Annotated in this window: 47 protein-coding genes (1 of these 47 running past the window's edge); 29 read left to right on the forward strand and 18 right to left on the reverse strand. The window is 63.9% G+C overall.

The features are described 5' to 3' along the window. From AC1DFC_RS26535 to AC1DFC_RS26580, 10 genes are all read left to right on the forward strand, one after another. Positions 1-558: aminotransferase class I/II-fold pyridoxal phosphate-dependent enzyme (locus tag AC1DFC_RS26535; RefSeq protein WP_478180288.1), on the forward strand; the 558-nt coding region annotated here is incomplete at its 5' end. A 120-nt stretch (positions 559-678) separates the two neighbouring features. Further along, positions 679-1881, forward strand: coding sequence for an ABC transporter substrate-binding protein (locus tag AC1DFC_RS26540; RefSeq protein ID WP_478180289.1), 1203 nt, complete (start codon positions 679-681; stop codon positions 1879-1881). A 34-nt stretch (positions 1882-1915) separates the two neighbouring features. Then, positions 1916-2788, forward strand: coding sequence for a branched-chain amino acid ABC transporter permease (locus AC1DFC_RS26545; RefSeq protein ID WP_478180290.1), 873 nt, complete (start codon positions 1916-1918; stop codon positions 2786-2788). A 13-nt stretch (positions 2789-2801) separates the two neighbouring features. Then, positions 2802-3836, forward strand: coding sequence for a branched-chain amino acid ABC transporter permease (locus AC1DFC_RS26550; RefSeq protein ID WP_478180291.1), 1035 nt, complete (start codon positions 2802-2804; stop codon positions 3834-3836). Continuing rightward, on the forward strand, positions 3826-4599 hold the full coding sequence (locus AC1DFC_RS26555) for an ABC transporter ATP-binding protein (RefSeq protein ID WP_478180292.1): 774 nt from the start codon (positions 3826-3828) through the stop codon (positions 4597-4599). The genes AC1DFC_RS26550 and AC1DFC_RS26555 overlap by 11 nt, the downstream gene beginning before the upstream one ends. Before the next feature lie 16 nt (positions 4600-4615). Then, a complete protein-coding gene (locus tag AC1DFC_RS26560) occupies positions 4616-5344 on the forward strand; it encodes a branched-chain amino acid ABC transporter ATP-binding protein (RefSeq protein WP_478180293.1) in 729 nt (242 codons plus the stop codon). 38 nt (positions 5345-5382) lie between these two features. Then, the gene (locus tag AC1DFC_RS26565) at positions 5383-7473 is read left to right on the forward strand and encodes a hydantoinase/oxoprolinase family protein (RefSeq protein ID WP_478180294.1); all 2091 of its coding nucleotides are present in this window, start codon (positions 5383-5385) and stop codon (positions 7471-7473) included. Positions 7474-7485: 12 nt separating this feature from the next. Beyond that, positions 7486-9174 (forward strand): hydantoinase B/oxoprolinase family protein, encoded by a 1689-nt coding sequence (locus AC1DFC_RS26570; protein WP_478180295.1) that lies wholly within the window; start codon positions 7486-7488, stop codon positions 9172-9174. Continuing rightward, positions 9174-9974, forward strand: a complete 801-nt coding sequence (locus AC1DFC_RS26575) for an SDR family oxidoreductase (RefSeq protein WP_478180296.1) — start codon at positions 9174-9176, stop codon at positions 9972-9974. The genes AC1DFC_RS26570 and AC1DFC_RS26575 overlap by 1 nt, the downstream gene beginning before the upstream one ends. A 12-nt stretch (positions 9975-9986) precedes the next feature. Continuing rightward, on the forward strand, positions 9987-10703 hold the full coding sequence (locus AC1DFC_RS26580; RefSeq protein WP_478180297.1) for an HpcH/HpaI aldolase family protein: 717 nt from the start codon (positions 9987-9989) through the stop codon (positions 10701-10703). 11 nt (positions 10704-10714) lie between these two features. On the opposite strand, the gene AC1DFC_RS26585 is transcribed toward AC1DFC_RS26580, so the two are convergent. After that, entirely contained in the window at positions 10715-11683 is a 969-nt protein-coding gene (locus tag AC1DFC_RS26585; protein WP_478180298.1) for a LysR substrate-binding domain-containing protein, read from the reverse strand. A 98-nt stretch (positions 11684-11781) separates the two neighbouring features. Between AC1DFC_RS26585 and nac the strand changes: the two genes are divergently transcribed. Next, positions 11782-12708: a nitrogen assimilation transcriptional regulator NAC gene (gene nac / locus AC1DFC_RS26590; RefSeq protein WP_478180299.1), complete on the forward strand. Its 927-nt coding sequence runs from the start codon at positions 11782-11784 to the stop codon at positions 12706-12708. A gap of 514 nt (positions 12709-13222) precedes the next feature. On the opposite strand, the gene AC1DFC_RS26595 is transcribed toward nac, so the two are convergent. Both AC1DFC_RS26595 and AC1DFC_RS26600 read right to left on the reverse strand, forming a co-directional pair. Further along, the gene (locus tag AC1DFC_RS26595) at positions 13223-14116 is read right to left on the reverse strand and encodes a LysR substrate-binding domain-containing protein (protein ID WP_478180300.1); all 894 of its coding nucleotides are present in this window, start codon (positions 14114-14116) and stop codon (positions 13223-13225) included. A 73-nt stretch (positions 14117-14189) separates the two neighbouring features. Then, on the reverse strand, positions 14190-15017 hold the full coding sequence (locus AC1DFC_RS26600) for a type 1 glutamine amidotransferase domain-containing protein (protein ID WP_478180301.1): 828 nt from the start codon (positions 15015-15017) through the stop codon (positions 14190-14192). 569 nt (positions 15018-15586) lie between these two features. Here AC1DFC_RS26600 and AC1DFC_RS26605 point away from each other — a divergent pair. Genes AC1DFC_RS26605 through AC1DFC_RS26620 form a run of 4 tightly spaced genes read left to right on the forward strand, consistent with a single transcriptional unit; the run spans position 15587 to position 19001 of the window. After that, entirely contained in the window at positions 15587-15967 is a 381-nt protein-coding gene (locus tag AC1DFC_RS26605; protein WP_478180302.1) for a RidA family protein, read from the forward strand. Position 15968: 1 nt separating this feature from the next. Next, positions 15969-16433 (forward strand): (2Fe-2S)-binding protein, encoded by a 465-nt coding sequence (locus AC1DFC_RS26610; RefSeq protein WP_478180303.1) that lies wholly within the window; start codon positions 15969-15971, stop codon positions 16431-16433. Further along, positions 16430-18601, forward strand: a complete 2172-nt coding sequence (locus tag AC1DFC_RS26615) for a xanthine dehydrogenase family protein molybdopterin-binding subunit (protein WP_478180304.1) — start codon at positions 16430-16432, stop codon at positions 18599-18601. Before AC1DFC_RS26610 ends, AC1DFC_RS26615 begins: the two co-directional genes overlap by 4 nt. A 10-nt stretch (positions 18602-18611) precedes the next feature. Further along, on the forward strand, positions 18612-19001 hold the full coding sequence (locus AC1DFC_RS26620; RefSeq protein ID WP_478180305.1) for a c-type cytochrome: 390 nt from the start codon (positions 18612-18614) through the stop codon (positions 18999-19001). Between the two features lie 157 nt (positions 19002-19158). On the opposite strand, the gene AC1DFC_RS26625 is transcribed toward AC1DFC_RS26620, so the two are convergent. From AC1DFC_RS26625 to AC1DFC_RS26635, 3 genes are all read right to left on the reverse strand, one after another. Further along, positions 19159-20142 carry a Bug family tripartite tricarboxylate transporter substrate binding protein gene (locus AC1DFC_RS26625; RefSeq protein ID WP_478180306.1) on the reverse strand — a complete coding sequence of 328 codons (984 nt, stop codon included), beginning with the start codon at positions 20140-20142 and terminating at the stop codon, positions 19159-19161. Between the two features lie 11 nt (positions 20143-20153). Then, positions 20154-21233: a porin gene (locus AC1DFC_RS26630; protein ID WP_478180307.1), complete on the reverse strand. Its 1080-nt coding sequence runs from the start codon at positions 21231-21233 to the stop codon at positions 20154-20156. A 150-nt stretch (positions 21234-21383) separates the two neighbouring features. Continuing rightward, positions 21384-22466, reverse strand: a complete 1083-nt coding sequence (locus AC1DFC_RS26635; protein WP_478180308.1) for a mandelate racemase/muconate lactonizing enzyme family protein — start codon at positions 22464-22466, stop codon at positions 21384-21386. Positions 22467-22648: 182 nt separating this feature from the next. On the opposite strand from AC1DFC_RS26635, the gene AC1DFC_RS26640 reads away from it, so the two are divergent. The 9 genes from AC1DFC_RS26640 to AC1DFC_RS26680 all read left to right on the forward strand — a co-directional run bounded on the left by AC1DFC_RS26640 (position 22649) and on the right by AC1DFC_RS26680 (position 32393). Next, positions 22649-23455, forward strand: a complete 807-nt coding sequence (locus AC1DFC_RS26640) for an NAD-dependent epimerase/dehydratase family protein (protein ID WP_478180309.1) — start codon at positions 22649-22651, stop codon at positions 23453-23455. 12 nt (positions 23456-23467) lie between these two features. Beyond that, entirely contained in the window at positions 23468-24424 is a 957-nt protein-coding gene (locus AC1DFC_RS26645; protein WP_478180310.1) for a Bug family tripartite tricarboxylate transporter substrate binding protein, read from the forward strand. Positions 24425-24473: 49 nt separating this feature from the next. Further along, on the forward strand, positions 24474-25919 hold the full coding sequence (locus AC1DFC_RS26650) for an aldehyde dehydrogenase family protein (protein WP_478180311.1): 1446 nt from the start codon (positions 24474-24476) through the stop codon (positions 25917-25919). Positions 25920-25963: 44 nt separating this feature from the next. Further along, positions 25964-27313 (forward strand): amidohydrolase, encoded by a 1350-nt coding sequence (locus tag AC1DFC_RS26655; protein WP_478180312.1) that lies wholly within the window; start codon positions 25964-25966, stop codon positions 27311-27313. 293 nt (positions 27314-27606) lie between these two features. Then, positions 27607-28848, forward strand: a complete 1242-nt coding sequence (locus tag AC1DFC_RS26660; protein WP_478180313.1) for a serine hydrolase domain-containing protein — start codon at positions 27607-27609, stop codon at positions 28846-28848. Further along, entirely contained in the window at positions 28845-29726 is an 882-nt protein-coding gene (locus tag AC1DFC_RS26665; protein WP_478180314.1) for an alpha/beta fold hydrolase, read from the forward strand. Before AC1DFC_RS26660 ends, AC1DFC_RS26665 begins: the two co-directional genes overlap by 4 nt. Before the next feature lie 49 nt (positions 29727-29775). Next, on the forward strand, positions 29776-30753 hold the full coding sequence (locus AC1DFC_RS26670) for a LysR family transcriptional regulator (RefSeq protein ID WP_478180315.1): 978 nt from the start codon (positions 29776-29778) through the stop codon (positions 30751-30753). A 231-nt stretch (positions 30754-30984) separates the two neighbouring features. Next, positions 30985-31557 carry a carboxymuconolactone decarboxylase family protein gene (locus AC1DFC_RS26675; RefSeq protein ID WP_478180316.1) on the forward strand — a complete coding sequence of 191 codons (573 nt, stop codon included), beginning with the start codon at positions 30985-30987 and terminating at the stop codon, positions 31555-31557. Then, entirely contained in the window at positions 31557-32393 is an 837-nt protein-coding gene (locus AC1DFC_RS26680; protein WP_478180317.1) for an amidohydrolase family protein, read from the forward strand. Before AC1DFC_RS26675 ends, AC1DFC_RS26680 begins: the two co-directional genes overlap by 1 nt. 34 nt (positions 32394-32427) lie before the next feature. Here AC1DFC_RS26680 and AC1DFC_RS26685 read toward each other — a convergent pair whose 3' ends face one another. Genes AC1DFC_RS26685 through AC1DFC_RS26695 form a run of 3 tightly spaced genes read right to left on the reverse strand, consistent with a single transcriptional unit; the run spans position 32428 to position 35362 of the window. Continuing rightward, entirely contained in the window at positions 32428-33033 is a 606-nt protein-coding gene (locus AC1DFC_RS26685; RefSeq protein ID WP_478180318.1) for a glutathione S-transferase family protein, read from the reverse strand. Between the two features lie 47 nt (positions 33034-33080). Next, positions 33081-34064 (reverse strand): Bug family tripartite tricarboxylate transporter substrate binding protein, encoded by a 984-nt coding sequence (locus tag AC1DFC_RS26690; protein ID WP_478180319.1) that lies wholly within the window; start codon positions 34062-34064, stop codon positions 33081-33083. Between the two features lie 29 nt (positions 34065-34093). Then, the gene (locus AC1DFC_RS26695; protein ID WP_478180320.1) at positions 34094-35362 is read right to left on the reverse strand and encodes a CaiB/BaiF CoA transferase family protein; all 1269 of its coding nucleotides are present in this window, start codon (positions 35360-35362) and stop codon (positions 34094-34096) included. A gap of 306 nt (positions 35363-35668) precedes the next feature. On the opposite strand from AC1DFC_RS26695, the gene AC1DFC_RS26700 reads away from it, so the two are divergent. Then, a complete protein-coding gene (locus AC1DFC_RS26700) occupies positions 35669-36475 on the forward strand; it encodes an enoyl-CoA hydratase/isomerase family protein (protein ID WP_478180321.1) in 807 nt (268 codons plus the stop codon). 398 nt (positions 36476-36873) lie between these two features. On the opposite strand, the gene AC1DFC_RS26705 is transcribed toward AC1DFC_RS26700, so the two are convergent. After that, positions 36874-39120 (reverse strand): AAA family ATPase, encoded by a 2247-nt coding sequence (locus AC1DFC_RS26705; protein ID WP_478180322.1) that lies wholly within the window; start codon positions 39118-39120, stop codon positions 36874-36876. Positions 39121-40103: 983 nt separating this feature from the next. Here AC1DFC_RS26705 and AC1DFC_RS26710 point away from each other — a divergent pair. Beyond that, positions 40104-40274 carry a hypothetical protein gene (locus AC1DFC_RS26710; RefSeq protein ID WP_179830573.1) on the forward strand — a complete coding sequence of 57 codons (171 nt, stop codon included), beginning with the start codon at positions 40104-40106 and terminating at the stop codon, positions 40272-40274. Positions 40275-40300: 26 nt separating this feature from the next. On the opposite strand, the gene AC1DFC_RS26715 is transcribed toward AC1DFC_RS26710, so the two are convergent. The 4 genes from AC1DFC_RS26715 to AC1DFC_RS26730 form a co-directional block, all read right to left on the reverse strand. Continuing rightward, positions 40301-40963 (reverse strand): 8-oxoguanine DNA glycosylase OGG fold protein, encoded by a 663-nt coding sequence (locus tag AC1DFC_RS26715; RefSeq protein ID WP_097201188.1) that lies wholly within the window; start codon positions 40961-40963, stop codon positions 40301-40303. 78 nt (positions 40964-41041) lie between these two features. Beyond that, the gene (locus AC1DFC_RS26720) at positions 41042-43702 is read right to left on the reverse strand and encodes a DUF2726 domain-containing protein (protein ID WP_478180323.1); all 2661 of its coding nucleotides are present in this window, start codon (positions 43700-43702) and stop codon (positions 41042-41044) included. Next, positions 43699-45372, reverse strand: coding sequence for a hypothetical protein (locus AC1DFC_RS26725; RefSeq protein ID WP_478180324.1), 1674 nt, complete (start codon positions 45370-45372; stop codon positions 43699-43701). The genes AC1DFC_RS26720 and AC1DFC_RS26725 overlap by 4 nt, the downstream gene beginning before the upstream one ends. A 328-nt stretch (positions 45373-45700) precedes the next feature. Continuing rightward, complete coding sequence (locus AC1DFC_RS26730) at positions 45701-47917, reverse strand: hypothetical protein (RefSeq protein ID WP_478180325.1); 2217 nt, start codon at positions 47915-47917, stop codon at positions 45701-45703. A gap of 228 nt (positions 47918-48145) precedes the next feature. Between AC1DFC_RS26730 and AC1DFC_RS26735 the strand changes: the two genes are divergently transcribed. Genes AC1DFC_RS26735 through AC1DFC_RS26745 form a run of 3 tightly spaced genes read left to right on the forward strand, consistent with a single transcriptional unit; the run spans position 48146 to position 53142 of the window. Then, positions 48146-48856, forward strand: coding sequence for a hypothetical protein (locus tag AC1DFC_RS26735; protein ID WP_478180326.1), 711 nt, complete (start codon positions 48146-48148; stop codon positions 48854-48856). Positions 48857-48869: 13 nt separating this feature from the next. Continuing rightward, on the forward strand, positions 48870-49646 hold the full coding sequence (locus tag AC1DFC_RS26740; RefSeq protein WP_478180327.1) for a HamA C-terminal domain-containing protein: 777 nt from the start codon (positions 48870-48872) through the stop codon (positions 49644-49646). Beyond that, a complete protein-coding gene (locus AC1DFC_RS26745) occupies positions 49633-53142 on the forward strand; it encodes a DEAD/DEAH box helicase (RefSeq protein ID WP_478180328.1) in 3510 nt (1169 codons plus the stop codon). Before AC1DFC_RS26740 ends, AC1DFC_RS26745 begins: the two co-directional genes overlap by 14 nt. Before the next feature lie 131 nt (positions 53143-53273). Here the strand turns inward: AC1DFC_RS26745 and AC1DFC_RS26750 are convergent, their stop codons facing one another. From AC1DFC_RS26750 to AC1DFC_RS26765, 4 genes are all read right to left on the reverse strand, one after another. After that, entirely contained in the window at positions 53274-53903 is a 630-nt protein-coding gene (locus AC1DFC_RS26750; RefSeq protein WP_478180329.1) for a hypothetical protein, read from the reverse strand. 129 nt (positions 53904-54032) lie between these two features. Beyond that, positions 54033-54902, reverse strand: a complete 870-nt coding sequence (locus AC1DFC_RS26755) for a phage Gp37/Gp68 family protein (RefSeq protein WP_478180330.1) — start codon at positions 54900-54902, stop codon at positions 54033-54035. Between the two features lie 134 nt (positions 54903-55036). After that, a complete protein-coding gene (locus AC1DFC_RS26760; RefSeq protein ID WP_478180331.1) occupies positions 55037-56161 on the reverse strand; it encodes a phage/plasmid replication protein, II/X family in 1125 nt (374 codons plus the stop codon). A 406-nt stretch (positions 56162-56567) separates the two neighbouring features. Then, positions 56568-57671 carry the 3' portion of a hypothetical protein gene (locus AC1DFC_RS26765; RefSeq protein ID WP_478180332.1) on the reverse strand. The gene runs 186 nt beyond the window's last position, so only the last 1104 of its 1290 coding nucleotides appear in the window; its start codon lies beyond the right edge, outside the window; the stop codon is at positions 56568-56570.

Genomic DNA, 57671 nt, shown 5'->3' on the forward strand with positions numbered 1-57671 from the left:
GCGGCGCCGCATCTGCTGGCCATCGAGCCGGGCCTGCGCGACCGCACGCTGGTGGTGAACGGCGTGTCGAAGACCTATGCGATGACGGGCTGGCGCATCGGCTATGCAGCCGGCCCCGCGGACATCATCGCGGCGCTGGACATGCTGCAGTCGCAGTCGACCAGCGGCGCGTCTTCGGTGAGCCAGGCAGCCGCCGTGGCAGCGCTGAACAGCGAGGCGGCCTTTCTTCCTGGCTGGGTCGCCACCTACAGGCAGCGCCGCGACACCGCAACCCGCCTGCTCAACGACATTCCGGGCATTCGCGCCCGCGCACCGGGCGGCGCGTTCTACCTCTATCCCCACTGTGGCGGCCTGATCGGCAAGCGAACGCCCGAGGGAAAGACGCTGGAGACCGACAACGACGTCGTGATCTACCTGCTCGAAGCGGGCGGCGTCATGGTGCTGGCGGGCACGGCGTACGGGGTGTCGCCGTACTTCCGCATGTCGACGGCCACCAGCGTCGAGCAGATCGAGGAGGGGTGCCGGCGCATCGCCTCGGCAGTGGCGAAGCTCACCTGATTCCGGCCGGCGGGCCTTGCCTATCAAGAATCCTTATAGGCGAAGGTCCATAACGTATTGGCCGCCGGAGAGTTCCCTTCCTACTATTCCTTCAACCCTTCCATGACCCGGAGAAAAGCAATGAGCTACCCCACGAACTCGAGATTGCGCGGCGCGACCCTGGTGGCCATTGCCGCGATCGCCGGCTTCTGTGCATTGGCGCCCGCCAGTGCGCAGACCGACACCTTCAAGATCGGTGTCATCGCGCCCATGAGCGGCCCCAATGCCCGCTACGGCGCTTTCGCGAACAAGGGCGCAGCGCTCGCCGCCAAGGAAATCAACGCCGCCGGCGGCGTGCTCGGCAAGCAGATCGAACTCGTGAGCGGGGACAGCCAGTGCGTGCCGGCAGAAGGCGTTGCCGCCACGCAGCGCATGATCAGCCTCGAGAAAACGCCGGTGATCATCGGCGACGTCTGCAGCTCGGTCACGCTGGCGATGCAGCCGCTGGCCGAGGAATCGAAGGTGCTGCTCGTGAACGCGGCCTCGTCGAACCCCGACATCACCTACAAGGCCGGCGTGGGCGGCTTCAAGTGGACCTTCCGCAACTACCCGACCGACGAGGTGCGGGCCGCGACGGTGCTGGAGTACGCATCGAAGACCAAGGGCTTCAAGAAGTTCGCGGTGCTCTCGGTCGACAGCGATTACGGCCGCGGCGCCATCAAGTTCACCAAACGCTACCTGCCGAAGTACGAAGGCGCCGAGATTCTGAGCGAGGACTACTACAAGGATTCGGAGACCGACTTCCGCTCGGTGCTGAGCAAGATCCGCCGCTCGGGCGCACAGGCCATCATCCTCTACGGGCAGGCCGACACCACGCCAATCATTGCCCGCCAGATGCTCGAACTCGGGCTGGCCGGCAAGGTCGCGCTGGTCGGCAACGGCGAGTTCAACACCAAGGAAACCATCGCCGCCGCACCGAAGGTCATGAACGGCGCGGTCGAGGCCGCCGCGTGGCTGCCCGAGGTGCCGGCGCCGCGCAGCCTCAAGTTCGTGGAGGACTACAAGAAGGCCAACGGCGGCGAAATGCCGAACAACCATGCCTACACGCACTACGACACGCTGAACCTCGTCGTGGCCGCGATCAAGAGCGCCAACAGCCTCAAGGCCGAGGACATCCGCAACGCCATGGCGAAGATCAAGTACGACAGCCCCATGGGCGTGGTGACCTTCGACGACCACAACCAGGCGGTCATGCCCATGGTGCTGCTCGAAATCACCGACGGCAAGCCGGCCATCAAGGGAATGATCGCGACCAAGGTCGACTACGCGGCTGGCGCGAAGTGAAGAAGAAGCGCCCTGTCCGGCCTGCGAGAACACCGTGAGTTCCTTCCTCTTCGAACAGATCGTCAACGGCATCATCACCGGGTCGGTCTACGCCCTGGTGGCCGCCGGCATGACGATGATCTTCGGCGTGCTGCGGGCCATCAACTTCGCCCATGGCGAGTACTACATGCTGGGCACCTTCGCGGCCTGGTGGGTCATGTCGAAGCTGATGGCCGACTACAGCCTGGCCATCGTCGGCGGCGTAGCCATCGTCAGCTTGATCGCGGTGCTGATTGGGCGCAGCGTGATGCAGCGGCTCATCGGCCAGCCCTTCCAGGCCGGCGTGCTGGCCACGCTGGGGCTTTCGCTCATCCTGCAGAACGTGGTCATCCTGGCCTTCGGCGGTGGCTACAAGGTGTTCTCGGGCGGCTGGCTCGAACCCATCGAGCTCGGCGACTTCGGCATGTCGCAGCAGCGCGTGATCCTGGTCGTGGTCACCATCGCGGTGTTCGCAGGGCTCGAATGGATGGTGCGCAGCACGCGGCTGGGCCGCTCGATTCGTGCCGTATCGCAGAACATCGAGTGCTGCCAGGTCAACGGCATCGACGTCGAGCAGGTGGTGCGCCGCACCTTCCTGATCGGCGTGGCCATTGCGGCGCTCTCCGGCATCCTGACGGGGCCGATCAACGTGAGCATCTACGGCGGCATGGGCGAGTCGATCACGCTGAAGACATTCGCCGTGATCGTTATGGGCGGCATGGGCAACGTGCGCGGCACGCTCATCGCCGGCTGCCTGCTGGGCGTCATCGAGAGCCTCGTCGCCGGCTTCATCGGCCTGCAATACCGCGACTCCGTCGGCTTCATCGTGCTTCTGCTCATGCTCATGTTCCGGCCGCACGGCCTGTTCAGCAGCAAGGCCCGCTTCTGAAAGCGACAACTTCATGAAACAGGCAATCTTGTCGAACACCACGCTGGACACGCCGCGTCTGCCGGCCGCCCGGGTCGCCGCGGTCAACTGGAGCGCATGCGCCGTCGGCGTGGCCGCGCTGCTTTGCGCGCCGCTCTTCCTCGGCGACTACTACCTGCACGCGATGGTCCTCGCGATGATCTTCCTGCTGCCGGCGCTGGGGCTGAACCTCATCCTGGGCTACACGGGCATGCTGTCGCTCGCGCAGGGCGTGTTCTTCGGGCTCGGTGCGTATGCGTCGGCCCTCATGTCGATCCACTTCGGCACGCCGTTCCTGGTGAATTTCCTGGTCGCGGGCCTGGTGGCCGGGCTGGTCGCGCTGCCGCTGGGCATTCCGGCGCTGCGGCTGCGCGACACCTCCTTCGTGATGTGCACGCTCGGCATGGTGGTCATCGCGCAGATGGTGTCGAAGAACTGGATCGGCCTGACGCGCGGCGACATGGGGCTGTCGGGCGTGGCCCGGCCGCGCCTGGGCTTCGGCGACATGGTCTACACCGTCATCAAGGCGCCCGAGTACTTCTACCTGGTGCTCGTGCTGGCGGCACTCGCGGTGGCGGCCTTCGTGGCGCTGATCCGCTCGCCGGCGGGCCGCTGCATGGTGGCCATTCGCGACAACGAGACGCTGGCCGAATCGCTGGGCGTGCCGACCTGGACCTACAAGCTCCTGGTCTTCATGCTGAGCGCCGTCTTCGCAGGGCTCGGCGGCAGCCTCTACGCGCATTTCTCGACGGTCGTGAGCCCGCTGGTCTTCCAAGCCTACTACTCCAACACCATCCTGATCATCGTGCTGGGCGGCGGCGTGGGCAAGGTGCCGGGCGCCATCATCGGAAGCTTCGTCTTCGTGGCGGTGTCCGAGGCATTGCGCATCACGCCCGAGCTGCGCATGGTGATCTACGGCTTCGTGCTGCTGGGGCTGGTGTTCCTGTTCCCGCAAGGGCTGGCGCCGCTGTTCCAGCGTGCGGCGGAGCGCATTGCCGGTATCGGAAAGGGGCCGCGCGATGTCCGTTGAACCTGCCATGCTGCGCATCGAAGGCCTGCGCAAGAACTACGGCGCCGTCGCGGCGCTCCAGGGCGTGGACATCGAAGTCCGCCGCGGCGAGGTGATGGGGCTCATCGGTCCCAACGGCTCCGGCAAGTCGACCTTATTCGACTGCTGCACCGGCCTGCAGCGCAGCGACTCGGGCCGCGTGCTGCTCAAGGGCGTGGACATCACCGGCTGGCCGATGAACCGCATCGCCCGCGAGGGCCGCTTCCTGCGAAGCTTCCAGAAGACGGTTGTCTTCCCGACGCTGGACTCGGAAGAGAACCTCGTGCTGGCCGGACAGATGTCGCGCTTTCCGAACGTGCTGTCGACCTTCTGGGTCGGACCGTCGGCCAGGAAGCGCATCCAGGCCCTGCGCGAACGCGCGAAGGAACTGATCGAGGTGACGGGACTGGCGCGCGTGGCGCACCTGCCGGCCGGCAACATGTCCGGCGGGCAGCAGAAGCTGCTGCAGTTCGCGTCGATGCTGATGCCCGAACCCGAGCTGATCCTGCTCGACGAACCGCTGGCGGGCATCAACCCCGTGCTCATCGAGAAGGTCATCCAGTGCATCGAGCACGCGAACCAGAAGCTGGGCGTGACCTTCGTGGTGATCGAGCACAACACCGACGTACTGATGAACCTCAGCCACCGCGTGGTCGTGCTGCACCAGGGCGCCAAGCTGGCCGACGCCACACCGGAGGAAGTCGTTCGCAATCCGGAGGTCATCGAGGCCTACCTTGGTGGTTGACACGAAGAACAGCATCATGGAACTCGAAATCGACAACCTCCGCGCCGGCTACGGCCACCTGGACATCCTGCACGGTGTGGACCTGAAGATCCGGCATGGCGAATTCGTCACGCTGCTGGGCCCGAACGGGGCCGGCAAGTCGACGCTGCTGAAGTCGCTCTTCGGCATGACCACCCACAAGGGCGGCGCGATCCGCTGGAAGGGCAAGGACATCGCGGGCCTGCGCCCGCAGGCGATGCTGGGTCACGGCATTGCCTACGTGCCGCAGGGCCGCTGCAACTTCCAGCTGATGTCCATCGACGAGAACCTGGAGATGGCGGCCTACACCATCAAGGGCGGCGACCTGAAGGGCGAGCGCGAGTACGTCTACGACCTCTTCCCCATTCTGCGCAAGCGTCGCAACGAGCTCGCCGGCAACATGTCCGGCGGCGAGCAGCAGCTGCTCGAGATGGCGATGGCCGTGCTGCGCCGCCCCGAGATCCTGCTGGTGGACGAGCCCTCGGTCGGCCTCTCGCCGCAGGCGATCACGCTGGTCTTCAACGAACTCAAGCGCCTGCACAAGGGCGGCCGAACCATCCTGCTGGTCGAGCAGAACACCCGCAAGGCCATGGAGGCCGCCGAACGCGCCGTGGTGCTGCGCCTGGGCAAGGTCATCTGGGACAGCCCGGTCGAGGCGCTGAGCACCGCCGACCTGGGCGAACTGTTCATGACGGGCAGGCGCGCATCCGACCCGGCCACAGCCTGAACGCACATCTCAACCGAACACTCAAGGAGCTGAAAGGCATGAAACTGGCATTTGACACGGGTGGCACGTTCACCGACTTCGCGATGACGGAGGACGACGGCACCATCCTGCTGCACAAGGTCCTGAGCACGCCCGATGCGCCCGCGCGCGCCGTGCTCCAGGGCGTGGACGAGCTGCTGGCCAAGGTGCGCGCCCGCGATGGCGGCAAGGCCAAAGGCAACGGCCAGCTGCAGATTCTTGGCGCGACCACGGTCGTGACCAACGCGGTGCTGGAGCGCCGCGGCGTGCACACCGCCTTCATCACTACAGACGGCTTCCAGGACATGCTGCGCATTCGCACGGAGGGGCGCTACGACCTGTACGACCTGCGCATCCAGTACCCCGATCCGCTGGTGTCGCGCGAGCTGTGCTTCGGCGTGGAAGAGCGCATTGCCGCGGACGGCACGGTGATCAAGGCGCTCGACGAAGACGGCGTGCGCACCATCGCCCGCGTGCTGCTCGACAAGAAGGTGGAGTCGGTAGCCGTGTGCCTGCTGCACGCCTACAAGTACGCGCAGCACGAGCGGCGCGTGGCGGAGATCCTGGCCGAGGTCGTACCGGGTATCTCGGTCTCGCTGTCTTCGACGGTGTGCCCCGAGGTGCGCGAATACGACCGCGCCTCGACCACCGTCGTCAACGCCTACACCCGGCCGATGATGGTGGGGCATGTGAACCACCTCGAGCGCGAGCTGTCGCAGCGTGGTGTCGAAGGGCAGCTGCTCTGGATGACGTCGAGCGGCGGCGTGGTGCCGAGCTCGTCGGCCTCGCGCACGCCGGTGCGTCTGATCGAGTCGGGCCCCGCGGCGGGCGCCGTGGCGGCGGCGGACTATGCGCGCCAGGCCGGCGAGTCGAGCGTGCTGTCGTTCGACATGGGCGGCACGACCGCCAAGCTGTGCCTGATTCCGAACGGCCAGCCGATGGTGGCCAACGATCTCGAAGTGGCCCGCCACGAGCGCTTCCGCAAGGGCAGCGGCTTTCCTCTCAAGATCCAGTCGATCCACATGATCGAGATCGGCGCGGGCGGCGGCAGCATCGCGGCGCGCAACAAGCTCGGCCTGCTGGGCGTGGGGCCGCGCAGCGCGGCTGCGGCGCCGGGGCCGGCCTGCTATGGACGCGGCGGCACGGAGCCCACGGTGACCGATGCCGACCTTCTGCTGGGCTACCTGAACGAAAACTCCTTCCTGGGCGGTGACTTCGCGCTCGACAAGCCCGCCGCCGAATCGGCGATGGCACGGCTCGCGAAGGAGCTCGGCATTTCGCTCGAGCGCTGCGCCTGGGGCATCCACGATATGGTCAACGAGAGCATGGCCGAGGCCGCCTCGATGCAGGCCACCGACAGCGGGGTCGACCCGCGCGCGCTGCCGCTGATCGCCTTCGGCGGTGCAGGGCCGGTGCATGCCTACGGCGTGGCCCGCAAGCTGGGCATCCGCAAGGTGATCTGCCCGCTGGGCGCCGGCGTTACCTCGGCCATCGGGCTGCTGGGCGCGCCGGTGGCGGCGGACCTGTCGGCAAGCCTGCCGATGCGCATCTCGACATGGAACCCGAGCGCGGTGAACGTGGTGAAGGCCACGCTGGCGGACCAGGGGCGCGAAGTGGTGCTGGCGAGCAAGGTGCCGGTGGACCACATCACCTACTCGTACACCGTTGACATGCGCCACGTGGGCCAGGGCTACGAAATCTCGGTGCCGCTGCCGGAGCTGGACCCGGCGGACCCGAAGTTCGTCGAGGAACTGCTGGTCCGCTTCCATGCCAACTACGTGGCCCTGTACGGCCGCGCCGTCAGCGGCACCGATGCGGAGGTCATCACCTGGCGCGTGCGTGCCAGCGGGCCGAAGGCGCCGGTCTCGCTCGCAAGCTTGCGCGGCGAGTCGAATGTGGCGCGCGATGCACGCAAGGGCACGCGGCCGGTCTTCTTCCCGGAGCTCGGCAAGTACGTCGACACGCCGGTCTACGACCACTATGCGCTGGTGCCCGGCGTTCCGGTCGAGGGGCCGGCGATCATCGAGCAGCGCGAGTCGACCGTGGTGATGGGGCCCAATGCCAGCGCCTCGCTCGATGCCCAACACAACCTGATCATGCTTTTGTCCTGAGGTCTTCTTGCCATGTCCATGCTCAAACCCGACTTCAACGACCCGATCACCCTGCAGGTGATGTGGGACCGCCTGGTCTTCATCGCCGACCAGGCCGACAGTGCGCTCGGCCGCACGGCCTTCTCGCCCATCGTGCGCGAGAACCACGACTACGTGAACGTGCTGCTGGACGCCAAGGGGCGCGCGCTCGCGCAGTGCACCTGGTCGATTCCGGTGTTCATCACCACGCTGCCGATGGCGGCGCAGAACTACTTCCTCAAGGCCTTTCCGCCCGAGTCGCTGGAGCCCGGCGACGTGCTGGCCACCAACGACCCGGTGATCGGCACCGGCCACCTGCCGGACATGGTCATGCTCACGCCGATCTTCCGCAAGGGAAAGATCGTGGCCTACGCGGGCAGCATCGCCCACCTGCCGGACATCGGCGGCCGGCCGCAGTCGCCCGACTCGACCGACATGTTCGAGGAAGGCATCCGCATTCCGATGCTCAAGCTGTTCAAGGCCGGCAAGCCCAACACCGACGTTTTCTCCGTCATCGAGGCCAGCGTGCGCCTGCCGCACGAGGTGCGCGGCGACATTCAGAGCATGGTGGCCGCCAACGAGGTGATGAGCCGCGAGCTCACGCGCTTCATGGACGAATACGGCCTCGAGGACTGCGACGGCCTCGGCGAGGCGATCTTCAGCCGCTCGGAGCGCCACATGCGCAAGGCCATCGCGGCCTGGCCGAACGGCAGCTACAAGGCCGACATGACGATCGACGGCTTCGAGTCCGACGTGAAGCTGTGCGTGAGCGTGGAAGTGCGCGACGACTCGATCCATGTCGACTACACGGGCACCTCGCCCGAGGTGGCGCGCGGCATCAACGTGGTGCCGCACTACCGCGTGGCGCACAGCGTGTATGCGCTGAAATGCCTGCTCGATCCGGAGACGCCGAACAACGAGGGCTGCATGGTCGCACTGACCGACTCGGCGCCGGCGGGTTCGATCCTCAATCCGCGCCCGCACGCGGCGGGCGCTGCGCGCAACCTCGTGGGCCATTGCATTCCCAGCCTGATCTTCAAGGCGCTGCAGCACATCGTGCCCGACGGCGCGATGGGCGACAGCGGCGGCGCGCCGATCTGGGGTATCAACTGCCAGGGCCAGCGCTCCGACGGCACGGCCTACGGCAGTGCGCAGAACTTTCATGGCGGACAAGGCGGACGCTCGTCGATGGACGGCCTGGACACGCTGAGCTTTCCGTCCAACTGCCGCGTGACGCCGATCGAGATGTACGAGCTCGCGGTGCCCGTGCTCACCGAATGCAAGGAGCTCATTCCGGACTCGGGCGGCCCCGGCCAGTTTCGCGGCGGGCTGGGCCAGCGCGGCGTGATCCGCAACCTCTCGGACCGCGAGATGAACATCTACCTGAGCACCGAGCATGTGAAGTACCCCTGCCTCGGCGTGCTGGGTGGCCAGGCCGGACGCAACGGCGCGGTGCTGCACGACGGCAAGGCCGTGTTCCCGAAGGGCCGGCTGGTGCTGGCACCGGGCGAGCGCCTGACGATCGAGCTGCCGGGTGGCGGCGGCTGGGGCGATGCGCAACAGCGCTCGCGCGATCTGGTCGAAGACGACTTGCGCCAGGGCCTCGTCAGCATGGCCGGCGCGCAGGCCGACTACGGGTACGAGGCCGGGGCGAGCGCCGAAGCGCAGAAGGCGGTGGCGTGATGGCCGGTGCACTGAAGGGACAGGTCGCGCTCGTCACCGGTGGCGGTTCGGGCATCGGCCGCTCCACCGCGCTGATGCTCGCCGCCGAGGGCGCACGCGTCGTCGTGATGGGGCGCAGGCCTGAGCCGCTGCAGGCGGTGGTCGAAGAGATCCGAAGCGCCGGTGGCGAAGCCTGGGCGCGCCAGGCCGACCTGCAGGAACGCGAGCAGCTCGTGGCACTGGTGCAGTGGACCGCGAAGGAGGTCGGCCCCATCGGCATCCTCGTCAACAACGCGGGCCTCACGAGCCGCGTGCGCAACATCCGCTGGATCGAGCCGGACGACTGGGAGTCGGCGGTGTCGGTCAACCTGACGGCGGTCTACGTGCTGATCCAGGCCGTGCTGCCGGGAATGCTCGATGCCGGTGCCGGCACCATCGTCACCGTGTCTTCGCTGGCTGCCGTGCGTCCGAACCTGTTGGGCGGTGCGCCCTACGGCGCGGCGAAGGCGGCGGTGACGAACCTGATGGGCTTCGTGCACGGCACCTTCCGCAACAACAACATCCGCTCCACGACCATCCTGCCCGGCGAGGTCGACACGCCCATCATGGACACGCGCGTGCGCCCGCCGAGCGCCGAAGAGCGCGCCGCCATGGTCGCGCCTGAAGACGTGGCGCGCGCCATATTGCTGGCCTGCACGCTGCCGCAGGGCACCACCATCGAGCAGTTGGTGATCAGCCCGACCCGCGCGCGCGACCAGGGCCCCGACATCGAAATCAGCCGCTGGCTCGGCGCCCCCGACGGAACACCCGGCAAACCCTGAACGAGACGAAGCATGAGCGACACCCTTCATCAACGCCTGGCACGCGACAACTCCGTGCTGATGGTCAACCCCAACCATGTGTCCCCCACGCTGTGCGAGAAGCTCGTGCGCTCGGGCGCGGACTCGGTCTTCATCGACTGCGAGCACGGCCTGGCCAGTTTCGAGGACATCCACCACATGGCCAAGGCTGCGCGCTACGCCGGCGGCTTCGGCATCGTGCGCCCGCAGAACCAGGAGCGCTCCACCATCACGCGCTGCCTCAACGCGGGCGCGGACGGCGTGATGGTGCCGCTGATCCACACCGCGGAGATCGCGCGCCAGGTGGTGCACACCTTCCGCTATGCCTGCCCCGACGATCACGCGACGAAGCTGCTGGTCGGCATGGTGGAGTCGCTCGAGGCGGTTCGCAACCTCGACGAGATCCTGGCGGTCGAAGGCATCGACGTGTTCTTCGTCGGACCGGGTGATCTGTCGCAGTCGATGGGCTACTCGCCCGCGGTGGCACCGGGCAAGCGCCGCCCGCAACCCGCGCTCGATCTGGTCGACCAGACGCTGCAGCGCATTCGCGCGGCAGGAAAGATCGCGGGCACGCTGGTCGTGAAACAGGACGTCGAGCACCTGGTGTCGATGGGCGCGCAGCTGCTGTACTACCACGCCGACCCCTTCGTGACGGAAGGCGTTGCGGCGATGCGCAACCTGTCGCAGCCGGTGGCGGCCGTCGCGCACTGAGCTGCGAGAAATCAGGGCTGCGGTGACGCGGCTTCCGGTGCGCGGATGCCCGCGAGCCGCCCGGCGGCGAACAGGTTGTCGATCTGCTCGCGCAAGATCTCCAGCACGGCGCGCGCCTGGTCGGACATCGGCAGGTGGTCAGGCACGCACAGCGACACGGTGGCCTGCAGCACGGGCTCGACGATCCTGCGGATCATCGGCGGGTTCGCGGCCGGCGGAAAGTCCGCCAGTGCCGATGGCAAGATGGTCGCGCCCACGCCCGCTTGGATTGCCTGGCGCAGCGTTTCGGCGGATTCGATCTCGGCGCGGATATTCGGCACCACGCCGACGCGGGCAAAGGCCTCGTCGACCATCCGCCGCAGAAAGTGCATGCGGCTCGGCAGCAGCAGATCGATGCCGGCCAATGCACGCAAGGCGATGGTCCGGTCGTCGTTCTGCTCCAGCTCCATGCCCGGCGGGGCGATCAGGAACAGGTCTTCGGTCAAGAGCGGCTGCAGCGTGAGGCCCTTCATCGGGTTGCCCGCGTAGATGATGGCCATGTCCAGGCGCCCGGTCATCACCATCTCGCTCAGTACCAGACCGAAGTTGTCGTTGATGAACAGGTTGACGCCCGGGTATGCGCTACGCACCGCCTGCAGCAGCGGCATCGACAGCGCCGAGGCCGTGCTGTAGGTGGCCAGCCCGACCGAGACGGGGCCCGAGATGAAGCTCTCGTCCGTGCGGTTCATCAGTTCGCGCTCCACCTGCTCCAGGTGGCTCAGCATGATCTGTGCGTGGCGGTAGAGCTCGTTGCCGGCAGCAGTGGGTGTCACCCCGGCGTTGGAGCGATTCAACAGCTTGTGCTTGAAGTGCTCTTCGAGCGAAGCGATGTGCTGACTCAAGGCCGGTTGCGCAACGCTCAGTTGCGCAGCGGCCGCGGAGAGGCTGCGCGCATCGACCGCAGTCACGAAGCTCTTGAGGGTCTTGAAATTTACCGTCATGGGAAGTCGGGTGCGAACTGATCGTAACCCCGGTTGACGCTGCCAACGCGTGGCTTGATGCTTGCTTGCAAACAGAACAGCAAGACGACGGAGACCCGGTGAACCTCAGGCGGTTGAAATATTTCGTGAAGATCGTTGACGTGGGCAGCCTCACGCAGGCCTCGGAGGTGCTGCACGTGGCGCAGCCGGCGCTAAGCCAGCAACTGGCCACCCTCGAAGGCGAGTTCAACCAGCGCCTGTTGCTGCGAACGCAGAAGGGCGTGGTGCCCACGGAAGCCGGCATGGTGCTGTACCGCCACGCGCAATTGATACTGCGCCAGTTCGAGCAGGCGCGCGCCGATGTCGTCAATGCCGGGCGCAGCCTGGCGGGGCAGGTATCGGTCGGCCTCGCGCCGGGCACCGCAGCATCGGGCCTGGCCCTGCCGCTGCTGCAGACGGTGCAGGAGCGGCATCCGCAGCTCATGCTGCACATCAACGAGAACTTCGGCACCACGCTGTGCGACGTGGTGCGCAACGGCCTCATGGACATGGCCGTGCTCTATGGTGGCGAGCACGCAGTGCGGGGCCTGTCGTTCGACCCGTTGCTCACCGAGGACCTCTGCGTCGTGGCGTCCCACGGCATGCTGCGCATGGACGGCGACGAGCTCGCGCTGGCCGAACTGCAGAACGTGGACCTGCTCCTGCCCAGCATCGACAACCAGCTGCGCCGCAGCGTGAACCGGGCCTTTGCCTCGGCGAAGATGATTCCTCGCGTGGTGGCGGAGATGGAGTCTTCGAGCACGCTGTCCGCCGCGGTCGCCTCGGGCGTGGGCGCGACGATCCTGCCCGTGTCACTTGCGCGCTCCGTCGCGGCCACCGCAGCGGTCGACGTCAGGCGGCTGGTGTCGCCGCACATCGAGATTCCGCTGGCGTTATGCGCCTCGGATCACCTGCCGCTGTCGGAGCCTGCGCAAGTCGTCAAGGGGATCCTCATGGAATTGGTTGACCGACTCGAAATGGGCGGCGGCATGCACTCGGTCCATTAGCTGCTACCGGGCATAGAGCGCCCAATTGTGGCGTCGGTTAACCAAGATTGCTCAAGAATCGAGCGAGAACTTCGTTGGCATCTACCTGTGATACGCAGCTGCATGCCAAGCCGCCGCGCAGATGATGGTTCTCTCGTCAGGAAGCCGCTCTGTGCTCGATCGCCCTGCCGTCACCCGGAGCCAAGCATGCGTCGAAAACGTCAGTCCATACGCGGGTCAATTTTTGACGGCAAACAACAGGCTTTCCCAGCATCGTTCAGTAGACCCTAGCCGAGACGAGATTTCATGATCGGCCAGTTCTTCGAGATGTCCTATGCACGCGCGTCTCTGGATGTTGCGTGAACGTCCGGCGAGAACATGACACGTTGAGAAACTGTGTCCCAGCGGATACCGCCGTAACCCTTAGCTTTGGGCAGTGCGGTCGCTGATTGCACCACTGAATCCTGCTTGAAGCCGCCTTTGGAAGGCTACGTCATTCAGCGTCTTTATCCCACTATTTTGCGTGGCCCTTTCTTCAGGCCGAGCGGCGCATCTCGGATTCCTGCGCTTGATTCGTCAGCCAAGCGCTGACGCGCAGAGCTGCGGGATTGCGTACCGCGCGCTTGGACCGGATCAGGTGGTAACCCGCCGCTAGGGGGACATGTCCGGGCCACGCCTGCATCAGCCGGCCCTCGCGCACGTCGTTTTCGATCAAGACTGCATGCCCGATGGCTACGCCAAGACCGGCGACGGCCGCATTGAGGGTGGCCTCGGTATCCTGCAGCTTTATGTGCCGTCGCCCAGAAAGGCCTTCAGCATTGACCGCCGCCAACCACTGCGGCCACTTGCTGCCGCGCAGGGAGTCATGCAGCCAGCGGAACTGTGCCAGATCGTCGATGCTGTGGATGCTGAAGGCCTCCTGCAGGCGAGGAGATATCACTGGCACTAGGCTGTCGTGCATGAGCAGGCTTGCGCCCGGCCAGGCCCCATCTGAATAGTGGATCGCGATGTCGTAGCGTTCCTTGAGGAAATCTGAATCCCAGATTGAGGTCGCGAGTTCAATGTCGACCTCGATGTGCGCGTCCTGTAGTCGCGCCAGTCTGGGCACTAGCCAGCGCGCGGCGAAGGACGGCATAGCCAGTATCTTGACCACTGGCCGTTCAATCCCGCGCCCGAGTCGCGCAGCGCCACGGTCCAGCTCATCCAGAACGCGGTGCACCGTTTCCAGATAGAGCTTTCCTGCCTCTGTGAACTGGATCTGCCTGTGGCCCCGAATGACGAGTGTCTGACCCAACTGCATCTCAAGCGAGGCGATGTGTCGGCTGACTGCGGATTGGGCCAGCCCCTGGTCGCGTGCAGTGGCTGTGAAGCTCTTACATCGCGCCAGCGCCTGGTATGTCCGAAGTGCCGATAGCGGGGTGTCGATCATGGCCCGAGCGTAACTCGGCGCGAGCGTAAATTCTTGTCGCCCGCGGGAGCACCGGGTGCGCTGTGCCGGGTTTTCAGGCGGCGGCACCGCCTTGCGCGGCTCGGGCCTTCAGCGCAGCTACCACTGCCTCACCGAACGGCTTCGCGGACGCAGGGTTCTGCCCGGTAATCAGGCGACCATCCACGACCACACGGCTTCGGAAGATGCCTGCTTCCTCGAACCGTGCCCGCTGCGCCTTGAGCGCGGATTCCAGCTCAAACGGAATGAGCCTGTCGTACTGTCGGGAGACCTCCTCTTCGTTGGTGAACGAGGTCAGCCGGCGGCCCGCGATCAAGCTGCTTCCGTCAGAAAGGGTGAGGTCTAGCAAGCCTGCTGGGCCGTGGCACACCGCGCTCACGATGCCGCCGCGTTCGTACACTCCACGCACGATGTTATGCAACCGGGCGTTGCGAGTGAAGTCCCACATAGGGCCATGGCCGCCCACGAGCATTACAGCGGCGTAGCGTGCCGGGTCGACGTCGGACAGCGGCAGGCTGTTTGCCAGCTTGTTACGCAGCTCTGGTTGGATCCAGAACCAACTGTTGTCTTCGTCCGTGAGGTCGAAGCCGTCGAAGGGTGGCATGCCGCCACGAGGGCTGGCGATATCAAAGTCGACGCCAGCCTGCGCGAAAACCCGGACTGGATGCGTGAGCTCGGGAAACCAGAAGCCCGCGACCAGATCCTGGCCCTTGCGGTCGTGGCTCGATACCACGATGAGGATGCTGGGACGGCCATTCGCTCCCCGCGTGGCACTTGCGGGAGCTGCAGCAGGAGAGGCGGCATGTGCATGTATGCCTGCGGATGCTGCGACCATTGTTGCGCCGGCGGCTCGGACGAGCTGGCGGCGGTTGAAGAAGTTCATACGGTTTCCTTGCGATTCAACGAGTGACTCGGGTTTGAGTTGCGAGCAGGTCACGGGTGTGGATCGGCCGCGTGCTCGATTGGACGTGCAAGACAGTAGACTGGCGATGCAAGGATGTGAACGCAGGCCATGCGACGCAGGCATGGGAGATCACGCGGCTGTTCGGGTCGGGGCGCCCTTGCCGGCGGCATGCACACCTTGCGCAGACCGCGTGCGTAGAAAGAGCTCGTACCCAGCAGCCTGGACAGCCGCTGCCCCAGGGTTTCGCGGCACGTCTGTCGGCGACGAACCGCTGCTCAGCGCCTGTGTGCGAAGCCGGCCCTGTCGCACTGCGCCAAGCGCTTGATCATGATCGATCTCCAGCAGGGGGACGAAGACCATCACCTGAGCCAGCACATCGCTTTGAACCGGGAGTTGACGCCCGTCTGAGCGATCCGGATGGAGCGCAATGGCAGCCATGGCGTCCACTGGTATCCCGTATTCGCATGGCATGCCATGACAAAAGCGCATCTCGGAATGCGGCTCATCAGTGCCTAATCCGGGACATCTCATACAAGACACTCATCTCCATGTTGAAAGTGCATGTGCCGGCGGACATCTTCACGCCAATTGCTCCCTATGCCCAGGCTGTTGAGGTGATATCGCCAAACCGTTGGCTCTACATCAGCGGCACCATGGGGTTCGCGCCTGATGGCAGCCTTGAGAATGACTTCGAGGCCCAAGCGGTGCGCGTTTGGTCGAATGTGCAGGCAACGCTGGCTTCAGCGCAGATGACGTTTGCAAATCTGGCCAAGGTCACGATCTGGCTCCCGCGCCGGGAGGACTGGCGTCTGGGCGCGGAGATTCGGCAACGCTTTCTGGGGGACCTGCGGGTGGCCATGTCGGTTGTCGAGGTTGGGCTGGTCGATCCCGCATGGCTGATTGAAGTCGAAGCAGTGGCGGTGGCTTGACATGGTGAAATTCGAACTCAATGGTCGGCCTACCGAACTCGACCTCCCCGAGGATATGCCGCTGCTCTGGGCGCTGCGCGACGTCGCAGGTCTGACTGGAACCAAGTTCGGTTGCGGCATGGGCCTGTGCGGCGCCTGTACTGTGCATCTGGACGGCGAGGCCGCGCGCTCCTGTCTCACTCCGCTCGCTGCCGTACAGGGCAAGCGCGTGACTACCATCGAGGCCGTGGGGCAGACGACACTGGGCCGCGAAGTCCAGAAGGCGTGGCTTGACGAGGAAGTCGTGCAGTGCGGCTACTGCCAGTCCGGCCAGATCATGTCGGCGTGTTCGCTGCTCAAGCACACGCCACGACCCAGCGATGCCGAGATCGACGGTGCGATGGCTGGAAACATTTGTCGATGCGGAACCTATTCGCGGATACGGATCGCGATTCATCGCGCCGCGAACGCAGGAGCGAAGGCATGACGAACGCCGCCCGACTCGACATATCCCGCCGCGTTTTTCTGGCGGGTGGAAGCGCGCTGGCGTTGGGCGTCATGTTCGATGTCGCCGCGGCGAAGGACGCCGATGCTGGCGGCGCAGCGGCCTCGGCGTTCGAGCCGAATGCCTTCATCCGCATCGACGCCGACGAGACCGTCACGCTGACCATGCCGCGCGTGGAAATGGGGCAGGGCATCTACACCGCGCTTTCCATGCTCATCGCCGAGGAGTTGGAGATCTCGCTCGACCATGTGAAGCTGGCGCATGCCCCGCCGGATGCGGCGCGCTATGGCAACCCGCGCGCCGGCGGCGCGCAGATCACTGGGGGCTCCAACTCGATCCAGGGCGCGTGGGAGCCGATGCGCGCCGCTGGCGCCACGGCCCGCGTGATGCTCGTGGAGGCTGCCGCGCGGGAATGGGGCGTGCCGGCTTCAGAGTGCCGGGCGCGCGATGGCGTGGTGAGTCATCCGGGCAGTCGTCGGCAACTGTCTTACGGCCGGCTCACCGCGCGTGCCGCGAGCCTGGGGCTTCCACCCAAGGTCGCACTGAAAGCGCCACGGGACTTCAAGCTGATCGGCCGTCCCATCAAGCGGCTGGATGTGGCGGGCAAGGTCAACGGCTCGGCCCGGTACGGCATCGACACACGGCAACCCAACATGCGCTACGGCGCCGTGGCGGCCAGCCCGGTGTTTGGTGGCAAGCTCGTGCGTGTGGACGACAGCGCGGCGCTTGCCGTGCGAGGGGTCAGGCAGATCACGCGCATCCACAATGCCGTGGCCGTCATTGCCGACCATTCATGGGCCGCCAAGCAGGGCTTGGCCGCGCTGAAGATCGAATGGGCCGATGGTGCGGCAGCCACGGTGTCGACCGAAAGCCTTCGCAACGACCTGCAAGCAGCGCTCAAGCGGCCGGGGGCCGCGGTTGCGCGCCTGCAAGGCGATCCGGATGCCGTGGTACGCGCGTCGAACCGGAGGCTCACCTCCATCTACCATTCACCCTTTCTCGCACACGCCGCACTCGAACCCGTCAACTGCACCGTGGACCTGCGGGCCGACGGCTGCGACGTCTGGGTTGGAACCCAGGCGCCACCGCGGGCACGCGAGTCGGCGATGAAAGGCTCGGGCCTGCCGGCCGACAAGATCCGCATCCACAACCACCTGATTGGCGGCGGGTTCGGGCGGCGACTGGAATCGGACTTTGTCGAGCAGTCGGTCGCCTTGGCGAAGGGCGTGCAGGGGCCGGTGCAATTCATCTGGTCGCGCGAGGAAGACATCCAGCACGACGTTCCGCGCCCAGCGTATGCTGACGAGTTGAGCGCTGCGCTGGACGCGCAGGGCCACGTCAGCGCGTTCACGCACCGGGTGGCCGGCTCATCGATCTACGCGCGCGTGGCGCCGGGTGCCTTCCGCAATGGGCTGGATCCGGATGCTGTGGAGGCCGGCCTCGGTCCTTATGCCTGGCCGGCGGCACGACTCGACTACATGCGCGAAGAGCCGGTGGCCGGCCTGGTCACCGGTTGGTGGCGCGGTGTCGGTCCCACGCACAACTGCTTCGTGGTCGAGAGCTTCGTGGACGAGTTGGCCGCGCTGGCGAACAAGGATCCGGTCGAGTTCCGCCGGGACTCACTGCCCGCGGGCTCGCGTGCACGCGCTGTGCTGGAGGCTGTGGCGCAGAAAGCGAACTGGCATGTGCCGCTGCCTGCGGCGCAGCCGGGCACCCGCCGCGGGCGCGGCGTGGCATTGTTGTCGGCGTTCGGCAGTTTCCTGGCCCAGGTGGCCGAAGTGACGGTCGATGCTGTGGGCGACATCCGGGTCGACCGCGTGGTCTGCGTGGTCGACTGCGGCATGGTCGTCAATCCCGATACGGTTGCCGCGCAGATCGATGGTGGCATCCAGTTCGGCGTGACGGCGGCCCTGTGGGGCGAAATCACTATCAAGGCGGGGCGGGTCGAGCAGAGCAATTTCCATGACTACCGCCTGCTCCGGATTTCGGAAGCGCCCAAGGTGGAAGTACACATCCAGGCCAGCCAAGCGGCCCCGGGTGGTGTCGGCGAACCCGGAACTTCCGCCGTCATCGCCGCCATTGCCAATGCGGTGTCGTCGGCTACCCAGCAGCGCCTTCGAAGTCTTCCCCTGCGGCCACGCGCTGCATGAGCAACGCGTCATGCTTTCCCGTCGCCATTCCTTGAATCGCTTTATGTCCCTCGCCGATCACATTTCATCCAAGCGCAACCGACCCCATGACAAGGGCGTGCTGCTTGCACTTGCACTTGCACTTTTCATCGCGCCGGTATCGCCTGCCATTGCCAACCAGGCCCTGGCGACGTCCAAGGCCTGCATCGCGTGTCACAGCGCGACCCAGAAGCTGGTTGGCCCCTCGTTCCAGGACATTGCGGGCCGCTACAAAAACGTACCGGGCGCTCTCGACTCGCTGGCCGGAAAGATGATCAAGGGCAGCGCCGGCGTGTGGGGCCCGATGCCGATGCCACCCAATCCGCAACTCAGCGCAGAGGACGCCAACAAGCTGGCGCGCTGGATTCTCGGAGCGGGCTGAGGCGTGCCGGCGCGTCGGGTTCTTTTGGGCGTCCTCACCGCCGGCATGTCCACGGCGTGTAGGCGTTTCTGGAAAAGCGCCCGCCCCGGTTTCGTGACCATGGTTCCGCTGCGCCCGCAGCCAATTGAGCAAAGCGCCTGGTCGGACGCTTAACGCCTCAGTCCCAGCGGATCCCGAGCTTCTTGACCAGCGTGCCCCAGCGTGCGCGTTCCTTGTCCAGGAACACGACCGTTTGCGCCGGCGTGCCGACCACCGCTTCGGCGCCTTCCTGGACCAGCCGGCTTTGTATTTCAGGCAATGTCATGGCGCGCTGCACCGCATCGCGTAGGCGGTTCACCACGTCTGCTGGCGTGCCTGCCGGGGCCACCAGTGTGTGCCAGTTCGCTACCTGCACGCCGGGCAAGCCGGCCTCGATCGTGGTGGGCACGGCCGGCAACACGGCGATGCGTCGCGGTCCGGCCACGGCTAATGGCACCAGCCGTCCCGCCTCGATGTGCGCGCGCACCAAGGTGACGTCGGCCACCATCAGGTGCACCTGTCCCGCCACCAGATCGTTCAGCGCCGGGCCGGTTCCGCGGTAGGGCACGTGCATGATGTCGATGCCCGCCTCGTGCTTGAACAGCTCGCCGCCCAGGTGAGGAATGGTCGCGTTGCCCGCGGAGCCGAAATTCAGCGTGCCGGGCTTGGCCTTGGCCAGCGCGACCAACTGCTGCAGGCTGGTCACGCCGATCTTCGGGTTGACGACGATGACCTCCGGCACCGCCACCACCTGCGTGATTGGCGCGAAGTCCTTCGCCGGGTCATAGGGCATCTTCGACGCGATATGGTTCGCCACCGTGAGCGCACCCGCCAGCGAATAGCCCAGCGTGTAGCCGTCGCGCGGCGCACGAGCCACTTCGGCCATGCCGTTGAGCCCGCCCGCGCCCGGTTTGTTGTCCACGATCACGGATTGCCCCAACACCCGGGCGATGCCGGCGGCGACCAGCCTGGCCATGGCATCGGCCGAGCCGCCGGACGCCAGCGGCACCACGACACGGATGAGCTTGGAGGGGAAAGGCTGCGCTTGCGCGCGCGCGAAAGGCAGGGTGCCTGCTGCCATCGCGGCGGCCAGTCGCAGCGTGGAACGCCGGTGTGGATTCATGATCATCTCCTTCAGAAAGCATGGCGCATGCCCATGGCGATCAACGAGGTGTTGGCGCCGGCACGCACGCCGCTGTATTTGGTCGTGGCATCGCTGATGTCGTAGCTGCTGGCCGCCAAGTTCTTGAGCCAGCTGTAAGACGCATAGATGTCGGTACGCTTGGACAGGGCGTAGATGGCCGTTGTGGTGACCTGGTGCGCATCGAAGTTTCTGGCCGTCCGATCGTCGTAGTGCTTGATGGACACCAGCACGCGTAGCTGCTGCTGGACCAGGTACGACGCGCCTAGCATGTAGCTGCGGTAATCGCGGCTGAAGATGCTGGTCGCGCTGGAAGGCGCGGCAACCGTCCGGCTGCCTTCCCAACGCCCGGCCTGGAAAGCGCCAGAGAGCGTGAGTCCGCCCAGGGTGTAGCTCAATCCTGCGGTCGACGCGCGGTCGCTCGCGGTGTCGGCGGCGTTGGTGTGGCGCGCGTGGGCCAGGCTGGCCACCCAACCGCCGCTGCGGTAGATCATGTTGAAGCCCAGCGTGGATCGGGCGCCTGCGCTCGCCGGGGCGGGCTGTTCGCCAAATGAATATTGCACGCGCACGATGACGGGGCCGAGCGCCGGCGAGATGTAGTTGACGGCATTGTCGTTGCGCGCGACGGTGGTGGGGTTCGAGCCGGTCCACATGGTGCTGCTGATCGTGCCGATGCCGAAGGCCGTCGGATCGACCGGTGCCAGGGCATAGAAAGTCGGCGCGTAGTCGCGACCCATTTCGATGGTGCCGAGCGTGGCGCTTGACAGGCTGAGAATGGCCTTGCGACCGAACAACCGTCCGCCCTGGCCGAAGCTACCGTCGTCCACGTTGAAGCCGTTCTCCATCTGGAAGCCTGCCGTCAGGCCACTACCCAGGTTCTCGCTGCCGCGAAAGCCCAGGCGGCTGCCGCTTTGGCAGCCTGAGCCCTGACGCGTGCTGTGTGCGCCGCCGATGTTCGAGCGGGCCACGCAAGCATCCACCAGGCCGTAGATGGTGGGCTGGGCTTGCGCGCTGGACGAACCAAAGGCAAGGGCTACGGCTGCGCCCACCATGGTCGCAAGGTGATTCTTCATACCGATGTCTCCTCGTTGTTATTGCGCGGGCAAGTCTAGGAAGCAGACTTGCGCCCACCTAGAGGCGATGCGGCAATGCAGCTATGTCAACGCGGCCAGGGGTTGTCGGTGCGGACAAGGCAGCCATTCGGCTGCTGTTACGCCCGCAGGTCAGTGCGGGTCAGGCGCGCCGGCGTAGCCGATGCCGCAGCCGGGCGATGTCGGCACGCGCACCATGCCGTCTTGCACGGGCAACGGTTCGAACGGATCGCCTAGCAGGTGCTGGTGCTCGGCCAGTTCACAGGCGTACGGCAGCGCGCGCAGGGTGCTGGCCGCATGGGCCGCGAAGGCCTGCATCAGCGCAGGCCCGAACGCCGCACCGACGCGGCAGACCACGCCGCCGGCCTGGCACAGCGCGGCGGCCTGCGTGAAGCGCAGCAGCCCGCCGAGCTTGGTCACCTTTAAGTTGACGACGTCGACCACGCGGTCCGTCACCAGTCGGTACACGTCTTGTACCGACTGCGCGCTTTCGTCCGCTTCGATGGCTGCTGGTAGCGACTGCGTCAGCATCTTCAGCCCGCTCCAGTCGTCGGCCGGCACGGGCTGCTCGATCAGCGCGATGTCGTAGCGCTCCATGCGCGCGAAGGCGGCCATCATCGTCTTGGCGCTGTAGGCCTGGTTGGGGTCGAGTGTCAGCACGACTTCGGCGCCCACCGCATCGCGCACGGATGCGATTCGCTGGACGTCGGTCTGAGTGTCGCCCGACAGCTTGAGCTTGAGCTGCCGGTAACCCTGCGCCGTCAGTTCGGCGGCGTGCGTACCCATCTGCGCCGGCGCCTTGACGGGCACGATGCGCGACTGGCGAATGACGTCGTGGTGACGTCCGCCCAGCAGCACGTGGACGGGCACACCGAGGCGGTGCGCCATCAGGTCGTGCAGCGCCATGTCGATAGCCGCTTTGGCAGAGACGTTGAAGGCCAGTTGCCGGTCACAGCTCTCGACGATGGCGGCGATCTCGTCCAGGCCGCGACCGATCAGCGTGGGCGCCAGCATGCGCAGCGCGGCCAGCACGCCTTCACCAGCGCCGGAGATGCTGGGGATGGCGTGCGCATAGCCATGGCCCGTGTGGCCGGCGTCGTCGGCCAGCGTCAGCACGTGGGCCTGCAGGTCGGGCACGGCGGCGCGCGAGAACTTCCAGTTCGCATCGCGGAGTCGCTGGGTGCATGGGCGCAGGGAGTAATCGGTGATCTTCATGATGTGGTCGGGTTCGGGTGGCCAGGGGCTCGCCCGTTGGTGCCCGCCAAAGTTTAGTCATGCGGCGGCATCAGCGCACCCCTGCGGCCATGCCGCAGGACACATAGCTGCCTTGCCCTCGAACCGTCTGGGCACGTCGGCCTGCCGTCCATAGACTGGCAAAAAATTCCCGAGGCAGATCGATGACGACAACCAGATGGAGACGACTTCTGATCACCGGCGCTGCGGGCCGGCTGGGTAGCCAGTTACGCAGCGACCTGCGCGACTTGGCCGAGCACGTGCGTGCCGCCGACCTGCGCGCGCTCCTACCGGCCGCCGAGGGCGAAGAAGTGGTGCAGGCCGACCTGTCTGACATGGCCGCTGTGCAGGCCCTGCTCGAGGGTGTCGATGCAGTGGTCCACCTGGGCGCTGTCATGCCGCAGGCGCCGTGGGAGGCGGTGCTGCAGGCCAACATCATCGGTAGCTTCAACGTGTTCGAGGCGGCCCGGCAGGCCGGCGCCAAGCGCATCGTGTTCGCCAGCTCGCACCATGCGATCGGCATGTACGACCGCTCGCAGCCGCTTGATTCCGATGCACCGCCGCGCCCGGGCAACCTCTACGGCCTCAGCAAGGCGTTCGGCGAGAGCCTGGCGCGCATGTACCACGACAAGCATGACATCGAAGTGGCGTGTCTGCGCATCGGCTCATGCTTCGAAAAGCCGACCGACGAGCGCATGTTGTCCACCTGGCTCAGCCATGCGGATATGGTGCAGCTGTGCCGGCGCTGCCTGGTCGCGCCTGCCATTGGCTACAGCGTGGTGTATGGCGTATCGGCGAACAGCCGCAGCTGGTGGAGCAACGACAAGGTGGACTTCCTGGGCTTTGCGCCGCAGGACAGTGCCGATGCGTACGCGCAGGACATCGCGCACGCCGGTGCACCCGCCTCGGCGCCTTTGAGTACGCGCGCGGCGCACCTGCAAGGCGGGCGCTTCACCGACCTCATTCCCTAGGAGACAAGCGACATGAAGATGATCAAGACCTTCGGCCTGTTGGCCATGACCTGCCTGGCGGCATCGGCCGCGGCGCAGACCTGGCCCACCAAGCCCATCCGCCTCATCATTCCCTACGCGGCCGGCGGGCCGACCGACGGCATGGGCCGTAACCTGGCTGCTCGGCTGTCGCTGCGGCTGGGCCAGCCGGTGGTGGTGGACAACCGGCCCGGCGCAGGTGGTGTGATCGGCGTTGACGCTGTTGTGAAGGCCGCCCCGGACGGCTACACGCTGGGCATGATCGCGCCTGGGCCAGTGGCCGGAATGCCGGCGCTGACCAAGGTGCCCTACACCCATGCGGACATCGACTACATCACGCTGGTGGCCCGTAGCACGGCCGTCATCGTGGGCCCTGCCAATTCCCACTCCAGTCTCAAGGAGCTGATCGAGGCTGCGCGACGCGCGCCCGGCAAGCTGAACTACGGCTCCGCCGGCAACGGCACGTCACCGCACATCGGCGGGGAGATGTTCAAGCAGGAAGCGGGCATCGACGTGACCCATGTGCCCTATCGCGGCAGCGGACCGGCCGTCACGGCGGTGCTGGCTGGCGAGATCCAGTTCACGCTCATCGACGTGGTGGGTGCACTGCCGCTGGCGCAATCGGGCCGGCTGCGCATGCTGGCCACCGCCAGTAGCCAGCGCCTGACGCAGACGCCCGAGGTGCCCAGCACCGCCGAGTTGGGTCTGCCCAAAGTGCTGATGGACACCAACTACGGAATCATCGCTCCCAAGGGATTGCCCGCCGCCGTGCACCAGAAGATCCGCGAGGCCACGGTCGCGGTGGTGAACTCGCCGGAGATACAGGCTTCTTTCAAACAGCAGGGCGTGTTGCCGGTCACCACCACCTCCGATGAGTACCGCGCGCTGATGCTCGCCGAGCAGGCGCGCTGGACCGAGGTCATCGTCAAGGGCAACCTCAAGCTCGAATAGGTCTTGCGCCGCGCAGTCTCCACGTCATCCCGCTTTTCTGAACCCGTCCATGAACACATTGAGCGTCGAGCTGCTGATCAACAACCGGGAGACTCCCGGTGCGTCCTATGTCGAAGTCCGGGACCCAGGCCGCACCGAGGACCGGGTCGGCCGCGTGGCGCAGGCCAGCGTGGTGCAGGTGGACGAAGCGGTGCATGCGGCCCATGTGGCGCTGCCCGGATGGGCCGGCACGCCGGTTGCCGAGCGCGTCGCGCTGCTGCGCGCCGCCGCGGCCGTGCTGGACGAAGAAGCGCCGAAGATCGCCGAGTTGATGGCGCTGGAGTCGGGCATGCTTATGGCCACCTGCCAGACCGAGGTCGGTACGGCGGCCCACGTGGTGCGTGACAACGCGGACATGGCGGTCGATTTCCTGCAGCCGCGCCAGTTCGCGGATGCGCACGGCTGGGTCAGTGTCGAGAAGCGCTCCTTCGGTGTGGTGGCGGGCATCGTCTCTTGGAACGCGCCGGTCATCCTGACCATGCGCAAGCTGGCGCCTGCGCTGGCCTGCGGCAACACCCTGGTCATCAAGCCCGCGCCCACCGCTGCCCTGGGGCTGGCTGTGTTGCTCGCGAAGATGGCCGCGCTGTTCCCGCCAGGTGTCATCAACGTACTGCACGGCGGCGCCGACGCCGGCGCTGCGTTGACCACGCACCCGCTGGTGCGCAAGGTGTCCTTCACCGGCGGCGGCAAGGTGGCCGGCATCATCATGCGCGACGCTGCGGCGTCGATGAAGGACGTGCAGTTCGAACTGGGCGGCAACGACCCGGCCATCGTGCTCGATGACGTGGACATCGAGCACGCAGTGACCCGCATCGCCGCCGGCGCTTTCCGTCGGGCCGGACAGTTCTGTTTCGCGGTCAAGCGCGTGTACGTGCCCGAATCCATCTACGACCGCTTCTTCGACCGGCTGTCCGCCGAGGTCAACAAATTCAGGATCGGGCACCCGCTGGACCCACGCAGCACCATGGGGCCGATGAACAACCGCGCGCAGTGGACCTTCGTGAAGGGCCTCGTGGCGCGGGCCCGCGCAGAGGGCGCGGACATCGTCGAACTCGGCGAGTTGCTCGACCCGCAGGCCTCGCACGAAGGCTATTACCTGCGCCCGGCGCTCGTGCGCCGCGCGGCGCCGCAGTCGGAAATCGTGGCCGTGGAGCAGTTCGGCCCGGTGCTGCCGGTCATTGCCTACCAGGACGAAGCGCAGGCCGTGCAGATGGCCAACGACAGCGAGCTGGGCCTGGGTTCCAGCGTCTGGTCGGCCAGTCGCACGCGGGCGCTTGGGATCGCGCGCCAGCTGGAAGCGGGCATGACTTTCATCAACCAGGCGGGCGCGTCGCGCGTCGGCCAGCGGCACGCGCCTTTCGGTGGCATCAAGCAAAGCGGCATCGGGCGCGAAAGCTCGGAAGTCGGCATGGCCGAGTACGTCGAATACCACAGCATCCACAGTGATGCGCCTTGAGACCGGGCGAAATTGGATTCGTTGGAGAAGAAGGAAATACAACCATGAAGAGACAAACCCGCCCGTTGCTCGTCGTCCTGGCCAGCGCCGCGCTCAGCGTCGCAAGTCTGCAAGCGCAGGCCTCGACGACATCGCCTGCCCCGGTTGATCTCGCGAGCATCGAGAAGCGCAGCGCCGGCCTGCAGCCTCGGCTCGTCGAATGGCGCCGCGATTTTCATCGGCATCCCGAACTGTCGGGCCAGGAGGAGCGAACTGCGCGGAAAGTCGCCGAGCATCTGCGCTCGCTCGGACTGGAAGTGACCACGGGCGTGGGTGGGCATGGCGTGGTCGGCCTTCTCAAGGGTGCGTTGCCAGGCAAGGTCGTGGCGCTGCGCGCCGACATGGACGCGCTGCCGGTGGTTGAGGAAACCGGCCTGTCGTTCGCCTCGCGGTTGGTGGCGAACTACATGGGCAAGCCGACGCCGGTGATGCATGCCTGCGGCCACGACGGCCACACAGCCATCCTGATGGGCGTGGCCGAATTGCTGACTCAGATGAAGCCCCAACTCAAGGGCACCGTGAAGTTCATCTTCCAGCCGGCAGAGGAAGGCGTTCCCGACAGCGACGCGGCGAAGGCGGGCGCGAGCTGGGGCGCCAAAGCCATGATCGAGCAGGGCGTGCTTCAGAACCCGCGCGTCGACGCGATCTTCGGCCTGCATATCAACCCTGGCCTGCCGAGTGGAAGCATCGGCTACCGAAGCGGCCCGCTGATGGCCGGCGCCGACGAGATCCACATCCACGTCGAGGGAAAGCAGGCCCACGGTGCCTCGCCGTGGAATGGCGTGGACCCGATCGTGGTGTCGTCGCAGATCGTTCTGGGCCTGCAGACCATCGTTAGCAGGCAGCTCAACATCAGCCAGGAGCCTGCGGTGATCAGCATCGGCGCAATCACGGGCGGCAACCGCTCGAACATCGTTCCGGAATCCGTCAAGCTGCTCGGGACCCTGCGAACCTTCGATGAGCCGATGAGGAACGATGCCAAGCAACGCATTGCCCGAACCGCCAATCTGATCGCTGAGTCTGCGGGCGCCAAGGCCAGGGTCGACTTTGGCCCGCTCAACTATTCCGTGACGACCAACGATGCGGCCCTGACAGAGGCGTCCCTGCCGGTTCTCAACCGGATGACGGGCAACAAAGTTTCGGTCGTGGCCAAGCGGAGCGCATCGGAAGATTTCTCCGAGTACCAGCGGCTGGTGCCGGGCATGTTCTTTCTTCTCGGCGCCACGCCGCAAGGCAAGTCGCCGGAAACGGTGTCACCCAATCATTCGCCGAAGTTCGATTTCAACGAGGACGCGATGGCGGTTGGGGTGCGGTCCTTGTCCGCCTTGGCCATCGACTATTTGAACCGGCACTGAGCCTGTAGCCCCTGGGTAGCGTGACTGGGAATGGCTGTCGCCGGCTGGGCGCGCAGCGCATGCCCGTGTTCGACGCCTTGAGGCATTTGCCGGTCTGGCTGAAGCGGCATAGCAGGTCTGATTCACGCGGCACTAGCACCAGCGCGTCGGGATTCTTAGTCTCGATGTTTCTGAAGAGACGCGTGGCCAGGGGCCCGAAATCAAGAAAAGCGCCATGACGCAGGAGCGGCATTCAACCTTCCCGAGCCCCAGGCGCGCGTCGAATCAGAAAAACCCATTTCACGGAGACAAAGATGACCATTCGACCTTCGATCGCCACCGTCCGCACCGGGCTGGGCATGCTTCTGAGTTGCGTGCTGATGGCCGGTTGCGCCACAGCGCCGCCGTCCGCGGCCGAGCTGCCGCACGTGGAGGGCACGCCCTCACCCACGCTACTGGCCCTGCGACGCGCCAAGTCGGAGCCAACGTTGAACTACCTGACCTACCAGCACATGGATCAGCTGTTCGGTGTCTCGCGACTGACGGCGTCGCCCCGGCCGTCACCGATCGCCGGCCGCGCACCATGGTCCAGTGCCGACTTCCGCTTGACCACGGGCGGTACCACCGAGAACTTCGACGCCTTCCTGGAGCGGCACCGCATGAACGCGATCGTGGTGATGCAGGACGGCAAGATCGTGAAGGAAACTTACCGCAACGGCAGCGGGCCGGCCACGCCCTTCATCGGCTACTCGATGTCCAAGTCGGTGATTGCGATGCTGATCGGCATCGCAATCCAGGAAGGGCGCATCAAGAGCGTCAACGACCTCATCGTCCAGTACCTGCCGGAACTCAAGGGAACGGGCTACGACACGGTCACCGTGCGCAACCTGCTGATGATGCGAGCTGGCACCGACTGGAAGGAAATCTACACGCCCGGCAGCGAGCTTGACCGGCACCGTGATCAATCGCTCAACGAGGCCAAGGTCTACTACGAGGACTATGCCTTCAGGGCCAAGCCGCTGCTGCCGCCCGGCACGCGCTTCAACTACTCGACGCTCGACGCCAACCTGGTCGGCTGGTTGCTCGAACGCGCGGTCGGCATGCCGCTGACATCCTACATGGCCACGCGCCTGTGGCATCCGATGGGTGCCGAGGCTGGCGCCTATTGGGTGAACCAGGGGCCAGGCCAGGCGCAGCGCCCGTTCTACGGCGCCGGCATGGCGGCCAGCCTGCGCGACTGGGCGCGCATCGGGCAGGTCGCGCTGGACGACGGCCGGGCGCAGGGCGCGCAACTGATCCCTGCCGCATGGATGAAGGAATCGACCTCGCGACTGAACGAGCAGCCCGGCTACGGCTACTTCTGGTGGACCATGGGCGACAAGGGCTATGGCGCCATCGGTGTCAACGGTCAGGCCATCTACGTGCAGCCCGCGACACGTACGGTGATCGCGGTGGCCGGCTACTGGGTCGGCGCCGTCGACGACAAGCTCGGCGCCGAGCGCACCGCTTTCTTCGAAGCCATTGCGGCTTCGGTGTCCAAGGCAGGCCGCCAATGATCAGGCGACAAGGGATTCGGCACGACCGCCGAGCTTGGCTGGCGGCGCTGGGCACCATCGCGGTGCTGCCTGCCTGCGCGCTCCGACCCGGCGAGACGGCTGCGCGCCGGCGCGAGCTGGTGCGCGATGGCAACGTGCAGTTGGATGTGATCGTGGAAGGAGCCGGGCCGACGATTGTGCTGTTGCCTTCGCAGCAACGCGACTCGGAGGACTACGACGAACTGGCACGGTTGCTTGCCTCCAAGGGATTCAAGGTGCTGCGCCCGCAACCGCGCGGGATGGGCGCGAGCCGCGGTCCGCTGGAGGGGATCACGCTGGACACCTTCGCGGCCGACGTGGCGCTCGTCGTGCGACGCCTGGGCGGCGGGCGCGCGGTGATTGCGGGGCATGCCTATGGCCATTTCGTGGCGCGTGTGACTGACCTTCGCTATCCGGAGCTGGTTCGCGGCGTGGTAGTGCTTGCGTCCGCCGCGCGAACCATTCCTCCGGGCGTGCAGGCGTCCTTGATTGTTGCGGGCAATCCCAGGCAACCCCGCGAGGCGCGGCTGGCCGCGCTGCGTCATGCCTTTTTCGCACCTGGAAGCGACCCCACGCCGTGGCTGGAGGGCTGGTATCCCGAACTCCTTGCCACATACCGCGACGCGATGACGAGTCCACCCAAGGATCAGTGGTGGCCGGTCAGTCATTCCCCCATCCTGGACCTGCTGGGCGGCAGCGATCCGTGGCGGCCGCCGTCCAGCCGAGACGAGCTGAAGGCTGCTCTGGGCAGCAAGGTGACAGTGGAGGTCATCGCCGGGGCCAGCCATGCGATGGTGCCGGAGCAGCCGCAAGCGGTGGCGGTGGCCATCGCACGATGGGCGGGCGGGCTTGCGCCTTGAACGCGTGCGCAGGCGTCGCACCCGGATAATCCGGCTGCAGGAGACATGCATGCAGACAGCAAAAGCCACAGACATACGACTCGCCCTGGCCAGCGACCTGACGATCTGGCGCTCGTTCCTGGCGATCGCCGAGCTGGGCAGCCTGACCCGTGCGGCGCTTTACCTGGACAGCAACCAGTCGCTGCTGAGCCGACAGATCAACGCCCTGGAACGCCAGTGCGGCTGCCGCCTGTTCACGCGCACCGGCCGCGGCGTGGAGCTGTCGGAAACCGGCACCCGCATCCTGGAACAAGTGCGTGAGCTGCTGCAGGGCGCGCAGCAGCTCGAGACCGACATTCGCAGCAACCTGCAGCAACCAGCCGGCCGTGTCACCTTGGGGCTGCTGCCTTCCATCTCGTCGGCGCTGGTCGGGCGGCTGTTCTCGCACATGCGTGAGCACCACCCGGCGGTGCGGCTGAAGATCCTGGAGGGCTCCAGCGGCCAGGTCGAGGAATGGCTGACCGATGCGCGCGTGGATCTGGCCATCCTGTACCGCTACGCCACACTGCCCGAGCACGAGCAGAAGCTGGCGACGGTGGACAGCTACCTGGTCGGCCCGGCTGGCGATGCGCTCACGGGCGGCGGTGACATTCCGGTGTCGGCCTTGGCCGGGCTGCCCTACATCCTGCCCAGCGCGCCCAACGGCCTGCGTAATGCGCTCGATGCCGTGGCACGCCAGGACAAGCTGGCCGTCGTGCCTGTGATCGAGGCCGATTCGCTGCCGCTGTTCAAGTCCCTGGCTGAGCAGGAGCATTTGTACTCGGTGCTGCCGCTGCATGCGGTGTGGAACGAGATCGAGGAGGGCCGGCTGCAGGCCGCCAAGATTGCCGATGCGCGCCTGCAACGCAGCATCACCATGGCGATGTCCAAGAGCAAGGGGCCAGCACGCGCGGTGCAGGTGGTGGCCGCGGCGATCTGCACCATCGTCGACGAGTTGGGGCGCCGCGGCATGTGGCATTCCACCGCGCAGGACGCCGCCATGGCCTGATGCCGCCCAGCGTGCGGCGCTTCCATGTCCCGGCATGCAAGCCAGCTTTGCGCGGCGCTCGCTAGCGGCTTATCGGGGCGCGGCCTAGAGTAGTGCAGCCCGCAACCGGCGAGCCTGAACGAGCGCCTGTTCGACAGCGCCGACCAGACGGAGGGCATGAACGTCTTCCTGGAAAAACGCCAGCCGGCCTACCGCGGCGCCTGAGCCGACCCATCTCACTGAGAAAGACCCATGCCACGCATTTCCCTGCCCACCCCCGAGACCATGACGCCCGAGCAACTGGCAGTCCACCAGAAGGTGGTCTCCGGCCCGCGCGGGGAGATCAAGGGGCCGCTGCGCGCCGCGCTGCACAACGCCGAGCTGGCCGACCGCTGGCAAGCGTTGGGCGCCCTGCTGCGCTACGGCACCTCGATGACACCGCGCCAGTCGGAACTGGCCATCCTGGTGACCGGCCGGCACTGCCGTTCGCCTTTTGAATGGTTCGCCCACCGGCCCGAAGGCGCCAAGGCCGGGCTGTCGGAAGACACGCTGGACGACCTGCTGGCGCAACGCCCGCCGCGCGGGTTGGACGCCTCCGACCAGGCCATCTATCGCTATGCGTTGGAGCTCAATCGCTCGTACTCGGTCAGCGACGCCACCCATGCCGCCGCGGTGCAGGCGCTGGGCGAAAAAGGCGTGGTGGAACTCACGGCCCTGGTGGGCTACTACACCATGGTCGCTATGACGCTCAACGCGCACGAGATCCCGTTCCCGCCCGGCGCGGAACCGGCGTTCAAGCTACCGCAGCAGGAGGAATTGAAGTGATGGGTGAAGCCATCGACACCGGCGGCGGCTGGGACTGCCACGCCCACGTCTTCGGCCCTTACGACCGCTACCCGCTGGCGGTCGAACGCGCCTACACCCCGTCCGAAGCGCCCCTGCCCGCGTACGGCGCGCACCTTGCCACGCTGGGCCTGACCCACGGCTTGTTGGTGCATCCCAGCGCCTATGGTGTGGACCACCGGCTGGTGCTGGACACCCTGGCCGCGCAACCGAATTTGCGTGGCGTGCTGGTCACCCGATCTCACACCCTGCCTTCGCTCTCCGGACTGCATGAACGTGGCGTGCGCGCCTTGCGCTTCAGCGCGCGCGGTGGCGCGGCCAGCAACTTCGGCGGCAGTGTCGTCTTCGAGGAATTGCAGGCCATGGCCGGCGAAATGGCCGACGCCGGCCTGCACGCCGAACTGTGGACCGACCGCCATGTGCTGCCGGGCATCGCCGCCCAGATCCGCGCGCTGCCAGTGCCGGTGGTCATCGACCACATGGCCGGCTTCGATGCCGGCGCCGGCCTGGACGAGCCGGGCTTTCGCTGCCTGCTCGATCTGCTGGCCGAAGGCCGGGTGTGGGTGAAGCTGTGCGCCTACCGCAACCTGCTGGCTATACCCGACCGCGCGCGTTGGGCGGAGGTACTGTCGCCTTTCCAGCAAGCTCTGCAGCAGGCCAACCCGCGCCAGCTGGTGTGGGGCAGCGACTGGCCTTACCTCAACGTGAAGGAGCCACCGAGCGGCAGCGACTTGCTGCAGCTGCTGCACGAGTCGGTGAGCGATGTGGCCATCGGCCGGGCTATCCTGCAGGACAACCCGGCGCGGCTCTACGCCTGATGGGGCTGTCGGACCGACACCCGAGGGGGAAGACTCAGCCCTCTACCACCTCGGTCGCCACGAAGGATGGCCGCTTCGAAAGTTCGGCGAACCAGTGACCCAACTGGGGCGCGCGGCTGCGCCATTCCAGGCTTGCGAACCGGTAGTCGATGTAGCCCAGCGCGCAACCGATAGCGATGTGGCCAATGGACAGCGGGGCCTGGGCAAGCATCTCAACTTCCTGCTCCAGCAGCATCAGGCTGGCCTCGGTCTTGAGCGCGAAGGCGTCCTGCAGTGCGCTCAATGGCACCTCGCGCTCACGCTCGTTGCGCCAAAGGATCAGCACATCCAGCAGGCCGTTGCCCAGCGCATGCCAGCGCAGCGCCCGCCAGCGTGCGTCGCCTTCGCGCGGAAAAAGGCTACCGCCGGCCAAGTGGTCGAGGTACTCGCAGATGACGACCGAGTCGAACAACGTGCGGCCGTCATCCAGCATCAGCGTCGGAATCTTGGACAAAGGGTTGTCCGCCATGAGTTGAGGATTGGGTTTGAGCATGGCCGCCACCGAGCGAACCAGCGTGAGCTGGCCGGCGATGCCCAACTCATGGGCGCAGACCATGACCTTGCGGACGAACGGCGACTTTGGGGACCAGTGGAGTTTCATGGTGTGTGTATTTTCTGAGCGCATTCGACTTGTCGGACCTGTTCAATCTATTCGACCTGCACGTTGGCGGCTTTCACCACGGCCGCCCACTTGCGCCGATCCTGCTCGATGAGCTTGGCGAACTCTTCTGGAGTGCTATGCAACGGCTGAATGCCCAGCGGCTTGAGCGAGGCCTCCATGGTCGGTTCGCGCATCACCTTGACCAGATGTCTGTTGAGGTAGCGCACGATCTCGGGCGGGGTGCCGGCCGGCGCCAGCACGCCCAGCCACAGCGACACGTCGTAGTCGGCGAAGCCCGGAGTCTCGGCCATGGCGGGCACCTCGGGCATCGCACTCAGGCGGTTGCGCGAGGTGACGGCCAGGGGCCGCAGTTTGCCAGCCTGGATGTGATCGACGAAGTTGGACGCGGTGTCAAAGGTCATCTGGATGCGGCCGGACAGCAGGTCCGGCAGCCCGGCGGCCGTGCCTTTGTAGGGAACATGCAGCAGGTCGACCTTGGCGATCGACATGAACAGTTCGCCCGACAGGTGGCTGCTGGTGCCGTTGCCCGCGGAACTGAAGCTCAGCATGCCCGGCTTGCTGCGCGCCAGCGCCACGAGTTCGGCGATCGACTTCATCCCCATTTGCGGATGGACCACCAGCAGGTTGGAGGTGACGTGGGTCAGTGCGACCGGGCTGAAGCTGCTGGCTGGCTCGTACTTCAGGTTACGGTAGAGGCTGGGGTTGATGGTGAGCACGCCCATCGTCGAGTACAGAAGGGTGTAGCCGTCTTTGGGGGCGGCGGCGGCGGCCTCGGCGCCGATGCTGCCACCTGCACCCGCGCGGTTGTCGATCATCACAGGCTGGCCGATGGCCTCGGACAGCTTCTGTGCCATGCCGCGAGCCATGAGGTCGGTGGCACCGCCAGCCAGGAAGGGCACGATCAGGCGCACCGGCTTGTCCGGGTAACCGCCTGGGCCGTCACCGGCATGGGCGCTGGTCAGAGTCAGTGAAGCCAGCATCAGGCTGGACAGGAAGGTCTTGCGTTGCATGCCAGTTCTTTTTTTCTGCGGCGGCAACTTCAGATCACGCCCGCACTGCGCAAGGCCGCAATGCGTTCGTCGTCGTAGCCCAGTTCGCGCAGCACCTCGTGCGAGTGCTCGCCCAGCAGCGGCGGCGGGCGGCGGTATTGGATGGGGGCATCGGCAAAGCGCATCGGGCTGGCCACCTGCGGCACGTCCACGCCGGCCGGGTGCGGCAGTTTCATGAGCATGCCGCGAGCCTGCACCTGCGGCTCGTCGAAGACCTCGGACACGCTGTTGATGGCGCCGCTGGGCACGCCGGCCGCGTCCAGTGCGGCGATGACGTCGGCGCGCCGGCGCGCACAGAAAGCCTCGCGCAACAGGGCCGACAGTTCGCTAATGTTACGCACGCGCTGGGCGTTGGTGCGAAAGCGCTCGTCCTGCACCCATTCGCCGTGGCCCAGCACGTCGGCCAGCTTGGCGAACTGGCCGTCGTTGCCCACCACCAGGATCATGTCGCCGTCGGCGCAGGCGAACACGTCCTGTGGCTGGATGTTGGGATGAGCGTTGCCATTGCGCTGAGGCGTCTTGCCCGAGACCAGGAAATTCATCGCCTGGTTGGCCAACGTGGACACCTGCACGTCGAGCATGCCGATGTCGATGGTGTCGCCAGTGCCGGTCTGGTCGCGCCGTGCCACCGCCGCCAACACCGACACCGCGGTGTACATGCCGGTCATGAGGTCCACGATGGGCACACCCACCTTCTGCGGGCCGCCGCCAGGGCGGCCGTCCCGCTCGCCGGTGACGCTCATCAGGCCACCCATGGCCTGGATCAGGAAGTCGTAAGCGGGTTGGTCACGGCGCGGGCCGGTCTGGCCGAAGCCGGTGACCGAGCAATAGATCAGACGCGGGTTGATCTTGCGCAGGCTGGCCTGGTCCAAGCCATAGCGCTCCAGTGTGCCGGCCTTGTAGTTCTCCAGCACGATGTCTGCCTGCGCTGCCATGTCGCGCACGATCTGCTGGCCTTCGGGTGTGTCGATGCTGACGGTGATGGAGCGCTTGCCGCGGTTGACCGCCAGGTAGTAGCCGGCCTCGCAGGTGTCCTGGCCACTGGCGTCCTTCAGGAACGGCGGCCCCCAGGAACGGGTGTCGTCGCCGGTGCCGGGGCGCTCGACCTTGATGACCTCGGCGCCCAGGTCGGCCAGGATCTGCCCGGCCCAGGGCGCCGCGAGGATGCGGCTGAGGTCCAGCACCCGCAGGTGCGACAACGGACCGCTGCGGTTGGATGTGGAAGTGGCTGTGCTTTCCGCGGCGGAAGCTGCGCTCATGCTGTCTCCAGGCTGCTCGTATCGGGTGGACGCCCACACCGCGCTGCTGTGAGTCGTGGTGCGGGCCTGCGGCAGACTGTAGGCACTCGAAGTGGGCCGACCTAGGTGCTCCGGCGGCAATGCAGACATGTTGCCCGGAGCACAACGCAGCACCCACATAGCAGCTTTGCTTTCTGACGCCTACCGGGCGAGGGCGGCCAGCGCTAGAGTCATCTGGCCGTATCGACACCGGCACAACGCCCTTGGCGCCGCAAGAGGTTGGCGACCGGTAATTTTTGCGGCCTCTTTTCTCTCCATATCCATCCGATGCCCACCATGCAAGAATCATTCGCCTCTCTCGCAGAACTCCAGGTACACATCGTGGACCGGCACATTGCCGTACTGACCCTGAATAGCCCACCGGTCAACGCACTCACCCGACGCCTCAACGATGAACTGATTTGGGCGCTGGACCGTATCTCCGAACTCGACGAGCTAAGGGTGGTGGTGTTGACCGGCGCGGGCAAGATTTTCTGCGCTGGTGCCGACCTGAAGGGCCGCGCTGAGGTTATCAAGGAGCCAGGCGATCTGCGTGCGCATTCGCGCCGCACCCGCGAGTGTTTCCACGCCATCCGCGAATGCGCGAAGCCGGTGGTGGCCGCCATCAACGGTGCCGCGCTGGGTTCGGGGCTGGCCATGGTGGCGTCCAGCGACGTGCTGATCGCCTCCGAACGCGCGAGCCTAGGTCTGCCCGAGGTGGACGTGGGCCTGCTTGGCGGCTGCAGCCACGCGATGCGCCTGTTCGGCCATTCCCGCGTGCGGCGCATGATGTTGACCGGCTGGCGCGTTCCGGCCGACGAGTTGTACCGCACTGGCGTGGTTGAGGCTTGCACGCCCCATGACGAGTTGATGCCAGCTGCGCTGGAAATGGCGCGCACCATCGCCGCCAAGAGTCCGGTGTCCACCCGCATGGGCAAGCACACGCTCAACACGCTGGAAGACATGGGCGCGTCCCTGCGCGACGGTTACCGCTACGAACAGGACATGACCGCGCAGATCGGCCAAACTGCCGACGCCAAGGAAGCGCAAGCCGCCTTTCGCGAAAAGCGGGCCCCTGTTTTCATCGGCCGCTGATCCTCTTTGCATACACCGGCGTTTCGGAACGAGCCGCCGGCTGCCATGCCCGCTTTTCATGAAGTGCTTCCACTCGGCTGGCCACGAGAAAAATATGGTGGTCTTTCTTCCGCTAGTTCGGTGGACGAGGGCTGCAACCTGGTCGCATTCCCTGGCTCGCCATGCCGACCGCTCATTGGCGAGAACAGCTCTGAGTAGCTCAGTTCCTCATAACCACCATTGTCGATAGCTGAGAAAGGTCAGACCACGCTCGTTGGATGGACGCAAGGTATCAGCCCAAAGCGGGTGGATGTCTTGCCATCTGACTGATTCAGACTGAAAGCGGGCCTGACGTCACCGTGTAAGTCTCGCTCCGTTGACTGGCGAAAAAATTGTACGGCTTTAGCCAGGAAAGGGAGTCAAAGGGCAGCTCTGAGCGCTTCGTAGTGCAACGGGTCTTGCACTTCGATAAGCGAGATTAGATCCTCCACCGCGGCCTCGATGTCGCAGATCAAGTCGGTGTTCGAGGCGATGCGCTCGATGTTGTTGGCGTGGGAGAAGTAGTGCAGAACTTTCAGAATGCGCTTGGATTTTGCCGCTCCAAAAAGCTTCTCTGCGCGTTGATCCACTGTCCCATTGATCGAATCAGGATATTTTGCGTAGGTGTAGAGTTCCACGAAGCGGCGCACCGCGTTGGGGATGTGCATGAGCGCCTTGTAATCGGACTTGTCCGCGGCGTTCCGGAACTCATCTAGCACCGAGAAGAGGAAGTGATACTCCGAGGAATACTTGGCCATCGACGCTGGCATGTTTCCGAAGGTCGACGCAGTTGGCGAGACTCGCTTGATCAAGTAGTTCGAGGTCTTTTTCGCATTCACTGGCAGCTCGCGAAGAAGCCCAAAGAATTCGAAGTTGTGCGTGGAGAAGAAGACCTGATTGCACTTCGTCTTCCACTCTCCCCCCGGACCTCCTGCCTGCTCAAAGAAGATCTCGCGAATGATTGCGGCGACCTGGAAGATGTGATTGCTGTCAAGGCTGGAGATGGGATCGTCGATGTAGACGATCGCCTTGTCGAAGTCCTTGAGTTCTTTGAGCTTCGTGAGGAAGAATGAGAAGGCGATGGCCGTCTTCTCGCCTTCGCTTAGGTGCTTCGCGATGCTGCCATCACGTCGCACCAGTTGGAATCGCTCCTCGCCCGCGATCTTCAGCACCTTGATCTGCACGCTGTCCGAGCCAAGGAGGTTCTCGATGCGCTGGTTGATTTCCTCGCGGCCTTTTTGCGATTGGCTGATCGTGGCTTCCAGGTCGAGCCTTTGCTTTTCGACCGAGTCGCCATACGCTTTCAGCTTCTGCACGCGCGCGCCATATCGCTTTTGTTTCTCCGCGCGCCCGTCCAGATCCTCAAGCTCATAAAAGGCCTGAGCGTGGTGGAGCTTGGCACGCTTGATCGCCTCGCGCTTCTCCTGCTTGAAGTGCTGAGCCACTTGGTTGTGCTCGCCGATCACCTCGTCCAACACTGCCCCCGCTTTAATCCAGGAACCCACTGCAGTCTCGTCGAGGGGCGCAAGCTCTCGGGCGGCGAAGGGCGCCGCGATCTTCTCTTGCACCTCCTCTTCCAACTTGGCTAAAAGCTTGTCGTGCGCTTCGCCTGCCGCCTGCGCAGCGTCGGCGGCTGCAGTGTAGCGATCTCGGAACTGCGCATTTACCGTCAGCGCGCTCGCTGGAGCGAATGCCAGCCGCGCTTGGGAAACGCGCCTGAGGAGCGTTTCGAGCTTGTCCTTGAAGTCCGCCTGATCCTTTGAAAAATGCTCGCGAAGCTCCTGCAACCGCTCTACGCTCAGAGAATTTCCGCAGAATTCGCAATTCTCCTTGTGCTCGTGCAATGGAAGCCCGATCTCGATCCAGCGCGCGACCACGGTGTTTTGCGTGAGGTATCTGATCGCGTGCGCCATCTCTGGATTCTGCGCAAGTAGCTTCTGGGCGTCGTTCCAGACGCCGGGCAGCAAGCTCTCGGCGCCCAGCTTGTCAATCGGCGGCAACGCGTCTTGTTCCGACGTGCGAGCAAGCTTCGTGTCCGCTTCGAGCTGCTCGTCGGTCAGCTTGCAATCCACGCCGATCGCGACGGTGGTCAGATCCTTCTCGAGCTGGGTTGCTGTGTAGAGCTCGGTGAGCTGTAGGGCGTCTTTGGTGGTAGCAGCCGCTTTCTTCTTAAACTCGCCCAAGGCCTTCTCGGCCGCGGCCGCTTTGTTCTCCTGCTTTGCGGAGGCTTGGATGATTCGCTTCCGCAAGTCGGTCAATTCGGCGATCTTTTTTTGGGCCTCCTCGGACTCGGTCCCCAGAAGCAGGATGGGGCGCGCCATAGAGCCACCGAAGTTCAGGTTCTCATGGACGAAATCCGAATTGAAGACACGCACGATGTGTCCGCAGGTCTTTGCATTGCCCTCACTGACTTGCCCGGTGTCCGTGTCTAAGACGAAGTTGTAGCCGCCAAGATCTGGCGAGTAGTCGCCACGCTCCAAGTGGGAGAACACACGCGAGAGAGTCGTCTTCCCCGAGTAGTTCCATCCGTAGACAATGTTCTTGACGTTGAATTCGGCCGTCCCCGCGGGCAGAGCGTAGTCGCCAAACACCCCCAGTCCCTTGATCCTCTTAATGCTCTTGAGCACTCTATGGCCTCGTTCCAATGAGCGTTGGAGTGTGTACCTCCGCTTCTGTTGCAGAGCGGGGGTTTACGAGTGATCTCCCATGAACATGGGATGAGCACGAGGCATCGAGCATCAAGCGGGCGCCAGAATCCGACGGTGACTAGGTAGTGCGCAGTTGAATCGAAATCCTATTCGTGGCGCCATCCGCGAGCTGGCAGAACGGCAAATGAATGACTGCTTCCGCCCCGCTGAGTGGACATCCGCAATAGCTTGGTGTACGACGGCACAGGGCCCTGAGCAGACTTTTGGATACGGCATCTCACGGCCCGAAAGCTGCCGTCCGCATCAAGATCGCGTCTTCGCGTGGCGAAGCGTCAGTTCACTCTCGTTACAGCCTCTGCATCGAGGTTGATCAACCACTCGGACGTCTCATCGCTGTTCGAGTCGACAGTGATCCGCAGGGTATGGTCAGAAGCCAGATGGACTGCACTCACTGAAGATGCGACCTTGGCGGGCACCCCGTCCGAAGGTGGGCGGCCCCGGTGGAAGAACGTCACAAGTCGACCATCGGAACAGAGGCACTGGACGCCTTCTCCAACGCTCACAAACCATCGCTCGTCGGGCGTTATAAGTCCCGCGACCGGATCGCCATAGTGATCTCCAGAATCTCGCTTCTTACCATCGCGCTTATCGATGACGAACACTGACTCGTAGCTGTGCGCGAGTACGAAATTCTGAGACTCGGCTAGAGTCCGAAGCGTCGAGTCAGCCATTAGTTCTTCAACCTGGAAGGGATGGGTGGGCAACGATGCTATCGATCGGCAATCCGAAAGCGGTCGTCGGTGAGCGGCGGCTCCTGGCCGAACTCAGAAGTCTAGTCTCCGCCACCGATAGTCCGCTTGCGCCGCAAAGCGTACAGGCGCGGTTGCACCTACGCGCAAGAAGGCGAGATGGGAACGAGTTCCTCATAAGCCACATTGTCGATAGCTGAGGACAGTCAGCCTATGCCCGTTGACTGGCTGAAGGATGTCGGCCTCAAGTGGGCGAATATCTTGCTGTCCAACATGGCCGCTTCAGACTCGGTGCAGTTGTCAGCACGATTGGCCCTTACCGCGATGAGTGGCCACCAGGCGCATGAGACGTCCGACGATCGCTTCACTTTCACCATCGGTTAAGGACCGCGCCCATGATGCAGCCCTTTCTAGTGGGTGAAGAGGAAATACTCCACTTGGTCCATCTCGCATTGGGCACGGTCCGCTACCTGTCTGGCTAGCCGGAGGTAGGCAAGATAGGCGCGCGGCGTGCGCGCCACGCCGACGTCGACCATGTCGAAGACCAATGGATTGGTGACCTGCAGCTTGAGAAGACCGGCGGCGACCCGGTTGTCGAAGATGAGCGGATAGCGATGCCCGCCGTCGGCCTTCCCGAGGAAATAGAGGTGCTTCGTCAGGAAGCTGGTCCCGCAGCGGGGGATGTCCTTGAACCGCTTGTACGCGGCTTCGATGCCCAGGTCGCTTGCGACATCCATGCCCCTAAGGGTCTCCTTCAGCATCACCGCATCCTTGAACATCGTAGCGACCTTCCATGGACCGCGGTTGTCCCGTCGCCCTTCGGCCGCCGCCTCGTGGCCCCACACCATGGCTGCGACGAACTTCTGCTCACTGGCGACATCCGCTCTGGCGTAGTATTTGGTCAGGTCCGACCGCGTCCAGCTGTCGCCAAGGCCGTCCTTGATGGCGTCGATCATCTCCAGCAAGTGCGATGCGCCTTTGAAGGTCTGTACCCAGGGCGCGTAGTGAATGACCGTGCGGTGTTCATCAACGTTGAGCGTCCGGATGAGGTTGTCGTGCTCGGCGGCGATCATGGGCTGACGGTCTCCTTATATCTTTCACGTTCAAGCTTCAGTTATCAACGAATCAGCCCCAATGGCCGTGGACCTTTCTCAGCGTAGTAGTCCAACACCCGACAGGTCCTGCAGCAACCCACGCGCTTGGTCGTACCCAGGAAGATCGGCGCGCAAGCTCCGTACCAACTCGTCAACATGCTCAGCTACCTGGGCACGGATAGTGTTCTCGGACGGGCTGCCGACTGGCCGAAGGCGCATGAACGGAATGCCGGCTGCCGCGAACAGCCGGTCCTTCTTTCCATCATTGCGCTGCTGGCGCTCCGTGTCGTGCCAGACCGAATCGACTTCGATGGCCAACATGGGCAGGTATGTAGTCGAAGACACGACGACGATGTCTACACTCGCTCGCAGGTAGTAGCCAAAGTCGTCCTCGTTTACCAGCTCCTTCATGCGCTCGTAGCTCATAACGCTCTGTAGTGAGCAGTTCGGAAACACGAGATGATTTGGGCACAGCTGCACTAGTACTTGGTAGATGGTGAACTCGCGCTGGCTATTGAACACCTGCTTGACCGCACTGGTGCCCTGAGAGCGAACAATCCTGCCGAGCACCGCATGCTGGGACTCGCGTTCAAGCAGTGGCGCGATGTGCGGATTGATGCGGAAGGTCTTTTCCGTGACCAAGAGCATCCCGAGTTCGACCAGCTTGTCGTAGTGCCGTCCAGCCCACGTTAGGTCCATGCCGGCGTACTCGGCCACCTCGGCCAGTCCGTTGTAGCTTTTGATGCTGGCGAACACGCTGAGCAGCTTTCGTGCAGGTGCGGTCAGCGATGGCCAGCGGCTCACGGCCGTCCGCTCGAACTGGTTGCGCTTGTTCAAGCTTGCAAGTCGCGCCTTCGCATCCGTCAGGAGCTGCTGAACCACGTCGGTGCGGCTTGAGGTCTTCACCTTTTCTTGGAGCTTGTCGACGAACTGCTGCACTTGATCCAGGTCATCGGACCGCGCCCAAAGCAACTTAGCGTTCTTCACACCGGCGTCGGGGACGTTCTCTGCAGTGTCGAAGTCAATGAGATAGTAGTGCAGTGCATCACCGGGGTCGCCCGCGACCTGTTCGAGGTAAGCCAGGCGAAATGCATGCCCCTTCTCAAGAAGGTCATCGCTGAACTTACGTGCGAGGAGCAGTAACTGGGCTCGTACTTTGTCACCAAGCTTGGACAATGCGTTGAAGATGTCTTCCGCGACCTCGCGCCACATGTGCCGGGTTTTCTCATCCATTTGACTGCGTACCGTTGCAAGCTGCTCCAGCGCGTCGAGTAGCGGTCCGGCTTCGGGCTCGTTGAGGTCCTCGTCGTCGAGGTCCCCTGGGTAGTAGCTCTGCGGCGGTGGCACCCCGGCACTTGTCGTGCGGCGCATGGCGTCGAGCAGCAATCGCATCCGACCCGCCACTCCTTGAATGACGTTTGCTGCTGCAAACTGAAATGGGATGCTCTGTTCGCACAACCAGGCGAGGCCCGGCATGTCCTGGTCGCCGTGGTCCTCGTCCTCCAACGGGGAATACTGACTACTGGCTGTGAAAATTCGATAGAGGCTTTCGAGCTCGGCTCGCCGTGAGAAGTCCTCAGGCGAATACTCGTACAGCCGCAGCAGAAGGTCGCCGACTGACGCCATGTGCAGACCCGCTTGTCCAACGTAAATTTCGCGCACTCCTTCGCCCAGAGCCATCGTCAACTGCTCGCCAAACCAATGCGCGTCGGCACTTGCGAATCGCATCAAGGCACGCACGGCGAGCGACAAATGCTTGTCCACGTCGGCGGGGACGGCTGACAGGGCACAAAGCACACGGCGCAGTCCTTCACAGGCATCGCAGGCGAGGGGTTCAGGGAAGCGCTGCAGCAGTTCGGCGAAACCAACTCCTGAAGTGTGTTCGAGCATCCACATGAATGCCCAGGCTCGGGGTGTCAACTGTAGTTGAACGTGTCCCGATGATTCATCCTTCGCCGAGGTGACGAGGGCGCTCTCGCTAGGGCTCGGAAGCCGGAGAAGCGCATCACCAACCCGTGCGTAGTCCCACGGGTCCGCCATCGTCAAGTCGAGGTCAAGTCGCAGCACATTGACGAGTGCATAACCATCTTCATCGAGTGCTTCGCCATGCTCTGCCGCAGCATAGGCTTCGCTGAGCACCAAGGTAAGGTCCGGAAGAGTCGCCAGGATCTGCTGGTCAGTGGCTGAAAGCTCCTCGCCCAGGCTCTCCTGGGCCCGAAGCAACCTCAGTGCGCGCCCGCGAAGTTTTCGTATCCAATCGACATTCGTCACCTCCATGCAGGCTCGTGACAGTCGACGTAGTGCTTGCGCGCAGCCGTCAATCGACCAGCCTTGGGTGTCGAGGTAGAGCTCAAACTCGGGCAGCGTGTGCAGCGCGTCAACGCGGGATGCCAACTGCTCGAGTGCGCGCTCAAGCTCCTCGCGTGCGTCCGTTGCCAGTTCGTAGTGGGATCGAACGCCGGGCGGATAAAGGCCGAAAATCTTGGCCCGTAGTTGCCATACCTCGGCCGATTTGCGGTCATCCTCGTGAATGGCTGTCAAAGGCAAACGACCTAGAGCAAGAATTTCAGCCCATGCCTTGTTGTCAACGTGCGCCCGCGCGGATGCCTGCATTTCGGTCAACCGCAGTGCCGGCCGTACATCCGGCTCGTTGGCGACGACATGGGCCGCGGCCGCGACTGCGGTCGTTGCCTGCTTCTCCTTTGACTTCTTGCTCATGCTCCCTCCTCGATGCTCTCAATGTCCAGATAGATGGCGTGCCCAAAGGCGAACGACCACATGCCGGGCAGCTTTTCGATGATGCCTTCGGTGGAAATGAGGTGCGGCATCACGCCGACGTACATCTCCAAGCCCAGCGCCTCGAGCTTCAGCCGCAACTCTTCGCCGTCACCGGCATAGCAGAGGTACGGCAGCGGGTCGTTGGGGTCGATGAGCTGCCCGAGTTGCTGCATTTTTTGGAGCCGGATGGAGGCGCTGAAGTCCTCGATGGCATCGCGAATGCCCTCGACCTGGTGGGGAGTCAAGTCACGTGGCGTTCGGTAGCGCACGAAGTCCACGCGCGGCATCAGCGAGCGAATGAGGGTGTCGTCGACGGCCTTGACCAGCTTCGTTCGAGGCGGCGAAGCAAAGAGCTTGTTGGGGTCCTTGAGCTTGAGGTGTTCGGCCAGCGCCATAACGAAGCCCACTTTCACCTCGGGGACCTTGTCTTGCTCCAGGCCGGTTTCGGCGCAGAACGAGTCCCAGTCATGGCCGGCGTCATTCAGTGCGTGGAAGACCCGATGGAGGTCGACGCGGTAGGTGTCGTCCGGGCCGCTCAGGTAATTCAGCTGCTTCGTGACGTGGTGGTACTTGACTCTTCCGCCAAGGATGCGTTTCGCCAGGCGATAGCGCCGCAGAAGTTTTTCGGACTCGGCCTCGGTGAGCATCGAGTGGGCTTGGCCAGGAACATAGTCCTCGGGGTGCAAGGTCGTCATCTGCCACACGTAGCGGCCCTTGCCCACGCGCCAGGCTCCATCCTCCAGCGAAATATCCAGCGCCTGACCCTTCGCCTCTTCTTTGACGGCCAGCTCGAACTGGGCCCAGCACGTCATCTCATCGCCGCGAGCGATTTCAAACCCATCGCCCGGCATCAACTCGTTGTCCTCCCTAAGGAGAACCAGTTCGGAATTGCAGGTGTCGTCCGGGGTGACCGGCTGGGGCACAGCCGGCAGCTTTGCCAGAATTTCAGGCCCGTATCGCCCGCAAATCTGGAGCGTGGCCACCCCGTCCAAGATCGCCTTCTCGGTTTCTTCCAGCCGCCGACGGACCATCTCAAAGGCAGCCGGTGCCTCGGTCAGCCAGCCAATGCTCTCACCGATAGGGTTGATGGCGAGCGCGGGCACCATCTCAGTCTCGCCCACCTGGCTGTCCTTCTTCGGCTGCGGCACACAGAACAAGATGAAGTCGCGTCCGAAACGGACTTCGAACACCTTGGTAGGCTTGACCTGATACCAAGCCTCAAGCCATTCGGCCAGCCTTGGCGCGAGTTCGTGCCAGCTCGAAAACTGCTCCTCCGGCGCCTGGACCGCCACGGTGAGCTTGAGCTTCCGCACCGCGGGCTCCCGACTGTGGACATGCCAGCTCGAGCGACCAAGGATGCGGGACGCGGCGTCCAGCGCAGCTGTGTGTTTGAGCGAGATGCCGGCATCACTCAAGGCCTTGCGCAGCCGCTTAGCCAGCACTTTGGGGTCCTCGTCGGGCTTGAGTTGCAGACCTTCGACCACCTTGAGCGCGACTTCAGAGGTGAAGCGCGGGACCTTGAGGTGGACGAAGGTCCAGAGGGCTACGGCGGCGGCCTGCGGGTTTTGGGGGGAAGTGGGTTGCGCCAACGGCGCAGCTGTGGCTGCCATGGATGAACTCCTAGAGAGCATCGAGGGACGGCACGCGTTGTCCGGCTCTCCACGTGGAGGTCATTGAGCCGGGGAATGAGGTCTCGCAAACATACTGGCTTTGCCGTGCCGGAGGTGGTCCGGTGCGTGCACTGACGGGCGCCAACTTGCCCGCGATTCGGCTTGAACCGCGCGAGAATCGTAAGCAAAAGCCGGTAACCCTGTCAACTCTACCTGCTGGGCAATAGAAGACGCGAAGGGACTGCTCGCTTTGGGTTGAGGCGCTCTTGTCGGAAGACGAGAGTAAGACGTAGGCCCGCCGTTGTTCCCGTCTCTATGCTGCCCCAGATCACGACCTCGGCCGGTCAATGATCATCCATGCCGCGCGAACGACCGTGAGCCAGCAGTGAATCTGCTCCGTTGATGTGGGTGATAGTGAATGGATCCAATCGGTCAGGTTTGTTCCTTGTGCCCTTGCCACAAACGCTGAGCGCAACACTTCGGCGGTGTTGACGTTGTGGTACTGCATGGACTTCGCAATATTCTTGACGGATGAGGTCGTCAAGGCTTGCTCCGCATCCACCATGAATCCTACGGGGGCCTCCCAACTGATTGACGAAAGGCGATCAATCGCGGCCTGAATCTCGCGCAGTTCCTCCTCTCTGGCGTGGCGCGCAGCCTCTGCCCGTTCACGTGCTTCCCTGTGCTTTTGCTCCTCCGCCAGCGCCAACGTTTTTTGCTTGCTCAATTCCCTGATATGGGCAGCCGTGCCCAGCGGGTGCTCGAGCGGCTCCTTCATCTCGGGAAACAGTGTTGTGATCAGCGAATCGAACTGCCGGGATCGGGCGAAGCCGTACTCAAGCCGTTCAAGTGAGTGACTAACCCGTTGGTGGATTTGCTTGTAGTACTGCCGCTGCTCGTGATTGAGTGCAGGAGCATAGGTCTTGAACGCGATGAGGAGCAGCGAGATATAACTTCGCAGCGCGGCATCGGAGACGAAATGGGTGAGGTGCGCCACCGCTACTCCCCTGTCACTCGCCGGATCATGGGCGTCGCTACGAATCGCCGAAAGCGCCCGCAGGACGCCATCTGGTGCGAGAAGCAATCCGGGTTGCTGGATGCCCCATTTCCCATTTCGAAGGATCAAGCCAATTGCTTCAAGATCGATGCGGCACTGTGCTTCGATGCCTCTCTCAGCATCGCGAGCGTACTCAAGCACCGCACCGAGCGCGAAGTAAGGAAGCTGAAGAGAATCCTTGGCATACAGGGAGGCGAGGAATTTCTCTCTCGCGCGGATCGGCCTTTCCGCCTTTTCAATCCGCTGCCTCAGTTTCTCCTTGGCCATCGCGCGAAGCGCTTCTAGTCTCGGATCGAACAGCCAGGCCTTGATCTGGGGATTGAGCAATACCTCCGAGCGCAGCCGCGTGATTGTCATCGTCCCCTGTAACTGCAGACGGGAGATATCGACTGCCAGGCATGCGAGACCTCGCTCGCGGATCTTGGTCAATTTCTGCTCGTCCACCATGTGGGTGACGATGACTTCGATCATCAGGGGGAAGCTTGTCGATGATCCGTGTGCTTCGCAATAGACATCGGGCACCATGTTGCCGAGGTGATGTTCCAACCGGACATCCGTGAGACCGAGAGGACCCCCTTCGATGCTGAAGTTCTCGGCTAGGACTGTTCCGTTCGATGACGTTGCTGTTTCAGAGCCAGCGTACCTCGGCACACTGATCGAACTCGCCTCGGCCAGAATGTCCTTGATGGCGCGGTGAAGAATGCTTTCCGAACGTTGGGCCGCGGTCAGGTGTTTGAACGCGGAGTCATCGGCGGCATCAAGGTCGAGCGCTTCGTTCGCTTGGCGTTGCGCACGCTCGTGCGCGTCGAACTCGGCCTGACCGTCGTCCCAGTGACGGCCCCAGCACGCCAACTCACCCCCTAACCGGATCTGGCTCAAGATGTCCTCGGCAGACCAAGAGGCGATGGCTGGATCGTTGACGCGGATTGTGATGACCCCGTCGTACCGTTCATCGTCGGTCGCGTGAAACGAGCTTTCCAACTGAAGAAGGACAACCTTCCCGTCTTTCAGGGTGAGCCGTGCCGACTGTGCATCGATCCCAATTCGTTCTCTGACGCGGACCGCAGCGCGTGAGCGTGCATAGTCCCCCGAATAGAACGTGCCAGTGACACCCTGGACCGTCACTGATCGCTTGGCTGCCGGGAGTTCGATTTCTCCTTGCTCGCAGAGCAACTGCAAGGCAGCAAACCGGGCTGCAAGCAACAGGCAGTTGTCCTTCTGATGCCCGCGGCCGTGCCGGAAAAACTGTCCTCGGGTGTTGGGGCGCAAGAAGTGGCTGGGGTCTCGCCCCGCGTTGACGGCTTCCAACTGTTCTCCGCAGCCCGGGCAAACGCAGCCACAGGCCAGTCCTTTCTGCTGGCGCTTCAGCATCGAAACATGCACTACTCGGCGGCTTTGCGTGTCGATGGCCCATCGCAGTGGCTTGTCGACCCGAGGGCTGGCATCGCCGTTTGGGATCTCGCCGTGCCGAATGACAACGTGGGTCACTGAGGATTTATGCGATCAGGTGAAGTGATTAAGACTCACAGTTTGCCTTACAGCGGTCCAGAATCAAATCTGCAGATACCCTCTTGAAGGTTTACGTCCGGTCACTTTAAATGGCTGCAGAGCGGTTACTTGCAGTCCGTCGATGTTGCAGTTGAGTAAGCGCTTTCGCCACGATGCGGAATCGGAGCCGGCTGTAAAAGTACCCCAGAATCTGAGGAGAGTTAAACAATGGCGGCATTTCCTGAAGACCTGTACTTGCCGGGGCCTGGCGAGCCAGCAGGGGTTCTTGCCTGGGGGAAATCTCCCGAGCAGACGGAAAAAGACCTTGCCGCTGCTGTTGCTCGGATAGGGGGATGGCGCAGACCCGACTATGGGCAGGCATATCTCCTTGGCGCGAACACGTTGCTCCGGAAGGCGCGCGAAGATGGCCATCTAGACCATCACGCACTTCCCATCTTTTATTTGCAAAGGCACTCAACGGAGCTCCTGATCAAAGAAGCCCTGCAGTTCGCTGTCCAGATTCACGACCTGTGCAAAGAGGTAGGCAAGCCGGCCCCCACTTATCCAAGCGATGAGCAGCGAAGCCGCGTTGGACGGGCGCATGAGTTGAAGCCACTGCTCGCCGACTTGGAGGACATGGTCTTGGCGCTGAAAGTGGGGGAGGTTCCTGGGTCCTTGCGGCTAGCCGTTGAAGCCATCACCTCGATTGAGGATGATCCCACTTGGGCCCGCTATTCCTTTCGTAGGGGAAAGCGGAAGGGCGATGGGTCTATCCATCATGCTGTAGAGGAGGTCGTTGTACCTCTCGGCGACATTCAGAATTTGCTACAGCGTGCGAACCATGAATTGGGGGTAGCCTGGGCCGGTCCGAGCCTCGTCATTGGAAATCTGGGCCAGCTCTGGCAGGATCTGATGCGTCGGGCGGGTCACATCGATTGAATGAGGGGATGCCGTGGGGCTATATGCAAGGTGGTGCGAGCCTACCAAAGAAGAGGACGAGCGTAAGCGTTACTGGACCTATGTCGAGAGTGATGGCGGTCGGGATGAGATCCGTGAGGACCTCGCTGAAATTATTCGTTCGCACTATGATCGACTTGAACGCATCGCAGAGGATGTGAAGCGACTTGGGTACAAGGTCGCCAGTCAAATTCTCAGCACCGCGATGCCCCAAACCCCCAAAGGTCGCTCCGGTGATCTTGGCGAACTTCTCGCGACCGAGTTGGTCGAGGAAGAGGTGGGTCTTCGCGTCCCCGTTCGTCGTCTTCGTTACAAGGATGGCCGCAACATGGCCATGCGCGGCGACGACTTCATCGGCGCAGGGTACGTCGGCAAGAAACTCTGGCTACTGAAAGGCGAGGCCAAGAGCAACAAGGTACTCGGCAAGGCCACGGTCAAGAGCGCCCGCAAAGTGCTTAATCGCGACAATGGCCGTTGCACGCCCGACTCCCTGCTGTTTGTCGCCAACCGGCTGCTGGAGAGCGACGACCCCGATGACAATGAATTGGGGCGCAGCCTGCGCGACGAGGTCGGTTTGAAATCTCTACGTGCCGATCGCATCGACCACATGCTTTTCACCATTTCCGGCAATGGTCCCCACGGCTCGCTGAAGGAAGACCTCGAAGCCGCCGGGACCAATCGAGACCACTACGTCGTGAACATCCACGTCGAAGATCACCAGGATTTCATCGCGGCCATGTACCTGGAGGCGGAAAACCTTGGAGACGATTGACGAGCTGACCATCTTCCTGACGACTGCCACTGCCGATGGCATCCTCGGGCGCCTCCTCTATCGCGGCGCGGCTTGGTCGTTGATGCGCGAAGAGGGCGTGTTGCCGCAGGACGCGCCGCCACTTGGCGCGACCATCGAAACCGATCTTGCTGAGCATGGCTTCGCGGTGCTTCGGGGCGCGATGGCCCTACGCGCGGTGGCTGGTGCTTCCGAGCTGACTAGCAAGGCCTTTGAGCGCAGCGCCAACGCCTTTGAAGCTTTGGTGCGCAACGGTGCCCCCGAGGCGCCAGACCGCGGGTTCCGCCGCACCATCGCCGCCGCGGCCTATCATCTGGCTGGCTTCTCGGCCGTCGCCTATTCGCTCTTTAATGAGACAGCAGAAGACCTCAACACCTCGCCGGGAGAAACGGCGATCCGGCACCTGATACTGCGCGATCTCGATCAGTTGCGCAGTTTCGTTCGCGGCTGGTTGGATGACGAAGCTCATGGCGATGGGCAGGTCGCCGAGGCGCTGAGGGGCGAAGACTCCGACGTCGACGAGGTGCTGTCGACTATCCTCAACACGACGATCTGCCGCGCCCTGGCTTTTTTCGACTTCGCGCTTGAGACGGGTGAGGTCGAACCGATCGAAACCGCGCGGGGCTTGCTCGCCACGGCCGTCAGCTTGGCCGACAGCGCTGAGAATGTCCCACTGTGGTGGATCACGAACCTCTGCCGCCACCTGATCGATGACCTGTGGCAGCACTCGCTGCACCAGAATCTTCCAACTGAGCCGCCCGAGGGCGCAGAGGAAAAATACCCAGACTTGCGGCGGCTGTTCATCTCCTCGCTCTACGCTCGCAAGACCTCGGAGGTGGAGCTCTGGCCCTCGCAGCGAGAAGCCGCTCGGCGCTCCACGGATGTCACGGACGACCTGGTCGTCGCCCTCCCGACCAGCGCGGGCAAGACGCGGGTGGCAGAAATCGCTGCGTTGATGACCCTGTCCTCCGCCCGCCGGGTGCTAATTGTCACGCCGCTGCGTGCCTTGTCGGCTCAGACCGAACGGTCCTTCAGGAAGACCTTCGCACCCCTTGGATTCGGCGTCTCCTCGCTCTATGGCGCCAGCGGCCTCTCGGCCGGTGATGAAGACGCTCTGCGTACTCGCGAGATCATCATTGCGACGCCTGAAAAGCTCGACTTCGCACTGAGAAGCGACTCGTCGCTGATCGACGATGTCGGCCTGATCGTCCTCGACGAGGGCCACATGATCGGTCCGAGTGAACGCGAAATCCGCTACGAGACGCTCGTGCAGCGCCTGCTTCGGCGTGCGGACGCGGCCGAACGCCGGATCGTCTGTCTTTCTGCGATCCTGCCGAGCGGTGACGAACTCGACGATCTCACTGCCTGGATTCGCTCCGACGAACCGGGTGAACCAGTGCGTTCCGATTGGCGTCCCACGCGCCAGCGCTTCGGTGCGCTCACCTGGCGTCGCAAAGATGCGCTGCTGCGGCTTGACCTGGATGACGATGGCCCCTTTCTTGATAAGTTCGTCGTGGAGAAGCCGGCGCTCGGGAGGGAGAGGATCCCCTATCCACGCAAGAATTCGCATCTCGCTTTGTTCGCGGCATGGGAGTTCGCGAACCAGGGCAAGCGCACCTTGATTTTCTCCACTCAGGCGAATTGGGTCGAGAGCTATGGCAAACAGGTCGTGAACCTTTGCAAGCGCGGCTATCTGGACTCATTGCTAGATGACGAGGCGTTGATCGCCCGCGCCCTGGAGGTCGGCAAAGAATGGCTGGGAGAGGATCATCCCGCGGTCGCAAGTTTGAAGGTGGGCGTCGCCATTCACCATGGCCGATTGCCGAGCCCGTTCCTGCGCGAGCTTGAAGTCCTTCTGTCCGAAGGAGTTCTGAAGGTAATCGTTGCCTCGCCCACGCTCTCGCAGGGCCTCAACCTTAACGCAGCCGTCCTGCTGGTGCCTGCGCTGTATCGCGCGGGCGAGAAGATCAAAGGCGAAGAGTTTGCGAACGTGGCGGGCCGCGCCGGGCGAGCCTTCGTCGACGTCGAAGGCCTGATCGTCCATGTCATGTTCGACCGGATCGACTGGCGAAGGCGCGAATGGCTCAAGCTAGTGGCCTCTGCCAAGGCCCGGACCCTGAAGAGCGGTCTCATTCAGATCGTCGCTGAGATCCTTGAACGCCTGTCGCGCGAGGGTGTTTTGGATCGCGACGACGCTTGGGAGTATCTCGCCAACGCCCGCGAGGCATGGAGCTCAGTTGACGAAGAAACCGAGGTAGCCCAGCGGCTGGCCGCCGCCGTGGATTACGACAGCGATGACGATGACGATGAGGATGACGACGACGCGGACGAGGAGGAGGAGACCATCGACGAGGAGCCGCTGTCTCAGCTCGTTGAACGCCTCGACGCGACTGTGTTCGGCCTGATCGAAGCGCTGGACGCCGATCGCGCCGATCTACCCAAGCTTCTGGACGAAGCGCTCAAAGGATCGCTTTGGGCCCGCCAGATCGCCCGCGAGGACGCGGACGTCGCCCCCCTTCACAAGAAGGTGTTCGAAGCGCGCGCCGGCCTCATCTGGAAGGCCACCACAGCGCAAGCGCGGCGCGGGCATTTCGCAATGGGCGTCGGGCTAGAAGCTGGTCTCGCCATTGACGCCATAGCCGACGAACTGGCCGAGTTGCTCGACCGAGCGGACGAGGCAGCGCTCAGCGGCGACATCGACGAACTCGCCGACGCGCTCGGCGGCCTAGGCGAACGTCTGCTGTTCATGCGTCCCTTCATCCCCGACAAGGCGAACGCGCTGCCGGCGAACTGGAAGGCCATCCTGCGCAGTTGGGTGTCCGGCGAGGATGTTTCCGAGATCGGGCCGCAGAACATGCGAGCGGTCGAAGATGCCTTTACCTATCGCCTGGTCTGGGCATTGGAAGCCGTCCGCACGCGCCGCATATCCCTTGGCTGGTCGCCGGACACGTTGGCGGGCGGCGCGTCGGCGGCGGTCGAGACCGGCGTCCCGCGATTGATGATGGCGATGCTGATCCGCGCGGGCTTGCCGTCGCGGCGCGCGGCGATGGCGGCCATCGAGGGGGTCGAACCGGTCTTTGTCAATCCGGCCGAAATGCGAGCCTGGCTCGAATCAGACGAAGTAATTGCATACACCGACGCCGGCGACTGGCCAACGCCCGACACCGCCGCCTTGTGGGCACGCTTCAGAACCGAGGCTCTTAGCGGCGGCATCCAGCAGTGGTCGGTCCAACACTACGATCGCCTACTCGATGTGGAGGCCCCACCGCCAGCCGGCCTCTACAGGATCATCACCGACGAGGGGGATGGGCGGACCTGGCTGGCAACGGCCGACTACCAACGGGTCTCTCCCTTCAGGAAGTCGGCGGTCGACCCTAAGCCCAGCCTTTTCTGGGGGCGGCTACCGGGTGAGAGTAAGGTTGTGAAAACCTCGCGTCTTGGCCGTGGGAAGCTGCACTGGCCGCGCGCTAATGCGTAGATGCAAGGATCTGAACCTGCTCTATGCCTCAGTCGGTGTGGTTGGAAGGTAGATGGCCAGCGTGTCTTCATTGACGCGTCTGCCGTCGCTGCGGAATCCAGCGAGTGGTTAGTCCGCTTGGACGGCGTCATTCAGCGTGGCCATCCGTTCCGACGAGCAATCTCCTTCGCATGTGGATCAAATGGCCCATAGTTGCGCCCGGTGTATCCGAAAGGCTCTTGAGCAAGAAGAAACCACCGTAGGTGGTTTAGAACATCGAACTGCATTCCGCTGAAATACAGGCGCGTGAGACCCGTTTCGACGCTGTCAAAGCGGTGCATTTCCTGTGTCAGAGCGGTGATCGCTTTGTCGACCGCTACTTCTTCTTGCGGGGTGAGCACTGTTCGCAGCTCAAGGACTTGCTGCAACAACCCCAGTGCTTTGGGCAACTTGTTTTCATCTGGCCGCAAGCGGGAACGACGCGTCGCATGCAGGTGAGCGTAATCAAACGCCTTGCAAAGTTCCCACATCGCAGTGCAGCTACGGTTAAATAGGTCAAGTCCGTTCCAAGCAGCATCCAAATTTTCATCTTGTTCTGCAAATAACATCTCCCAGCGCGGCTGTTGCAGCAGGTTTAACGCGATCTTCTCCATCAGTGGAAGGAGTGTGTTTTGATCGACAAATTCGCGCTGAGCTCTGGCAAGGAGCGAGACGGCCCTAATGCGCTGTTTTTCGCGGTTTTGAGGTATGGAAAAGGTAGGCTTGCGAATTCTTGTGGTCATGATGAGTCTTTTGATTGCGCGACAGCGCGCGGATGTCCTTTACAGATTGCGTTTGGTCGCCGCACACACCACTGGGCTAGCGTGACGGCGAGGTACAGAGAGGGAGGGGGGCGCCAGGTCGTCTCTGCTTCAGAGGGTCTCCCGACGCGATGGAAACTGCGTCCAGACGCAGCCGTTCAGTTCGCGACCCGCAGCTTTCTTGCCGACGCGCACTAGCTCGACCGGTGAGCCGTCCTGGCGAAAGAGTTCGACTACTTGGCGCTTACCAAAAGTCGGGGGCTGGAGTTGGCTCTGTAGCCCCCAGGTTCCCCACTGCTTGAAGAAGAACGGCACGCCGGCTTCCTGGCACTGCGCGAGCAAGCTCTCGGCCCATTCGGGGTTCATGGGGCGGGCGCCGTGTTCGGACTCGCCGCCACAGATCACCCAGTCGATGCGCACGCCATTGCGGCCAGGCTGCAGATAGCGACGAATGTCGATGGGCCCGAGCAGAGGCTCACACGATAGGAAGCGCACAGCCGGGGTGGGAAAGGCTTGGAGGTACGGGATGCGTTTGTCGGCGCGCTCCTGGTCTTCGACGCTGACGCCAAGCCAGACGTTGCGCGGGAACTGGTAGTTCACCGGGAGCAGCTTTTTGATCGAGTGCGGCCGTTTCGTCAGCAGCAGCCAATCGAGGTTGCGGGTTCCCTTGATCAGGGTGAGGAGCCGCAAGCGGTGGCGAGCGAGGTCGTCGCGCACCTCGAATACGTCTGCCATCGACGCGCAGAAGACGCGTTCGCGTTGGTTCCGAGCCGCCGCCTCGTTGTTCCACACGATGGGCGAGTCCCAGTGTGCATGGCTCATGAAGCGGCGCTTCGCGTGCGGCCCCCAGATTTCTTCAGAGTGGTACCGCTTCGACAGGTTCGCCGCGTAGCAGTTGTCGCAGCCGGCCGAGATCTTGGTGCAGCCCCACCAGGGGTTGAAGGTGTGGTGGGTCCATTCGATGGATGAATTCTTCGACATATGTTCTTTCATGCAGTAGCGTTGGCCGTGCGCCAACACGGAGCCTTTACAGCTCGGGTCTGGGGAGAGGGGAGTGCGAGGGGGTCGCGGTCTACGCCAAGGGAGTCCGGACGATGTGACCGAGAGCGACTGGCTCAAACGGTCCAGGGGCGTGACCAGCGAGGGCCTGGATGCTTGCGTTCAAGCGCCATGTCGCACTGGAAGAACAGCTCGCGGTCCGCCACGATCTCGGCCGGCACCGGCACGAAGTTCTTCGGCGAGAGGATTTCTCCCAGTTCGACGCGTTCTTCGATCTCCTGCGGAGGTGGGCCGTCGATGTTGAGCGAGTGCTCGCGGGCGAGGTAGCTCTTTGCACGCGAATACTCCGTCGGGTCCTTCGCCTGAACCAGCTTCATGTCGTGGCCGTGTTGCCACAGCAGTGCGAAACGCTGAAACCTGGCAGGAATCGCCATCAGCGCGTCGTGGTGCAGCGGCCGGCGGATGTCGCGGCGCAGGTCGTACTTGTCGAGCAGGCCGCCGAGCATGTGCGCCAGCACACTAGGCGACAGTTCGGCGGGACTGGGCAGGCGGCCCTCGAAACGGCGCTTGAGCCATTTCAGGCGATACACGGGTTCGAGGCGGATGGTTGCTGCGGCCAAGTCCCTCAAGGCGGCGGTTTGTGCCGTCTCGGGGATCTCCAGCTTGCGCTTCTTCTTGAGCTCAGCGTCCTTGTCATACGCCTTCAACGCGGCAAGCTGAGCCTGCTGGTCGAAGTACACCGTCTCGTTGACGTACAAGCTGGTGTTGAGGCCAGCAAGGACGCTGGAGAGCGCAATGCCGTTGATAACTGCAGCACTCGAAAGTCCTGCAGGTTTGCGCACCAGCACAGGCGTATCGATGCGCGTCACCTCCATACCGGCGCCTTGCAAGAAATCCTTGGCGCGATCAGTGCCCAGGCCGAGGTGCAGCTCACGGTTGCAGTCCTTGGCCATCGCGTAGGCCAGCATGGTGACGTCGCCCGGGGAGACGATGTTGTGACCCTGCCGGAGGAACGCCGGCGAGCCCTCGATCTCGAAGGCCTTGCGTGCTTTGTTCGCCTTCACCTTCAGCGAGTTCTTGCCGGCGGCCGTTTGCAGGCTGCCCTTGGCCCACTTCGTCTCATCGCCGCCGCCAACGAGAGCGTACTTGTTGGGCAGTTTGCTGGGGTCCACGTTGCGCATGCGCAGGCCAAGCGTGTCGACCATCATGCAGTGGGAGAAATCAAAACCATCGAAATTCATGTCTATTCCAGTGTTTTCGGGCGCACCGATCCACACCGTGACAACCAGGCAGTTTTCGCTGCTGGCGCACACGGTGAAGACGGTGCTACGTGAGAAAGGTTGATCTACCGAACTAGTCGGCTGTATGGCTGGTAGGCCTGCGGGCTTTGCATCGCACAAGCAGCACGGTCTACCGGCATAGAGGGCGCAATCGGCATGTATCAGCTAGGCCTGCACCAGCTAGGCTGATCAACAGTTAGTACGGTCGACGGCTATGTCGGCTGGGTAGACCATGTAGCTGTTGCCACTGGTGGGCTGGTAGGCCTAGTACTGTTTACAAGCTGTACGGTATTACGCTTAGCCCGCGCCGCCGGTCGGCACACGCGGCCCCTCGTGGGGTCGCGGTGTGCCTTCTTTGCGTGCTGAACTACGCCTCCGGAGCCTCTGCGGAGCCCTCTTGGGCCATCGGGAAGGTGGCCGGCCAAGGATCCTCCTTCATGGCAAACGGCGGCAGTTTTTCCAGCAAAGCTGCAACCTTTTCGTCCACGTTGAGTGCCGACAGGCAATGCGGCTGCAACATCTCATCCTCGCTCGGGCGAAAGCGGTTCTCATAGGTGAGAAACTCGCTCAATTCGCTGCTCTTGTTCAGCTTGGCGATGGACCAAGGCACCAAAATGTCGATCTGAACTTTCCCCAACAGTTTCTTGCGGTATTGAAGGAGCGACTCGGTCCCTTCGATCCACTCGTTGTGACGCAGGTTCTTCTCCTTGAAGTAGTCGGCCAAGACTTCGCGCTCACCCTGATCCAGCTTGTTCAGATCAATATCCTCCTCGGAAGTGGGCGTCACGTGGTTGAGGAAAGTGGCGTACCTCGTTGCCTCGAAGGCAATCCAGAACGGATCGTGCGGCAGGTTTTCTTGCGTCCACTTGCGGTAGTCCGTAGGCAGTTGGTAGTTCTGGTTGTCGCCGAAGTGCAAGTTCTTGCCGACATCGACGGTGACCTCGAAGCGGAGAAGGCGACGAGTACTCGCGCGCAGCAGTTCTCGCTGCGAGGGGGTTTCGGATGCAAACCCCGCCGGCTGATCTTCGATGCCTCGCATCAATGAGACGCGCGCTTCTCCGAATTTTTCCTGTGCAGGCAGATGGATGAGGTCCACGGAGAGTGCGTGGCTGGCGTCCTCAGCCATGCGAATGCGGGGCGCAATGACCCTGCCACGACCTTTCGAGCCAGGGTACAGATCACTGCTGTTCAGGCAGACGAGGCCATGCGCAAAGAAGTCGCAGAGGGCCTTGAATGCTTGCGTTTCAGAGGGATAGGGGAAGTAGTACGACGCGGTAATCTCGCGAATTTCGCAGTCATCTGCGGTGATGCCAGAAAGCACGTCGAGAGGCAGGTCCGGCATGAGTTCGTGCAGCCAGGCGCGGAACAGCGCAAGCACGCATTCGAACGGCTTGAAGAAAGTGTTTTCGACAAGCGCAGATTTACAAACGAGCGCCGATTCCATGCGGCCCCTAAGGGTGAAGCTGATATC

The sequence above is a fragment of the Variovorax sp. 10L421 genome (assembly GCF_056395365.1).

Coding starts and splice junctions, on each gene's coding strand:
- AC1DFC_RS26655 (WP_478180312.1), top strand. CDS start 25,964: ATGAAGAGACAAACCCGCCCGTTGCTCGTCGTCCTGGCCAGCGCCGCG.
- AC1DFC_RS26700 (WP_478180321.1), top strand. CDS start 35,669: ATGCCCACCATGCAAGAATCATTCGCCTCTCTCGCAGAACTCCAGGTA.
- AC1DFC_RS26585 (WP_478180298.1), bottom strand. CDS start 11,683: ATGACGGTAAATTTCAAGACCCTCAAGAGCTTCGTGACTGCGGTCGAT.
- AC1DFC_RS26560 (WP_478180293.1), top strand. CDS start 4,616: ATGGAACTCGAAATCGACAACCTCCGCGCCGGCTACGGCCACCTGGAC.
- AC1DFC_RS26685 (WP_478180318.1), bottom strand. CDS start 33,033: ATGAAACTCCACTGGTCCCCAAAGTCGCCGTTCGTCCGCAAGGTCATG.
- AC1DFC_RS26670 (WP_478180315.1), top strand. CDS start 29,776: ATGCAGACAGCAAAAGCCACAGACATACGACTCGCCCTGGCCAGCGAC.
- AC1DFC_RS26630 (WP_478180307.1), bottom strand. CDS start 21,233: ATGAAGAATCACCTTGCGACCATGGTGGGCGCAGCCGTAGCCCTTGCC.
- AC1DFC_RS26580 (WP_478180297.1), top strand. CDS start 9,987: ATGAGCGACACCCTTCATCAACGCCTGGCACGCGACAACTCCGTGCTG.
- AC1DFC_RS26755 (WP_478180330.1), bottom strand. CDS start 54,902: ATGTCGAAGAATTCATCCATCGAATGGACCCACCACACCTTCAACCCC.
- AC1DFC_RS26575 (WP_478180296.1), top strand. CDS start 9,174: ATGGCCGGTGCACTGAAGGGACAGGTCGCGCTCGTCACCGGTGGCGGT.
- AC1DFC_RS26720 (WP_478180323.1), bottom strand. CDS start 43,702: ATGAGCAAGAAGTCAAAGGAGAAGCAGGCAACGACCGCAGTCGCGGCC.
- AC1DFC_RS26680 (WP_478180317.1), top strand. CDS start 31,557: ATGGGTGAAGCCATCGACACCGGCGGCGGCTGGGACTGCCACGCCCAC.
- AC1DFC_RS26665 (WP_478180314.1), top strand. CDS start 28,845: ATGATCAGGCGACAAGGGATTCGGCACGACCGCCGAGCTTGGCTGGCG.
- AC1DFC_RS26645 (WP_478180310.1), top strand. CDS start 23,468: ATGAAGATGATCAAGACCTTCGGCCTGTTGGCCATGACCTGCCTGGCG.
- AC1DFC_RS26640 (WP_478180309.1), top strand. CDS start 22,649: ATGACGACAACCAGATGGAGACGACTTCTGATCACCGGCGCTGCGGGC.
- AC1DFC_RS26570 (WP_478180295.1), top strand. CDS start 7,486: ATGTCCATGCTCAAACCCGACTTCAACGACCCGATCACCCTGCAGGTG.
- AC1DFC_RS26760 (WP_478180331.1), bottom strand. CDS start 56,161: ATGAATTTCGATGGTTTTGATTTCTCCCACTGCATGATGGTCGACACG.
- AC1DFC_RS26660 (WP_478180313.1), top strand. CDS start 27,607: ATGACCATTCGACCTTCGATCGCCACCGTCCGCACCGGGCTGGGCATG.
- AC1DFC_RS26550 (WP_478180291.1), top strand. CDS start 2,802: ATGAAACAGGCAATCTTGTCGAACACCACGCTGGACACGCCGCGTCTG.
- AC1DFC_RS26605 (WP_478180302.1), top strand. CDS start 15,587: ATGTTGAAAGTGCATGTGCCGGCGGACATCTTCACGCCAATTGCTCCC.
- AC1DFC_RS26695 (WP_478180320.1), bottom strand. CDS start 35,362: ATGAGCGCAGCTTCCGCCGCGGAAAGCACAGCCACTTCCACATCCAAC.
- AC1DFC_RS26725 (WP_478180324.1), bottom strand. CDS start 45,372: ATGGCAGCCACAGCTGCGCCGTTGGCGCAACCCACTTCCCCCCAAAAC.
- AC1DFC_RS26620 (WP_478180305.1), top strand. CDS start 18,612: ATGCTTTCCCGTCGCCATTCCTTGAATCGCTTTATGTCCCTCGCCGAT.
- AC1DFC_RS26565 (WP_478180294.1), top strand. CDS start 5,383: ATGAAACTGGCATTTGACACGGGTGGCACGTTCACCGACTTCGCGATG.
- AC1DFC_RS26555 (WP_478180292.1), top strand. CDS start 3,826: ATGTCCGTTGAACCTGCCATGCTGCGCATCGAAGGCCTGCGCAAGAAC.
- AC1DFC_RS26610 (WP_478180303.1), top strand. CDS start 15,969: ATGGTGAAATTCGAACTCAATGGTCGGCCTACCGAACTCGACCTCCCC.
- AC1DFC_RS26540 (WP_478180289.1), top strand. CDS start 679: ATGAGCTACCCCACGAACTCGAGATTGCGCGGCGCGACCCTGGTGGCC.
- AC1DFC_RS26595 (WP_478180300.1), bottom strand. CDS start 14,116: ATGATCGACACCCCGCTATCGGCACTTCGGACATACCAGGCGCTGGCG.
- AC1DFC_RS26675 (WP_478180316.1), top strand. CDS start 30,985: ATGCCACGCATTTCCCTGCCCACCCCCGAGACCATGACGCCCGAGCAA.
- AC1DFC_RS26650 (WP_478180311.1), top strand. CDS start 24,474: ATGAACACATTGAGCGTCGAGCTGCTGATCAACAACCGGGAGACTCCC.
- AC1DFC_RS26600 (WP_478180301.1), bottom strand. CDS start 15,017: ATGAACTTCTTCAACCGCCGCCAGCTCGTCCGAGCCGCCGGCGCAACA.
- AC1DFC_RS26615 (WP_478180304.1), top strand. CDS start 16,430: ATGACGAACGCCGCCCGACTCGACATATCCCGCCGCGTTTTTCTGGCG.
- AC1DFC_RS26625 (WP_478180306.1), bottom strand. CDS start 20,142: ATGAATCCACACCGGCGTTCCACGCTGCGACTGGCCGCCGCGATGGCA.
- AC1DFC_RS26750 (WP_478180329.1), bottom strand. CDS start 53,903: ATGACCACAAGAATTCGCAAGCCTACCTTTTCCATACCTCAAAACCGC.
- AC1DFC_RS26715 (WP_097201188.1), bottom strand. CDS start 40,963: ATGATCGCCGCCGAGCACGACAACCTCATCCGGACGCTCAACGTTGAT.
- AC1DFC_RS26690 (WP_478180319.1), bottom strand. CDS start 34,064: ATGCAACGCAAGACCTTCCTGTCCAGCCTGATGCTGGCTTCACTGACT.
- AC1DFC_RS26710 (WP_179830573.1), top strand. CDS start 40,104: ATGCCCGTTGACTGGCTGAAGGATGTCGGCCTCAAGTGGGCGAATATC.
- AC1DFC_RS26635 (WP_478180308.1), bottom strand. CDS start 22,466: ATGAAGATCACCGATTACTCCCTGCGCCCATGCACCCAGCGACTCCGC.
- AC1DFC_RS26735 (WP_478180326.1), top strand. CDS start 48,146: ATGGCGGCATTTCCTGAAGACCTGTACTTGCCGGGGCCTGGCGAGCCA.